The organism is Streptomyces sp. NPDC002054, from assembly GCF_040296685.1.
Lineage (GTDB): Bacteria > Actinomycetota > Actinomycetes > Streptomycetales > Streptomycetaceae > Streptomyces.
On the sequence record NZ_JBEOXT010000055.1, the window covers coordinates 1 to 42,222 of the forward strand.

A 42,222-nucleotide genomic window follows, 5' to 3' on the forward strand; every position below is an offset into this window, starting at 1 on the left:
TGTGGGCCCCCCGGGGTGGGGGGGGGGGGGGGCCGGGCGGGGGGGGGGGGGGGGCTGGGGGGGGGGGGGGGGGGCCGCCCCGGCACGCAGAGTGCCGGGGCGCCTGTCTTCGGGATGCGTCAGGGCATGGACTGGATCCACGCGGACGCCCGCCCGGGGTTAGTTGTTGTAGTTGCCGGTGATGGCGAGGTGACCCGGTGCTGCGGGAACCCCCACGAGGGGCGTTGCCACCGGTGCGTCCCAGGTGCGGTCGGTGTGGCGCGTGGTGTGGAGCAGCTTGCCGTCCGTGGTGGTGACGGCGACCTGGACCTCTCCGTTGACGGTGGCCGCGGAGACGGACTTGGCGGTCACCACGCCCAGGACACCCTGGAGATCGCCCCAGATGGCCCAGGTCCCGTTGAAGTTGCGGATGGTGTGGTACTGGCGGGTGCCGTTGTCGGTGGCGATGACGAGGTGGGTCTCGTCGCCGGTGCCGGCCATGCTGATGGAGGTGACGGGGCCGGTGGTTCCGACGGCCTGGGCGACGTTGCCCCAGCCGAGCCAGTTCCCGTTGGCCTGGCGGATGCTGTGGTAGGGCTTGCTGCCGCTGATGAGGCCGACCTGGAGCTCACCGCGGACACTGGCGGTCGCCACCGCGGTCACACCGGTGAGGGAACCGTTGATCTGGCGGAAGGGAGTCCAGCTGCCCGCGTTGTTGCGGACGGTGTGGAAGGCCTTGCCGTCGGCGACGGCGACGACGTGGAGGTCGTGGCCGATGGAGACGGCCGAGACCTGGGTGAGGTTGCCGAGGGCGTTGGCCGCGGAGAACACGTCCCCGAAAGTGCTCCAGGTGCCGTCCTGCTTGCGGACGGTGTGGAAGAGTCCGCCGCTGCTGCTGATGGCCAGTACGTGGGTGTCACCGTTGATGCCGGCGGCTGCGGTGCTGCGGATCCCGCCGACGTTGCCGGCCTTGTCCTGGACGTCGGCGTAGCCGGTCCAGGAGCCGTCGGACAGCCGGACCGCCTGGTAGAGGCTGGATCCGGACTGCACGAGGGCCTTGGTCTGCCAGCCCGGGGTCGTGGACCGGACCCCGTCGATCCACTCGCGCAGACCGTCGGCCCGGGCCGCGATGGCGCCGGTACGGGTCTCGGCGGGGTCGGCGGACAGGCAACCACCCTGCCAGGAACGGCTGTTGATGCCGATGACCTCACCGGCCTCGTTCAGGAGCGGACCGCCGGTGTCGCCCTTGCAGATGGCGTCGGTGCCCTTGCCGGTGATGCTGAGGGTGGTGGCGTCGGAGGCACCGAGGGTGAACGCGCCGGTGTGGGGCTTGAGCGGTGCCCACTCGGTCTTGGTCCGGCCGAGGCCCACGGCGGTCAGTTCGGCACCCGCGGCCGGGGCGGCAGCGGCGTACTTGACGCCCGTGGGACCGGTGGCGGGGGTGGCGAGGCGGGCCAGGGTGACGTCCCGGTCGGTGCGCGGGGCCAGCTCGGCGACCGCGATCCGCTTGCCGTCGGCGAGGATCACGGTGGCCTTCAGGGCGGGGGCACCGGCCGGCACGGTCGTACCGGGCGTCGCGGCGAAGCAGCTCGCGGCGGTCAGCACCCACGAGGCGTCGATGAGGGCGCCGGTGCACCCGCGGCCGTTCGGCTCGTCACCGATGTTCAGCTTGACGACGGAGGTGTGCTGACCGGCGGCGGCCTCCGGGCCGGAGACAGCCAGGGCGGAGCCCGCGGGGACGAGGCCCGCGGCAACGGCGGTCGTCGTGACCAGCAGGGCCGGGATGCGGGCGGTACGGGCGGTACGGGCGGTGCGCGGACGGAAGGCAGACATGTGCGGTTTCCTTCAGGATGAGAAGAGGTGGGCGGGCGAGCCGGGGTGGGTCGTGCGGGTGCACGACCGCTGCTACTTGCTGATGCGGATCTCGACCAGGACGTGCTCCCGGCCGTCCACGGACTCACCGACCCCTTCCCAGGTCTTGGCGGGGATGTTGTACTCGACGCGGTCGTTCTCGGCGGTCATCGCCAGGTGGGTCTTGACGGAATCGTCCGTCCGCACCCCGTGCACCGACGGGATCTCCAGGGTCAGGAAGCCCTCGTCGGCGGTGACCTTGAAACAGACGTCCGCCCGGTCGCGGGCGAGGAACCTCAGCAGGTTCTCCTCGCTCTTGCAGTCGGCGAGCAGGATGTGGCCGTCGCCGCGCTTGAGGACCACGCCCTGCTCGGCCAGGATCTTGTCGGCGCCGGGGTAGTTGTAGTCCTCGATGGCGTACCCGGGCCCCGTCTCGGCGACGGGCTTGCTGCTGGTGGGGGTGGAGCCGGTGGAGGGCTGGCCCGCGGCCACCACGGCCCATGCCAGCACACCGGCCGCCGTCGCGGTTCCGAGGATGCGGGTCCAGGCGTTGCGTGACTTCATTGCTGTTCCTTGAGGTCGGGATCGACGGGGCGGCGGGGGTTTCCTCCACCGCCCCTTGTGGTCGGAGCTGCTGATGCAGAAGGGGTGTTGCTGTCGAGCGGAGTTGCGGAGGGTGGCGGCGGAGCGCGGGCGCTACGGCGCCGCCACCCGGGTGAGCTTCAGAGAGGGGGGCCGGTCCGGGTCCGGGCGGAACTCCACCGCGTTCGTCCCGCTCGGGTAGAGCTGGAGGCCGGCGGTCCGGCCGAGGCCGCTGTCCTCGACGGACAGGTAGACGAAGTCGTCACCGATTCGGTCGCCGAGCCATTCCCACCGGCCGCTGAAGTCGGCCGGGTCGGAGGATCCGTCCGTCACCACGTCCTCGGCCGAGAACGTCCCGTCGGGCCCGAGCCGCAGTTCGGCGCCCGTCCGGTCGTCGCGGTACAGGCCGGGCAGTGCGTCGGGGTCGATGGAGCCCGTGCATCCCGCGAGGAGTGACACGGCCGCGGCCAGGAAGGCGGCGAGTCGCACCGGACCCGGCCTCCCGGGGGTCACGGACCCAGCGTGATGTCGAATTCGATGACCTGGGTCTTGGGCGCCATCGGCCCGCTGTCGCCGACGATCTCGGTGATCCACGAACCGGGTCCCTTGCTCCACCACTCCGTGTAGCCGATGACCGGGGGGTGCGTGGCGGACTCGATGTCGGACTCGTTGTAGGCGGTGTACCGCCAGACCACGGAGCCGTCCGGGTTCTTTCGGGTGGGGGTCATCCGTACCAGGTGGGAACCCAGGAAGGTGTACGCCAGGTTGCCGGTGAGACCCGCCGTGGAGAGCGTCCCGTAGTCCTGGATGTACTTCCCCGCACCTTCGGGGCCCTTGAGGGAGTAGTCGTACTTGAGCGTGTGGCCGAGCTCGTACTGGCCCGTCCGCGTCCGGTCGGCGAAAAAGGCGAGGGCCTCCTGAGTACGCGCGTGCTCACGGTAGATGCGGGTGAATTCGTCGTTCGGGCCGAAGCACTGCGACGAGGGGCCCGATCCGGTGAGCCAGCTCCAGCCCAGTTCCCACGGGTTGGTGCTGTTGCCGGACCCGACCGGCTGCCCGAACGGGGTCAGGCAGCTCTCGGCACCTGCCGGAAGGCCGCTGTCGGCCGGCTTGATCGGGGTCTTCGCGTTGTCCAGCGCCTTCTGGATCGCCTCGAGCCGCGCGGCCTCGAAGACGAGGTACTTCGCCTGCATGGCCGCACCGGCGGCAGCGTTGGCGCTCTGGCCCGCCGCGAGCGATGCCTGGCGGGCCGCGGCAGCGGAGGCCGCGGCGTCGGCGGCGTAGGAGGCGGCCTCGGTGGCGGACCGCACGGCGCGGGTCGCCGCGCTCCGGGCCACCCTGCTCGCTCTGTTCGCGGCGGCGGCTGCTTGACGTGCCGTCTCGGCGGAGCGCGCGGCAGCGGCTGCGGACCCCTCGGCGGCCTCGGCGTTCTTGCGCGCTTCCTCGGCGGACAGCTTCGCGGCTGCGGCGTAACCCTTGGCGAGCTCGGCCCACTCGAGCGCCTTCGCCGCGGCGTCGCGTGCGAGGGCCGCCGCCTCGGAGGCCTTGGCCGCGTTCTCCTGGGCCTCCTGGGCCACCTTGGCGGCGCCCGCGATCATGGCGCGGACCGCGCTGATGTGCGTGGCGTGGTCGTGGTCGATCCGCGCGAACTCGTGCTGCGTGGTGCCGATGAACCGCCGCAGCATGTGGCTGTTGCCCTCCAGCGCGATCCGGGCGGCCGCCTTGACGTAGGGGCCCCCGTTCGCCAGCAGGGTGGTGGCCTTCACCCGGTCGTCCTCACGGACGGCCTTGGTGCGCTCGACGTGCAGGAAGGTGTGCAGGGCCTGGGCCGTGCCCTTCTCCAGGGCCGCCACGGCGGCGCGCCGCTCCGCGGGGCCGGTGTTGTCGTCGGCGAGGACCGTGGTCACCTCGACCCGGTTGTCCTCCCTGGCCGCCTCGATCGCACCGGTCTCCAGGAACGTCCTGATCTTCGCGGCGTCCCCGGCCTTGAGCACGTCCACCGCGGCCACGGCCACGTTCTGCGTCGAAATGGCAGCCTTCGCCACGACGTTCTCGAAGTTGTCCTGCTGCAGGGCGAGGAGGCGGTCGGCGTCGAGCCAGCGGGCGACGTCCTCGTCCGAGCCGCCCAGCGCGAACTCGGCGGCCTGCTGGGTCCAGGTACCCGAGCGGTCGACGAGCTGGATGGCGATCTTGCGGCCGGCCGCGGCGGCCTCCGCGGTCCTGCCGGCCTTCAGCGCGGACTCGGCGGAGCCGATGAGGGTGACCAGCTCGGCGGACAGCCGTGCTTCCTGGGTGCGTTCCCGGTCGTACCGTTCCAGCTCGTCCACCTCCGCCGCCGCTTCCTTGCGCGCCAGTTCGACCGCTTCTTCGGTCTCCTCGGCCAGCCTCGCGGTCTCGGCGTCACGGGCCGCCTGCTCCACCTCCCGGGCCTTGGCGACCGCCGCGGAAGCCTTGTCCGCGGCCTCGACGGCCGCGTTGGCGGCGGCCGTCGACCGGTTGGCGTAGTCCACCGCCTGGCCGGCGTGGTTCGCCGCCTCGATGGCGGCGGCGGCGGCCTTCTCGGCGTGGTCGGCGGCGCTGTTGGCCGCGTCGCGCGCCACCCGGGCCGCGGCGGCGGCCTGACCGGCCAGGCTCCGCGACTTGCTCGCGGCCTGCGTGGCCCGGGCCGCGGCGGCCTCGGCGATGGCGGCCTCGCGCTGCGCCGTGGCGGCCTCGGACTGCGCGGCACCGGAGGCCGCGGCTGCGTCGGCCGATGCCCTGGCCGCGGCAGCCGCGTTGACCGCCGAACCGGCGGCAGCCGCGCCCGCCGCGTCGGCCGCTTCGGCGGCCGACGCCGCGAGGTCGGCCTTCTGGGCCACCGTGCGGACGAACTTGACCATGGCCGTCGCAGCCTGCGCCGCAGCCCGGGCCGCGTCCGCCATGGAAGCGTCCTTGGAAGCCCCGATCGCGGCCTGGTACGCCCGAGCCGCGGCGCGACCTGCCGCTGCGGCTGCTGCGGCGGCGGCCTGCGCGGCCGCCACCGAACGCGTCGCGGCGGCCTGCGCCGTCCGCGAGGCCGACACCGCGGTGGCCGCGGCGGCTGCAGCGCCCCTGGCCGCCTGAGCCGCCTTGTTCGCGGCCCGCGCGGAGCGCTGGACGTCGTTCTCGGCGGCCAGGGCCTCGGCCTTGGCCTCCAGGGCCGCCTCCTTGGCCTTCTCGGCGGCCTTGACCGCCTGCTGCGACAGCTCGACGGCCTCGTCGGTCTTCTTACCGGCCCGCTGCCCCTCCGCCTCCACGACCTTCACCAGTTGCTGGATCGTCGCGGTCTCCTCGTCCCGGGCCCGGGCGATGTACTGGCCCGTCTGCAGGAACCAGCGGATCGCCCGCGGCGACCCGTCGTCCAGGGCCCGCTTCGCGTACTCCCGCACCTGCGGGGACGCCGTCACGAGGATGGACGTCACCTGCACCCGGTCGTCCTCCTCCTGAGCGGTGAACTGTCCGCCGCTGAGGAAGGCGCGCAGCGCGAAGTCCGATCCGGAGTCCAGCGCGGCGGCCCCCTCACGCTTCACGGCACGGGCACCGCGGGCCATGACCGTGGTCACCGCCACCCGCAGGTCCTCGCGCACGGCGCTCTGGAACCCGCCCAGGAGGTAGGCGTCGACCGCCGCCGGTCCACCGGACAGGGCCGCACCGATGCCGTCGCGCGTCGCCCGGCCCGCCGTCACCAGCGACCGCGTGAGCGTGAACCGGTTGTCCTCGGCCCGGGCCACGGGCAGCCGCTCCTCAAGGAACGTCTTCACGTCCGCCGCGCTCCCCACCAGGGCCGCGGCTGCCGCGGTGCGGACGGCACGGCCGCCCGTACGGTACGCCCAGACGACCCGGCCGCGATCGGTGTCCGGCAGACCGGATCCCGAGGGCAGGGAGTCGGCTCCGGCTCCACCCGCCGCGTACGCGGGGCGGCTGAGCACGGTGCAGTTCGGCAGCGCGCAAGCTGCTGCGACCCCGGCGAAAGCGGCGACTACCTGACGTCTGCTGAACTGTCGTGAACGCTGTGCCATCACGACTCCCTTCTCCTGCGGTGTGGTCCCTGCCAGGACGTGCTCCCGGCCCGACGGACCGTCGTGATCGTCGGTCCGCGCCCGGTACGTCGCGTCGGACTCCGGATTCGGGTCCCGCGGTGACGTGTCCTCAGGCGGTGCCGGCCAGGTCCACGCTTCGCTCCCTGGCGGCGATCACCACTCTCGGCGGAAGGGCAAGACGAGGGGAAGGGGGTTCGGATGGCCGGAAGCGTCCCTGGCCCGATCTGGCCCGGGTGCGCTTCCCATTGAACTCAGCGGGCAACCGCGTCCGGCGCGCCGACACGTGCTGTGCGCCTGCACGGCCCGCCGCACGAGGCCCCAGCCGGTCAAGGGTTCGTCAGCGGGCAGGACGACCCGCGCAGACGAGAACAACGGTCAACGGCCGGGAAGCGTCGACGGCCGGCGGGCGAGCGGGGCACGCGGGGACGCTCCCCACCGCCGCACAAGGGGGCACTGGCCGGGACCGCAGGACGGCCGGCGGACTGGACGCTTGCGGCCCAGGCCTCTTCAGGCCAGTACGCCCGGCTTTCGCAGTCGGCGGGGAGCGGAAAAACTGGGTGCGCCGGGCCGGATACCGGCGACACGGCACCACCGGCCCCGCACCCCCCGAACCGCCCTCAGCCACCACCCATTCCGGGATCACCATGCCTGCTCACCCCCCAGCGGCCCGCACGCCCCCTTGCCGGCCGGCCAGGGCGATATTTCCGGCCGGCCACGTGACGGCAGCGCCCCGTCACCCGGGCCCCGCAACCACGGCGCCGACGCGGCAGGGCCGCCGGGGCGTCCGAGGGCCCCTCGCACCCCGCCCGGCGACGAGGGCCCCCCGGCAAGGCGGACTCAGCCCGGTTGCGCGGGCAGCCATCCGTGCTGGACCGCCCGAACACCCGCCTCGAACCGGCTCCGCGCGCCCAGCCGCTCCATGAGATCGTTCGCGATCCGCCGGGCCGTACGCGGGGACACCCCCAGCCGCTTGGCGATCGCTTCGTCCGTGTGCCCCTCAGAGAGCAAGGAGATGATGGTGGCCTCCTGCGCACTCAGGCCGTGAACATCCCGGACGGGGGCCTCACCGAGTGGATGCGCCGCAGCCCACACACTCTCGTACAGCGCGCACAGCGCGGTCAGCGTTCCCTGCCCGGTCAGTACGACGGCGCCGCCCGCCGTGTCCTCACTGCTCACGGGTATCACCGCGGTCGACCGGTCCACGATGATCAGCCGGGTGGGCAGGGAGGCCACGGTGCGGACCTGTCCGCCCAACGACGCCGTCCAGCGTGCGTACTCCACGGTCGGCTTGTGGTGGCGGACGCTGTCCAGGTACACCACCCTGGTCCGTACTCCGCGCCCCAGCAACTCGGCGTCCAGCGGTCGTGACGCGGCGATGTTCCCCTCCGTCTGGGGTCCTCCGGGTGCGAACGTCATGACTTCGTGGCGGACTTCACGGGTCAGACGTGTGAGACGGTCCCGGATCTGGTCCAGGCCGATCAACTGCTCGACTCCCGGGCTGGCGGTGGCCGGCCGCAGATCGGCGTACTCGGCGATCAACTGGGCGGCCACCGCGCGGGAGGCCTCCAGCCGCTGCTGCTGGGCGGCGATCTCGGCCTGCTGGCGGGCCATCAGGACCTCCATCCCGAGGTCCGGCGAGACCGCGCGCAGCCCGCCGTTCTCGGCCGAGGGCCGGACCAGCGCGAGCTCGCTGAGGACGTCGAGTCCGTCACGTACCTGTTGTTCCGTCGCACCGATGCGGGCGGCCAGGGCAGCGACCCCGCCCCCCGGATCGGCCAGCATGGCTCGATAAACGGCTTCCGCCATCGTGTCGAGTCCCAGCGCAGACAGCATGTTTTCCCCCTGGATGTGCTCATCTTCAGCACAAAAAGATCATCATATGCCCGTAGCGGGACAGCAGAGAGAGGGGTCATGTACCTCGTACACGCGCACTTAGGACCGCCGGCCCAGGGCGGCGAACTGCCCCCCGATCTGCGTGCTCTCGTCTACGAGTGCGCCCGTCCCGAGGATGGCGTCGAGCACGTCAGCGTTCACGGTCACGGTCACGCGACCGCGGCACCGGTGCTGGGTCTCTTCCTCCTGGCCGACTCCCTGGCCCGGGCGGAAGCGAACGCGGCAACCGTCTGCGTCCGGCTGCTGGAGAGCCACCCCGAACTTTCGGGCTGGACTCTCCTGCGCGCCGAGGCCCCGCTCCTCGTCATCGACTGACAGGGAGGATCGGCCACGGCACCGTTCGGGGGTCTGACTCTCCCAGTGACTGACGCTCCGGATGTCCTTCACGGGAATCGTCGGCTGCTGGGTGGTGCGGCTTGGTGTGGGTGGGGAGGGCAGCACACAAGAGTCCTCCCGGTCGGCTTCGAAGGGACCGGAGCCCATGGCGCGGAGATCCCCCGGTTCCTCACCCCCCATGCCGGCACCGTGATCGAAATGGCCCACCCCGACCGCAAGGCCGGGCGGGCAAGGGCAAGTCCCCCGTCGACGCCTACGCAGCGCCGACCGCGGTCCTGCCCGGCCGGGCAGGCGGGACCCCGAAAGTCATGAACGGCACCGTGGAGGCGGTCCGGTCCCTGCGGGTGGTCCGCAAGAGCGCGGTCAAAGCCAGCCCCCAGGTCGTCGACCGGATCCGTACCCTCATCGTCACTGCGACGTCCGGCGTCCGGCGTCCGGGACAGAGTGCGCGGCCTGTCCGCGAAGCAAATGGTCTTCGCCCCGGCCCGCTCTCGCCCGGCGGGCGAACTCGCCGCCCTGGCCTGCGCGGTGAAGAGACCGCACTGCGGCGGCCCGCCCGCCGCTACTGGGCACTCGACGAGGAGGTCAAGGAAGCGGAGGTCCCGGCCTCTTCCCGGCCCCACCCACGGCCACTGCCTCAACCGAGGCGGCGACCGCGCCGCCGACAACGCGCTGGAAACCACCGTCCTGGTGCGCATCAAGCAGACCGGTTGACGACCCGTAGGAGCTTCCCCCGAGGCAGGTGGACTCAAGCGGCCGTTGCCGTTTCCGTCCACTCGCCGGCCCTTTCACCCATGCTGACCTGCGGCGAAAGTTGTTCTTGCCCGAACGGACACCGCTCCCGAAGGCACTCGGACCGGAAAGCGCCACCGCGGGGCGCGACCGGTACCGGACACCCATCCGACGTGCCGTCAACGCTCAGGAACGGAAGAAACCCCATGTCTCGCACGCGCATCGCCCACGCCGCCGCGGTCCTCACGCTCACCGTCGTCGCCCCGCTGTTCGCCGCCACAACGGCCGCTGCCGCGCCTGCCCAGTCCGTCCCCACCGTCACGGCGCAGGACAACATGGGCTGGCAGTAGGTGTGCCCTGCTCGCTGACACGGTCGACCACTCTGGAGAACGGCGGCGGAGGGAGGATGCCAGCGCGGCCTGCCGTGATTCGCTTGTGCAGCTTGACGCCGGTGATGCGGCCTTCGCCGAGCCCACGAGTCGTCAAGATCTTTGGATGTGCAGCTCTGGCCGCTCCTGGTCGCCGTGCTGATGGATCCAGGTCTCGCGTATGACCGCGTACTCCACATCGCCGTGCTCGGCTCCCTCGATCGGCTCGGGCCACTGCTCGAAGAAGGTGCGGATCAAGGGCGAGCCTGCTCTCTCCATGACCTGCCTTGAGACAGTGTCGACCGTCATCGTGGTTGCCGCGATCCGGTCCACCGCCAGCTCCGTGAATGCATGGCGCACCAGCGCCCGCGGGCCTTCGGTGGCATGGCTCGGGCCCCAGGAGGACGGAGTATCCGATACCCCAGCTCCGTTGCGCCCCTCAGGCCGACGCTGGTGGTGTGCTGGCGGCCGGAGAGGGCGATCAGTCGGCGGCGCAGCGCGGTCGTGCCGTCTCGGCGGGGGCCTGTGCGAGATCAGCGCAGGTCTGCTGCCACGCCCTTGGGAGGGCGAGCAGGTCATCGGGGAAGCGGAGCGGTGGCCTCACCCTCCCATTGCAGCACGTGGTGTGCCGCGAATGTTGAAAGGGGCGATATTACCCCGGACGTGACGGGGCTTGCCGGAACGGACCAGCCGCCGTGGCCGTCGCCGCCGCGGTTGAGGTACGTGTCCACCGAGCCGCTGGCCTGGACTACGGAGTAGTCGGCGTATCCGTCGCCGTCGAAGTCCGTCCACCGGACACGGGTGGGCTCCTTGGTCACGCCCGTGGCGATGGTGCCGCGGTCCTGCCAGCCGCCGTGGCCGTCGCCACCCCGGTTCAGGAAGACGGCGACCGGAGCGTCGGAACGCACCCAGGCGTAGTCGGTGCGCCCGTCGCCGTCGAAGTCCACGAAACGAACCTGTTCGGCATCCCGGGTCAGGCCCGTCGCGACCGTGCCGGCGAAGGCCCAGCCGCCGTGGCCGTCGCCGCCGCGGTTGAGGTAGACGGACACCGAGCCCGTGTCGGAGATCCAGATGTAGTCGGTCCGGCCGTCGCCGTCCCAGTCGGCGAAACGCACCCGCTTGCGGTCCGTCGTCAGCCCTGACGCGATCTGCCCGAGGTCCTGCCAGCCGCCCCGCCCGTCGCCGCCCCGGTTCAGCAGGACACGGACCGCACCGCCGTCCGCGACGAGAACTCGGTCGGCCCGGCCGTCACTGTCTCAGTCGGCCCAGCGCACCCGCCCGGCGCCGCCGGTCTCGATGCCCGCCCGCGCCGTGTGGGTACGGACTGCGATTCCGTCCGCGACGGCCTTGTCGATGCCGTCGAAGAACGCGTCACCCATCCTGGAGTAGCCGGCGTCGTTGGGATGCAGTCCGTCAGCCAGCTCGCCCGGCACAAGAGCGGGCGCGTCGATGTAGCGGACCTTGGCACCGGCCTGCGCCCTGGCCGAGGCCCAGGTCTTCACCGCCGTGTTGAAGGAAGACACGCCGGCTGGCGCGGAGGTGGGGATCAGGCCCATCAGCACGACCGTGACCCCCGGGCGCGCGGCCAGGATCTCTTCGGTCACTGCGGCCAGCCGGACCGGGGCGTTGGCCTTGTCGGTGCCGCGGTCGAGGTCGTTGACGCCGTGGTGAAGGAGGACGACGTCTGGCTCGGCGCTGCGTATCCAGTCGCCTGCCTTGCCCCGGAAGTCGTTGATCACGGTGGCGCCGTGCGCTTCGTTGTCGTTGTCCGGGGCCGACCCGGACTGCCGCGACCCGACGAAGTCGACACGGAAACGCGGGTGTGTCAGGGCCTTCTGCCACAAGGGCACCCGGTAGCCGGCGTTGGTCGAACCCTGGTACCCGTCGGTGATCGAGTCGCCCAGCGGCATGACGCGCAGCACCGGCGGTGCCGGGTTCGCGACGGCGGACGCAGGGGCCGTCGCTGCTGCGGTGAGGGCGGCACCGGCGCCGAGGGCGACGGTCACGGTGAGAGCGGTCATCTTGCGGAGCTGCGGTGCTGCCTTCCGGTGGTCGTCGTGGGAGCGGCCTGGGTGCGGCGGAATGCCGTGCGGGCGTCCGGTCACGAGGCGTGGGGGATCGTGCCGAGGTGGGTCCAGCCGGCCGGATTGGGGTCGCCGCCGTTGAAGGCGTACACAGTGGTCCCGCCGTCGTGCGCCTGCATGAGGTAGTCGGCGCGGGTGTCGGCGGTGAGATCGGCGAGCAGTACGCGGGTGTGGTCGTCGGTCACGCCGGAGGCGGTCTGGCCGACGTAGCGCCAGCCGCCGTGGCCGTCGCCGCCGCGGTTGACGTAAGTCGTCACGCTGCCGTTGGGGTTGACGGTCCAGTAGTCGGCCCGGCCGTCGCCGTCGAAGTCCGCCAGACGCACCCGGGTGCGGTCGGTGGTGGTGCCGGTCGCGACCTGCCCGATGCCGATCCAGCCGCCGGCACCGGCCGGGTCGCCCCCGCGGTTGAGGTGGACGTTGACGGCTCCACCGTCGGCGATGGTCGCGTAGTCGGCACGCCCGTCACCGTCGAAGTCCGCGAAGCGGACCTGCTGGTGGGCGCGGGTGGTGCCCCACGCGACCTTGCCGGTCAGCTCCCAGCCGTTGGCGCCGATGACGTCTCCGCCGCGGTTGAGGTAGGCGGTGACCCCGCCGTCGGGGGCGATGTACAGGTAGTCGGCACGCCCGTCACCGTCGAAGTCCGCCAGACGCACCCGGGTGCGGTCGGTGGTGACACCGGTGGCGACCCGGCCGATGTCCTGCCAGGTGCCGACGCCCTCGCCGCCGCGGTTGAGGCGGACCCGGACCTCTCCGGAATCGGCGATGGTCAGCCAGTCCGTGCGCCCGTCGCCGTCGAAGTCGGCCCAGCGGACGCCGTCCGTACCACCCGACTCGGTGCCGGCCCGCGGCGCGCGGGCCGGCTGCACCCAGCCGTCGGCGAGTGCCGCCTGCAGCCCTTCGTGGTAGGCGGCGGCCATCTTGCGGTAGCCGGCGTCGTTGGGGTGCAGCCCGTCGGGCAGCTCGGTGGCCACGTCCAGGCGCGGGGACTGGACGTACCGTACGTGCCGGCCGGCGGTGGCACGAGTGGCTATCGTGGTGCGCAGCTCCGTGTTGAAGGTGTTTGTACGCTCGAACTGCCCGCGGGTGTCGACCAGCAGGCCCTGGACGATGACGGTGACGCCGGGCTTGTTGGCCTGGATGCGGTCGATGAGCGAGACCAGTTCGGCCGCGGCGCCGGCCGGGTCGGCGTTGTGGGAGTTGAGGTCGTTGATACCGAGGTGGAGCAGGACCACGTCGGGGGCGGCGCCGCCCTGCCAGCGGTCGATGTTGTCGCGCACGCCCTTGACGGTCCAGCCGCTGTGGCCCTCGTTGTCCGGGTCCGGGGCGTTGCCGAAGGAGCCCGACCCCACGAAGTCGGGGGTGTAGGCGGTCTGGGAGGCCATCCGGTCCCACAGCGGGCCGCGGTAGCCGACGAGGCCGTTGCTGCCTTCGCCTGCGGTGATGGAATCGCCGAGCGGCATGATCCGCACCAGTGGAGGAGCCGGCTGAGGCGCCGCAACGGCGAGGGGCGTACCCGCCAGTCCGAAGGCGGCGGTGGCTCCGGCGAGCAGGGCGGTGGTCAGGGTGGTGCTGCGCTTCATCACTGAGGCGGTCTCTCGGTGTCATCGGCTGCCGGGTCCCGACAGGAGGCCCGGCTGGCCGGAAGGAAGAAAGGGGACGGCCGTCCTCCGTCCCGCTGCGGGGCAGGGCGGAGGACGGCCGGTTGATCAGCCGAGCCACAGGGACTCGACCGATAGGGGAACGGGACGGCTCAGGTGCCGCTGGCCACGACGCCGATGCCGTTCCAGCCGTTGCCGCCAGCCGGGTCACCGCCGTTCCAGAGCCAGACGGAGGCGCTGTTGCCGTTGCCGGAGACCACGTAGTCGGCGTGGGTGTCGGCGTTGAAGTCGACGAACTGGACGCGGGTGTGGTCGGTGGTGACGCCGGTCGCGATCTGGCCCACGACGTTCCAGCCGTTGTTCGGGACGGCGTCGCCGCCGCGGTTGACGTACAGGTCGACCTTGCCGTCGGGCTTGACGTAGAAGTAGTCGGCCTTGCCGTCACCGTCGTTGTCGGCGAAGCGGATGCGGGCACGGTCGCTGGTCACGCCGGACGCGATCTTGCTGGCCGGCCAGCCGTTGCCGGACTGGTCGCCGCCGCGGTTGAGGTACACGGTGACGGCGCCGTTGTCGGCGAAGGCGAGGTAGTCGGAGCGGCCGTCGCCGTCCCAGTCCGCGAAGCGGACCTTGCTCGCGTCGTTGGTGACGCCGTAGGCGACCTTGCCCAGGTGCTTCCAGCCGTTGCCGGGGTCACCGCCCTGGTTGAGGTAGACCTCGACGGAACCGTCGGTGTTGATGAGGAAGTAGTCGGCCTTGCCGTCGCCGTCGAAGTCCGCGAAGCGGACCCGGTTGCGGTCGGTGGTCAGGCCGGTGGCGACCTGGCCGATGCCCTGCCAGCCGTTCGCGCCGGCGGGGTTGCCGCCGCGGTTGAGCCACACCGCGACCGAGCCGTTGTCGGCGACGTTGATGTAGTCGGGCTTGCCGTCGCCGTCGAAGTCGGCCCAGCGGATACGGCCGTTGGCGCCGGCCTCGTTGACCGCGGCCGAGCGGCGCGAGGTCAGCGACCCGATCCAGCTGCCGAGGTCGTCGACACGGGTGTCGTAGGCGCCGGCCTGGGCGGAAGCACCGTCGAGGCAGCCCCCCTGCCCGGCTCGGCTGATGACGCCGGAGACGAGGGTCTTCCCGTTCACGGTCTGCAGGGCGGGCGCACCGGCGTCGCCCTTGCAGACGGTGGTGTCCGCAGGGGACTTGGGCGCGATGTCGAACCCGGTCGCGGCGACTGTGCCGACGGTGAAGTCGGCCTTGTGCGCCTGGGCCGGTGCCCAGTCCTGAGTGGTGCGCCCGAAGCCGGGCACCGTGACCTGCGCGCCGACCGCCGGGGCGGTGGCGGAGACGCCGACCGGGGTGATGGTGAACACGGGCTGCGCCAGGCGGGCCATGACCAGGTCACGGTCGGTACGCGGCACCAGCTCGGCGATCTCGGTGGTGTGCCCGCCGGAGGCGTTCAGGTCCTTGCGGCCGATGGTCAGCGTGGTCCTGGTCTTCGGCGCGCCGGCCGGCACGTCGATGCTCTCGGCCGGCTTGTCCGCGAAGCAGCTCTTGGCCGTCATCACCCAGCGGGGGTCGACGAGTACGGCCGTGCAGGCCCGGGTGTCGCCGATGCGGAGCTTACCGAGGTAGGCGTACGGGTTGTCCCCGGCCGGCTGCTGCGGGGTCGCGGTGCCGGAACCGGTGACCCGCATTTCCAGCAGCACGGCCTGCTTCGGGTTGGCCGGGTCGGCCTCGCCGAAGCTCTGGGAGGTGCTTCGCGGGACGGTCAGGTCCTCAGTGGTGCCTTCGATGGAGATGCTCGCCTTGACGTCACGGCCTATGGTCTCGATGCGGTAGGCGCGGGGGATGTTGACGCTCAGGTAGCCGGTCCCGGCGGCGGCGAAGCAGATCCTGGACTCGTTGGTCTTCAGCTTCACCGCCCACACCTTGATCTGATACGGGCCCGCGCACGAGGTGAACGTGATGTTGCCGTCGCCTGCGATGAGGTCGGCCCCGGTCAGCCCGAGGATGTTGTCGCGATAGGGGTAGGCGCCGTCCTCGACGGCGTACGGCACGTCGGCCGGAGGCTCACCGGCCGCGGTGGCCAGTGTGGTCGGTGCCCCCAGGGTGACGGCGAGTGCCGCGATCGGTACGGGCATCCATCTGCGTATGCGCACTGATGTGTTCGCTTTCGTAAGACATTCCCCGCTCGGTGTCTGAGGGGGCTCAACAAAGTGATGGTGACCGTGCTGTAGACGACAGCCGGTCATGATCGCCTGGGGGCCGCTGATCAATATAGGCACAGGCTCACTATGCGGCCCAACTGCTCACGCGTGGTTGCCTGTCAGCTATATTTGGGGCCGCGATCAGATCGCGGTCGGTTGTGTCCGTGCAACCTTCCGATGCGTGGATCACGCATCAGGATTCAGAGCAATGCCGCGCCATGTCCGAGGACTTGGTGGGGGCCTGCCCGCCTTCGGCCTGGGGACGCCGAATCACAGGAGGCGGCAGGACCTGTCCGGCGTGCATCACCAAGAGGGGGCGGACCGGCCCGGGATCAGGCGCCGGTGCGGGCCTTTGCGGTGCCCAGCGACCAGCAGAAGGATTGAATTCAGTGCGTCAGCTTGCAGGCTCTGGGACCCTGGGGAGGGGAGTCCAGGTGGCCGGCAGGTCCGTCCGCGGACTCCTGCCCCTGGCCCTCGTGGCCACGCTCATCACAGCGGCGCCGGCCGGCGCCGCGGATCCCCCCGGGACACCACTGTCCGACCGCGCCAAGGTACTTCAGGCCTGGAAGACTTCAGGACCGGCCGTCCGAGCCGCCGCGGAAGCAGCGCTCACCGGCAACGATGCGCAGGTCCGCGCGTACCTGGCCGACGGCGAGAAGGTCGCCGAGGAACTCGACCTCCGTGAGGCCGCCCTCACCCTCGTCACCGAAGCCGGGCCGGAAGTCAGCGCGGCCGCAGCCGAGGCACTCAAGGGCACTCCGGAACAGCTCGTGGCCTTCATGAAGGACGGCTGGAAGCGGCCGCTCGAAGACGACCAGCGCGTGGCTGCAGCCCGTGCCACCGAGGCCGGCGGGACCGTCGGCCGCGAGGCCGGCGACGCAGCGATGAACGGGACCATCGACGACGTCCGCGCCTTCCTGAACGAAGGCCAGTACAAGAGCCGCGACGACGACGCCCGGCTCCGCGTCGCCCAGATCGAGATGGCCGGAGGCCCCGCCACCAAGCGCGCCGCCGCCGCCGCACTGAACGCGGGCATCACCGAAGTACGGGACTTCCTCGCCTACGGCCAGTACATCACCCGCGCCCAGGACCAGGAACACGCCAGCATCACCGACCTGGCCCAGCAGACCTCCGACGCCGCAGCGGCTGCCGACAAGGCCAAGGTCAGCGCCGAGGAGCAGGCCAAGAAGGCCGAGACTGCCGCAGCCTTGGCGAAGAAGGAAGCCGCGACGGCAGCGGCCGAAACCCTCGCGGCGAAGAACGACGCGAACAAGGCCGAGGACGCCGCGCGTCGCGCGGCAGAGTCCTCCCGCCGTGCCGCCGCGGCGGCGAAAGCCGCCATTTCCGCTGCCCGCGCCGCCAACGCCGCAGCACAGACCGCGATCGCCGCTGCCGCCAACGCCGCCACCGCCGCCCAGCGGGCCTCCCAGGCCGCCGGCAATGCGTGGGCGGCAGCGGCTTCCGGCAAGGTCAACGAGAAGGCAGCCGCCGATGCGCTGAAGGCCGCCACCGACGCCGAGAAGATCGCCAACACCCTCACCGCGATGCTGAAGACCGCCATCGCGGCGAAGAAGTCACTGACCGCCGCGCTCGGCGCCATCGACGACATGAACGCGGCAGCCGCGAGCGCCAACGCCGCCGCCGGCCACGCTGCCGCCGCCGGAGCCAGCGCGGGCCAGGCCAAGGCCGCAGCAGCCGCAGCACAGCGGCACGCCGCAGAAGCCAAGCGCGCGTCCCAGGAGGCGCAGCGCCACGCGGACAACGCCATCACGGCGGCGACCCAGGCCCGCGATGCCGCCCTTTCCGCCGCCGCACACGCGCGCAAGGCCGCGGATGCAGCCCGCAAGGCCAATGAACACGCCGGCGACGCCCAGGCGGCGGCCAACGCAGCGAAAGTCAATGCGGACGAGGCGCTGAAGGCGGCCCAAGCGGCCAGTACCGCGGTCACCAAGGCCCAGGAGATCCAGACCACCACCCGCAAGGGCGAAGCCGACGAGATCGCCGCTCGCACGGCCCTGCTGGTCAACGAGGCCCGCGACGCCAAGGAGACCACCGACACCGTCAAGGCCGAGATCAACAAGGTCAAGCAGCAAGCCCTCACGCTCCAGACCGACTTCAATACCCTCGCCGCCCAGGCCGCCAAGCCCGACGCGCAGCCGGCCCAGATCGCGGCCAACGGCCGCAAGATGGCCATGACCGCCCTGCAGATCCGCGGTCCCTGGAGCCGGGCCGCCGCTGAAGTCGCCCTCGCCGGCGACGACGGAGCCGTCGTCGCCTACGCACTCACCGGCTGGAAGCAGGCCCAGGAGGAAGACGAACGAGAAGCCGTCCACGTCCTGGCCACGCAATCTGCCCACGAGGACGTCCGCACCGCGGCCACCACCGCACTGCGCGGTACCCCGGCCCAGGTTCACGCCTTCTTCACCGTGGGCCAGTACCAGGCGGCTGCCGAGAACAACCGTGTTGAGGTCGCCCGCATCGCCGAAGCCGGCGGCACGGTGGTCAAGGAAGACGCCCAGGCCGCACTCGACGCCACCGACCCGAAGGCCCTCGACACCTTCCTCACCCAGGGCCAGCACCAGGCACGGATCGAGGACTACCGCATCGAGGCCGCCCGGCTCGCCGAAGGCGGCGGACCGGAGGTCAAGGCAGCGGCCGAAGCCGCCCTCGCCAGTCCCGACACCAACCTGGTCACCTTCATCACCTCCGGGCGTCACAAGGCCACCCGCCGCGACCAGCTCAACGCGGCTCACATCGAGCAGATCCAGTCCATCCTCGCCACGGCCTCCCAGACCGCAGCCCTGGCCCACAAGTCCGCTTACGAGGCGTACGAGGCCGCCGAGAAGGCCCAGGGCCACGCAGACTTGGCCGCCGGCCACGCCAAGACGGCCACCCAATACGCCGACGAGGCCAACGGCCACGCCACCCGGGCCCGGCAGGCCGCCGACCGGGCCAGCACCTCGGCGAAGTCCGCGGCATCCTCCGCCGCAGCCGCACGCAAGGCCCAGGCTGAGGCTGCGAGCAGTGCCCGCAGGGCCAGAAACGCGGCGATCTCCGCCGAAGCCAGCTACGGCGCAGCCCAGGGATACGCCGCGAGCGCGTTCCAGGCAGCCGAACAGGCCCGCCAGTCCGCCCACAACGCCGGACAGAGCGCCACCGAGGCCCTCGCCAAACACCAGGCGACGGTCACCCGCTACCAGACCGAGCGCTACACCGCCGAACAGCAGGCGCTTCTGGACCAGCGGATGGCCGACTACGACGCCGCGATGCAGCAGGACGCGGAGGCTGGCGGATCATCCGAGCTCAACACCCTCATCCTGGCGCTGACCACCAATCAAGTGCCCCCCGGGATGAGCCTCAAGGAGTACATCCACCTCAGGCTGGACATCATGGGTCTCCTCCCTGTAGTTGGGGAGCCCGCTGATGCCGTCAACTGCATCGCCTACGCGATCGAATCCAATCTCGCCCAAAAGTACGGGATCGGTGACAAAGACGCCGCGAAGGATGCTGTTCTCTCCTGTGCGGCAATGCTTCCCATCGCAGGCTGGGCAGCTGCAGGTCTCAAGGGCGTGCGCTGGGCCGAGAAGTTCGGGGCGAAAACAGGAGAAGTCTTCGACAAGATCGGAAACTTCTTCAAGAAGAGTCCGTGCGGGCAGAAAAACAGCTTTCCTGCAGGCACCATGGTTCTCATGGCGGACGGATCCTCGAAGTCGATCGAGGGGATCGCTGTCGGTGATTCGGTCCTGGCCACGGACCCGGTCTCGGGCCTCACGGCCGCCCGGCGGGTCGACGCCACCATCTACACCCCCGACGACCGCGCCTTCACCGAGATCAGCCTGACCCCGGCCTCCGGTGGCGGATCCCTCATCAGCACCTCGAACCACCCCTTCTGGTCCGTGAACGCGAAGGCCTGGACCTTCGCGGCCGACCTGAGAGAGGGAGACACGCTCAGAGCGGCTGACGGCCGACCCGCAGAGATCGCAGAAGTCCGCCACTGGCAGGAACTGCACTCCGCCTACAACCTCACTGTGGACGGCCTGCACACCTACTATGTGCTGGCAGGTGCCAAGCCCGTACTGGTCCACAACGACGGCGGATCGGGCCCGGCATTTGAAACGAACCCTGGAAAGCTACGCAAGCTGTCCGACGGGGAGGTCGATAAGATGGTCGGTGATGCGCACGAATTCAAGACCGACGTGCTGACCGATGCGAAGGCCCGGGACAAGGTCATCGCCCATTATGATATCTACCTCGACAAGAAGACCGGGTATTTGTTCCTCATGCCCAAGGATCGGAAGAGCTATATTCCGACTCTCATGCACAAGAGCGGTGAGTACTGGAAGTGCTGAGAATGGACCGTAAGCGTTCGGTGATCCTCCGTATCGAATCCGATGAACTATCCGTGGAGGAGATCTCGGAGATCGTCGGTCAGCAGCCAGACGTATTCCGTCGCAAGGGCGGACCCACACGGAACCCCAGCCGCCCTCTCAAGGTAAACGTGTGGGAGATAAGAGAGGAGGTTGGCCAGGACGAGTACATCGGTCTCGCCCTTGAGCGGCTCTGGCCGAGGATTCTCCCTTCAGAGAGAGGCCTGACAGACCTTTCTCGCAGGGGTTGCTTCCTCCGGCTCGCTCTCGTCCAGTGGATCTCCGATTCGGACCCGCATGGCCCCGGCTTCGGGATCGGGGCGAGGGAATTGGGATTCCTGGCTTCGATCGGCGCGCTGCTGGACGTGGACCAATACGCCGGCTAGGGATCCACCCCAGGACCCCGACGGCACCAGCTCGGGCTTCCTGATGCGGGCGAGGCCCTTCAGGCCTGGTGGGGACGACAGCGTCCCGACCGGCTCCAGGAGGGCCTCGCCTTCGCCTCGCAGCGTGTGAGTTGGGGTGTGGTGGCAGGGCTTGGGCGCCATCGGTGCATGACGGGGATACGGATCATCGCCCCGCCGATTCCGGTTGCGTCCTTGGAAGGGTTGGGTTGTACGGGTTCCATCTGTTCTGGGGGTTCGTGCCGGGGTTCGGGTGGGTGCCCGCATAGACGAACGGCCACTAATACTCCAGTGTGACTTGGCGGTCTACGCGCTGGAGGGGGCGGAGAGCCGCTGCCGGTTGTGGCTGCGACGTGCCGAAGCTTGGTGGCTTCTGCGCCAGTTCGACCAGTGCAGGAGTGCGTTCAGGGGCCGTCGTCAACATGGAACTTCGCCTCCAGAACCTCCGCCACCGCCACCTCGCGCATCGTCGCGATCACCGCATCGTTGGGCTCTTGGACACGATCCGCCTGGCGCTCCACCGCATCGGGGCCACCGCGAGGCCGGGATCGGCAGCGACCACCGCTTCCAAATCCGCTGCGGTGATGTCCTGGCCCTCAGCGCCAGTTGTATTCGCCTGGTTCGTCGCCTGCCGTCTTGACCTGCTTGCGGTAGGCTCCCGGCGGCGACCCGAAGTGTCGTTTGAAAGCTTTGGCGAAGGCGAACTCCGACGTGTACCCCGTGTGCTGCGCGATTGTGCTCAGCGGGGTCGGCGATTGGTGCAGCAACCGCGCCGCGGTGGCCATCCGCCAGTTGGTCAGGTAGGTCAACGGCGGCTCGCCGACCACCGAGGCGAAGCGGCGGGCGAACGCCGCGCGGGAAAGCCCGGCGCGGGTGCCCAGAGACTCCACGGTCCAGGGATGGCCGGGATCGACGTGGATCGCCTTCAGGGCTGGAGCGACTGCCGGGTCGGTCAGCGCGGCCGCCCAACCCCGGGTCCGCTCCTTCGGTAGTTCGGCGTACCACGACCGGAGGATGTACAGCAGCAGCAGATCGATGAGCGCCGTGACGACCGCGTCCGAGCCCGGCTGCGGCGCGTGGAACTCGGCGCACAGCTGATCGACCGCCGAGCGCAGCACCGGGTGGCGGCCGGGAACCGCGGGGAGGTGGATGACCTCTGGTAGATCGCTGAACAGCGGATGCGGGCGATCAACGTCGATCGCGTACGCGCCGCACACCAGCACCGTGTGCGGCCCTGGTCCGTCCACGGTGACGTGGCCAATCGGCGAGGAACGGTCCACGCGGTCTGGTACGAAGTCCGCCGGATCGCGGTCCGGCACGTCGCACAGGGTGTGTCCGCTGCCGCGCTGCAGGAACACGATGTCGCCGGGTCCGAGCGCGAGCGGCTAGCCGTGCGGTGGCAGCAGGTGGCAGTGCCCTTCCACGACCACGTGGAATCCGGCTCCTGAGATGGGTTGGAACTTCAGGGCCCACGGGGCGTGCGCGTCGGTGCGAGTCACCATCGGCCGTCCCGTGCGCAAGACTTCGAGGGTGTCGCTCAGGATGTCCATAGCGCCACTCTACTGATCTTTTCGTAAGTTCGGTGGGTGTGGTGGCGGTGTGAGTGGGAGGCTGTCGGGGTGGCTTATCAACCTTCACCTTCGGCTGGCGGCGCCTCCCTTCCTCCTTTATCGCGGCCTCAGTTGGCGGAGGCTCGGCGTGTTCGGGCGGTCGAGTTGTTCGAGGACGGTGTCTCGAATGCGGAGATTGCGCGGGCGGTGGGGGTGTGTGCGGAGAGCGTTCGGCGTTGGCGGCGGGCGTGGGAGGAAGGTGGTGCTTCGGCGCTGCGGCGGCGGCCGGTCACCGGTCGTCCGCCCAAGCTGGACGACGCCCAGGTCGAGACCGTCCGGGCCGCGTTGATGCGAGGAGCCCAGGCTCATGGGTTCGAGGCCGACCTGTGGACCCTCGAGCGAGTCGGCGCCGTCGTGGAGCGGGTGACGGGAGTGGTGCTGTCGAGGGCGTCGGTGTGGCGGCTGCTGACCGGCCGGCTCGGATGGAGTCTGCAGCGGCCCGAGCGGCGGGCGGTCGAGAGGGACGAGTCGGAAATCGCCCGTTGGATCAGTCACGAGTGGCCGCGCATCAAAAAAGGGCCGTGAACACACGTGCCTGGATCGTGTTCCTCGACGAATCAGGCGTCTCCCTGCTGCCTCAGATCCGCCACACCTACGCACCCCGAGGTCGGACCCCGCTGCTGCGGCACCGGCTGAACTGGAAGCGGGCGTCGATGGCCGCGGCCCTGGGATACCACTCCACCGACCCCGATCGAGGGGCCCGCCTGTGTTTCCATCTCAAGCCCGGCAGCTACGACACCGCCGCCCTCATCGAGGTCCTGGAGCAGATGAAAGTGTTCTACCCCGGCGAGCGGGTGGTCCTGGTCTGGGACGGCCTGTCCGCCCATTGGAGCCGGACGATGCGGGCCTGGGTCGCCGACCAGGACTGGCTCACCCTGGAGCGATTACCCGCCTATGCTCCCGAGCTGAACCCGGTGGAGCTGCTGTGGTCCCCGCTCAAGAAACGTGAACTCGCCAACCTCGCCGGCGACCACCTCGCCGACGTCGCGGACGCCACCGAGCAAGGCATCCACCGCATCAACCACAACCCACAACTGCCATGGTCCTTCCTCGCCCACACCGGCCTGACCATCCACCCACCACACCCACCGAACTTACGAAAAGATCAGTAAGAGCCCGTGCACTCCACCCCGGCCCGGCTGAGGTGGCCTCTGGGCCCAGTCCAGTCACTGTTCGTGGCCCTCGGCGGTGGTCGGAGAGCTCCGGCTCTCGACAAAGGCACGAGCGGCTGTGATCACAGCAGCGACGTGGACGTCCTTGTGCGTGTCGACGCCCAGCACGATGTCCTGGTCCAGCGGAACGGCCTGGGTCATCCTGGTCACGGTCACCTGTTTCCTCAGCGATGGGAAGCGGGTCAGCCATCGCTGGATCGGTCAGGCGGTCAGGACTGAGACGGTGCCTCTCGCGAAAGCCCCTTTCGGGACACGCCCGCCGTTCCAGCGGCAGCGCGTACCGCTCCGGACAGCGGCCGACAGAGCAAAACCAAGGCACCAGGGTCAGTCGTATCGCGGGTCAGGCCACTACCCGAAGCGGCACCCGAACATCCTCACAGCGGTATCGAATGGCCAGGCCGCGCCACTGCCTGAAGTTGTTGATGCACCGCTCGACCGTGTTCCGCTGTTTCGTAGCCCGCGCGCTCGAAGGCGAGCCTTCGACGCGCCTCTGGGACGACATGGCCCCGGCGACCTGGTCCGTAAGGCGTGGTCCCCGTGTCTGGCTGCATAGGTGAAAACGAGGTTCTGGCACACATTCCGTGAGGACGATCAATGGCCCTGGGACTCGTCACCATCCGCAGGACATGCCGTTCAATCAGCCCAGCCCTCGGTGTTCGAGCACGACTCGTAGGAGTAGCGCGTGTCGCGGTCCCACTCCTCCCCAGTGATGCGCTTGTATGCCCGGTCCGGTGTGTAGAGCAGGCGCTCGGCCCAGATGAGGTCGGTGGCGTAAGGAGTGAAGGCCGTTGGGTCTTGGAGGACGCTGTCGAATACGGTGCGGCCGGCGGCGACGACCGCGGCACGGGTGTAGAGGAAGGCGTCATCGGACAAGTCGTGTCCGTACTCCTTGCGGTCCAGCCGGTAGAGCGCCCATGACAGTTGCTCGGCAAACCCGATGACCAGCGACAGCGGGGACTGGGCGAGCCGCTCAGTCACTGCGGCGGCGAGGAGTTCGGCGTCAGGGTCGGGTTCCGTGGGCCTGCAGTCCTCGATGAGCTGCCAGAAGGCGTCTTCGTTCATGCTGGCGAGCATGCCGCAGGGGTCTGACAGTCTTGTCTGCCGGGTCACCTGTTTGCTGCTGCTGTGAGAAGGACGCGTTTGCGGAGAAGGGGGAGCTTGGCCCGTCCGAACATCTGGCGTTTGATCATCTTGATGTGATTGACGCGGCCCTCGACGGGGCCGGAGTTCCAGCGTGTGCTCAGGCCCTGGAGCACGGCGTCCCAATCTTTCTCCAACCCGGTGGCGAAGGTGTGCAGGCGGGGCAGGTCCGCGGTGCGGGTGGCAGTGATCCAGTCTTTGAGGTACTGGCCGGAGCGAGATTGAAGGATCTCTGCGAAGCCGCGGACGTGCGCGTGGAGGGCCTTCAGTTCAGGGCAATGGGCGAGTATGGCGGCGAACTGTCGGCGTTCCCCGTCGGCCAGGTTCTCGGGGTGCCGCATCATCCAGCCGGTGACCCGGCGGATTCCCGGTGGTGCGGGTGGGACGACGCGGATGCGTCGGCGGCGCCTCGGTCGCAGGTAGTCGCTGATGATCTGGTAGCTCCCGCGGTAGCCGAGGTTCTGGAGTTCGGCATGCAGCTGGATGGCGTTGGTTTGCCCTTCGGCCCAGAGTTTGTCCAGGTGGGGCTTGTAGGGGTCGAGCTGGCTGGCCCGGGGCTGGCGCCTTCCGGTCAGCAGCTGTTCGGGGACTGACGCGCGGGCGTTGCGGCGGACGGTGTTACCGCCCATGTGCAGTTCCCTGGCGATCTCCCGGATCCCGTGTCCTTGGGCCAGCAGGGCATGGATGGTCGCGTGCCGCTCTCTGATGCGAGCTTCGATCGGCGACATCGACTTCGTCGCATTCGAGTCGCCGCCATCGCTCGCAGGGCCATCAGGGCTGGTGAAAGCCGCCTTGAGGCACTTGATGTGGAGTCGGACGCTGGCTTCGACGGCGGTGCCGAGGTTCTGCCAGAGGTGGAAGCGGTCGGCCACCTGGACCGCGTTCGGGGCGCCGGTCCGGGCGCCGTCGGCGTAGGATCCGGCACGGTCACGGCAGATGATCTCGGCGCCGGGATGTTCGCGCAGCCAGCCGGCCAGGGTGGAGGCGTTGCGGCCGGGCAAGAGGTCGAGAGGCCGGCCGCTCTCGCAGTCGATGAGGACAGTGCCGTAGTGGTGCCCGCGGCGGGTGGCAAAGTCATCGACGCCCAGCACCCTGGGGACGGTCCACACGGGATCAGGCACGGCCATGATCGCCCGTAGGAGTGTCGTCCGGCTCACCCTCGTCTGCAGGGCAGCAACAAGACGGGCCCCGGCCCGGCCTGCGAGGGCAACCGCAACGACCGCCAGAACATGGCGCGAAGCAGGAGTGCGTCTCCCGTACCTGAACGTCAGCCCCGCGCCCTGCTTGACGAACGTACGGCGCCCACACAGGTCGCTATCGCAGTACAGCTGCCGCACGGTCAGTTCGATCAGCACCGGCTGGCCACCGACCGGAGAATCAGCCAGCCGACGCTGGTAGCAGCTGTGGACGCGATTCGACGGAAGCTCACAGGCCGGGCACGAAGCAGGGCCATCGAAGGTTCTCGCCACGATGTGCACCACACCGCACTCCGTGAACACCCGCTCCACCAGAACCGCCCTGAAGTGCGGAATCAGCACCGCTATGAGGTCATCACACCGCACCACGGTCCCAGATGACGAGACGTCACCGTGGCAGAACGCCGTTGATCGTCCTCACGGAATGTGTGCCAGAACCCAGAATGGGGTTCTGGTCCAAACTATGTGGTCAGTTACTCTCCGTCATCGAAACCTGCGGGTTCGCTCAGCAGTGGTCCTCGATATAGAGCATGCGGCGTCCCGGCTCAGCGCGGAACTCATGGGCCAAGTAGCGAGCGGTTGACCACGTCCCGCCGGGGCCCTTGCACTCGTCTTTGATCCGGGTCCAGAGCATGAGGCGCTCGGCTTCGGCCGCGAGTCGAGGGCTAATGCCGCCCATATCCCCCCATACGACAGTCGTTCCCGCATCTTTGACCAGCCGACGAACGATGCGGAAATCAAGGCGCTTGCGATGGAGAACCCAGCAGGTCCCTTGCTCGTCGAGGAGCGTTATGGGGTCGTCCAGGCTGTCGGGGTTCGCGGGGAACGGCTGCATGCTCCGAGTCTTTCAGAGTCCCTTCGAGCGTCCTGACTTCGGCAGAACCGTAGCAGTGCTGAGTCTTGGCTCTGGCCCAACTTCTTGATGCTGTTGGTGATCTTGGGGCGTGGCCCCACCCTCGTTCCAGCAGTCGCTGGTCAGGCAGCGACCCGGCAAGCCAAGCTGCCGGCCCAGGGCAGCACGCGAGCGGGGCCGTCACCAGCCGGTGACGGCCCCGCTTTGCTGCGCCCGGGGCCCGTGCTGGCCTGCCCCCTCGGTCTCGGGCCGCTACCGGGCCCGGGCCCGGGGCGTCGTGCCGGGCACGGGACGGATGAAGCCGGGGCGTACGCGCCGGGCGAGTGTGCCACCTGCTGCGGCCACTCACCGCCCCTAGGAGAGAACCCATTGGGGTGGGTGGCAGGGGTCAGCCGGGCAGGTGAAGACGTGCAGGTCCCGGTCCCGGCCGAAGCGGAGCCGGGTCGGCTGGGCAACGGACGGGCCGCCCTGGATCGAGGCCTTCCCCCGCAGGGACGGGTCGCGGTCCTCCAGAGGTACCCAGCTGTGCGAGCCGGCGTCCATCTCGTAGCCGTCGGCGGTCAGCAGCAGCCGCATCGGGGTCGCGCAGGATTCGCAGCCGATGGCCATCGGGCCTGTCGACGCCCAGCTCGGAAAGCCGCCCACCCGCCAGCCGGGCGGGATCGACAGGTCGAACTGGTAGCTGGGGGCATCCGGGCCGTGTTCCGCCGCCTGGGCGTCGTCCCACGCGTCGATGCGGGCGATCAGAGAGGCAGGCAGCGTGTCGTCCTCTGCCCAGGGATAGGTGTCCACCTTTTCGGGATGCAGGACACACGGCTCGGGGAGTTCGTGCTCCCATCGCAGCATGGGCACTTCGGGCGGGGCGGCGAGGAAGCTTTCCGCGCGCTCGGTCTCTGCGGCCCGCCGCCACCGCAGGTGGTAACGGCGCTCCAGGTACGGACCGTGGTTGAACGGGCAGCGGAAGATCTGCACCAGATCCGCACCATCGGGCCCGGCCGCCAGAGCCGGGATGTCCCGGCGGAAGAACTGGGCGAGGCATACGAACGGCACCGGGCCGTCGTCCCCGGGCGTTCCGGAGCCCGGCCGCGGCTGGCTCCGCGGCCAGACGCCCGCGGCCCGGGCACTGCGGATCTCGTCCGGCTCGTACCCCTCGGTCTCGGGCTGGTGGGGCTCCTGGCAGACCGGCCACGGCTCGTCGGCCGGCCACAGCATCGGCCCGCCGATATGGCTCTCGAGCATGCCAGGTTGCCCCGGTCTGGGGTGCAGTCGGGTGGTCCGGCCCCGATGGGCGGCGAGCTCTGGGAACACAGCCTCCACGGGCACAGGTCTGGTCGGCGTGGTCCTCGTCATGGGCAGACCGTACGCGGACGGGGAAACACCTCGCGAGTGCATTGAGCCCAGTGCGGTTCACAGGCCCCGGAACCGACGCCAGGGTCCCCCGTTCTCGTAGACCGGCTTCGGACCTGAGCGCATTCGAACCGGTGCACAGATGCTGTCGCTACCCAAGCTCGACGCCAGCCCGGTGTCACGGAATTGCGCACGCTACAGATACCGACACTTCACCAGTGAAGACGGGACTCCACCGAAGCGATCATTGGCGCCGTCAGCGGCACCCTGACCCGCCCCGGGCTCCTCGTCCTCGGTCGCCTCGACCAGGACGGTCGACTGCGCGCGGTCGGCCGGACCACGCCGCTGCGCCCGGACACCGCGCGGCAGGTCGGCGCGCACCTTGCCGCAGCCGGCCCCGGGCACCCCTTCGAGGGGGTGCGGTTCGCGGCGTCGTGGGGAAGTCGTGATGTCCTGGACGTGGTGCTCGTCCGCCCGGACCTGGTGGCGGAAGTCAGCGCCGATCGGGCCGTTGACCGGGGCGTTTTCAGGCACCCGCTCCGCTTCCAGCGGATCCGCCTGGATGTCACCGCGGACGATGTCCCGCGGTTCGGTCAGGGGCCGGTTGTGGCGGCCGGCTGACCGCCGAGAGGGCCGCCCGCCGTGTGTCGGCGCAAGAGTTCACGGGGGCCGGCACCGATGGGTGCCGGCCCCCGTTTCGTGTCCCCTGCAGGTGTGAATCCGGGCTCGCGTACGCGTAGGCGGCCTGTGCGGTGCGCTCCCAACTCGCCCCGAAATAAGAGCCATTGACAACAAACGGGATCTTTAGGCACCGGACCAGACCGCCCGGCGCCTCGGCGTCCGCCGCGTGGGCTTCGACCAGGTGGTCAGGCTCGGTTGGGTCGCCCCGGCGGGATCGGTGGAGGTCGACTACAAGCGACAGGGCGGCGACACAGTCTCGCTGCCGTGGAACTCCGGAGTCGTCGAGGGCCATGTCAACCGGATCAAGATGCTGAAGCGCCAGATGTTCGGCCGTGCAGGCTTCGAACTCCTCCGCAAGCGCGTCCTGCTTTACGCGTGACACCCGCGTACAACTCTGGCTCGTCAACGCAATAGCCTCAGCCTGTGACCGACAGCAGCAGCCAGAACGAGCAGCCTGACCCCGCCGCCCTCCCTCCCTTTCAAACACTGCTGGACAGTACGAACTGGGCGTCGCTCGCGACAGCCTGCGGGACGGGCGAGTCTCTGCCGGCGGCACTGACACTCCTCACCGACGCCGACCCGGTCATCAGGGAGTCGGCTCTGCACGATGCGCTGGGGCCAGTGACTCACCAGAACAGCATTTACGAGGCCACTCTCCCAGTGGCGCTCTACGTCGCGGCGATCCTCAACCATCCGGCCATCACGGCGGGCGACGACAACCCCGACGTCGAGACACAGAGCCCGACTCTCGTGCAGCTGCTCGACTGGCTCGGTGACACCGCCTACGACGCCAACGACGAGTGCGTTGCCATTGACGAACGCCTCTACGGTGAGGGAATTCACGATGAGCAGATGCGGACGTTCCGGGACGCACGCCCGGCGATCTTCTCCGCGGTTCATCGCCTTCTCGGTCATGACGACGCCGACGTCCGCCACACCGCCCTTGTCGCTGCCATCCCCCTCATCGAGCACCCCCTCCTCACCCAACACCAGGCAGATCTGGCCGACCACGCCCGCCGCCTACTGGCCACCAGCACTGACCGACACCACCGAGACCGCGTCCTGGACGCGCTGAAGGCCTGGGGCCACGAAACCAGCGGACTGGAGAACGCGTCCGACATCGCGGCCCGCGAGCACTACGCCCGCCTCAGAGCCGCCCGCGCTTCTTGGGACGGCAACTGGACAGGCGGCGGCTACAGCGACGACCCGCCGTTCTGACTCGAGGTCCATGACCCCCTCAACACCCATGGATCACCCCGCGTGGCGGCACCACAAGAAGTGGACCAGAGCCCGAAGGCCGCGAGCAGTTGTAGGTCAGTGACGAGAGCACCCTCTCCCGGCGGACATCGGCGTTGTCGAGTTCCGAGAGCAGCCTGTTACTTCTCTTCCGGGGATGTGGGCGTCGTGCTCGGCCACGTTAGCCGGGTCCTGACCGACCGGAGTGAGCCGGGGGTGCGGCAGGAGTGAGAGGCGGAAGACCTGATGGCTTGACCCTCCCGTAACGTGAGGCCCTACGGTCCCAGGTCATGAAGATCATTGTTCATGACACGGCGTCCTCCATGTTCGATCTCCTGCAGCGCCCGCTGGCGGAGCGGCCGAACGCCCTGCGAGACATGCTCAGCCCTCTGCAGAGTGTGATGTCCACGGTGGGCGTGGACGTGGTTCAGATGCACCAGATGGGCAGCGGCTTCCGGGCCGACCGTGAGGACCCGCGCTATCTGGTGGCGCTGGGGCAGATGCGGGATGCGGGGGTGTGGGACCAGATCGAGGACTGCCTCGCCGCGGCGTGGGAGCGGCTGAGTGGCGCGGTGCCCGGGGTCAAGAGCGCCGAGACCGTACATGTTGTCCTGGTGCTCGGCGATCCCGATGACGACCTTCTGACGGTCCGCAACGCCGGCTACCTCGGTATGGGCGGTATCCCGGGGGCGATTCAGCTGACGATGTGGCCGACCGAGACCAGCCTGGCGAAGATCGGCTACGTCGCCGCGCACGAGCTCCACCACAACGTGCGCTACGCCAATGTGGTCTGGAACCCGATGACGGTCACGGTTGGCGAGCAGGTCGTGGCCGAGGGGCTGGCCGAGGCGTTCGTACGGGAACTGGCGGGCGAGCCGGCCATGGGGCCCTGGGCGACGTCGCTGTCCGGCCCGGAACTGGACGACGTCTGCGATAAGGTTGCGGCCGGGATCGATGTGGCCGGGATGCAGAACCTGCCCGCCTACGTGTATGGCGACGCCACCGCAGCGCGCATGGGGCACCAGCCGGTCGGACTGCCTGACTTCGCCGGATACGCGGCCGGCCTGCGGATCGTGGACGCGCACTTGGCGGCCTCCGGTCTGACCGCCGCCCAGAGCACGACGCTGCCGGCACGCGACATCCTCGCGAACGCAGGCGTACCGAGCAGCGCGTGACTATCCCGCGGATCGCGCAGCGACGCCGCGGAGGTCGACCCGTCTCCCGGCGTCCGCCGGGGGACGCACGCCCGGAGGGAGTCGCTGGTCCGGAGCGACGTGCCGGAGTGTGCGACATCCCGCGAGTTCCCCTGAGCCCTGCTGAGTCCTTGTCCCCGTGGCCAGGTTGTTCTGTCTCCTTGCGATGTTCTTCGAGCCAGTGACGTAACTTCAGGATTCTTGAAGCGTTCTCACTTCGTCCGATCGATCTGCGATCGGGGTGAAGGCGAGGAGGCTCGGGTTGGCACTGGCAGCCGTACGCGATCTGCGCGAGTTCCGCGATCCGGCCTCGGCTGAGGAACTGGAGCAGTTCGAGACCGACGTCCTCGCCGGGTTCGTCCTCGCGCGGGCTTCGGCAGGGCTGGCGGACGGCACCATCCGCGGAGACGTCGGGCACCTGGACCAGATGCGGGCCTGGTTCGGCCGGCCGCTGTGGGATATGGAGCCGGCCGACGCCGACGGGTACTTCGGGAAGGTGCTGCGGGACTCGCCGAGCGGCACCCGGCTGGCCCGCGCGCAGGCTCTGACCACGTACTTCCTGTTCCTGGAGCTGCGGCACAAGGTCGAGATCCATCGGATGACCGGGCGGGTCGTCGAGTGTCCGATCGACGAGATGAACCGGCCGCGCGGATCCAAGGACGCCGCCTTGCGGATCCCGCCGACCGAGCCGGAGATCAAGGTCCTGTTCACCGGCTGGGGCGGCGAGCTGGCGACCTGCCGCAAGTTCGCCCCGACAGCGCGGAACTACACCGCATCGAAACTGATGTCGCAGGTCGGACTCAGGGTGAGCGAGGCATGCAAACTCGACCTGACCGACATCAAGTGGGACCTGGGCCGCTTCGGCAAGCTCCACGTCCGCCACGGCAAGGGCGCCCGCGGATCGGGTCCGCGCGAGCGGATGGTCCCGCTGATCAACGGCGCCGACCGCACGCTGCGGTGGTTCATCGAGGACGTCTGGGGCCAGTTCGACGACGACCACACCCGCCCCGGGGCACCGCTGTTCCCCTCCGAGCGCAAGAACACCGACGGCTCCTCACGCCGCGCCGGCGACGACGCCTTGCGCAACGGCCTGGCCGCCGCAGCGAAGGCCCATCTGCCCGGCTGGGCCGACACGCTCACCCCGCACGTTCTGCGGCACTTCTGCGCGTCCGAGCTCTACTTCGGAGGACTTGATCTGCTCGGGATCCAAGAGGTCCTCGGACACTCCTGGATCGCCACCACGATGCGGTACATCCACGTTCAGCAGACCCGGGTCGAGGACGCCTGGGTGTCCGGGCAGCAGCGGGCCGCGAAGCGGCTGGAAGGACTGATGGGATGAAGTGGAACCTGCGGCTGACCGCCGCGAACAAGGGGATCTGGAAGGCGTCCGAGCTCCAGCGGAGCCTGGCCGAGCACGGCTTGGTGATCTCGGCCGGGAAGATGTCCGGCCTGTGGTCCGGCCAGCCGGTCTCCCTCAAGCTGGAGGACCTGGACGTGATCTGTGTCGTGCTCGGCTGTGAGATCGGCGATCTGCTGATTCCCGAGCCCGGGAAGGTCAGCCGCCCAGGTCAGCAGGCTGGAGTCCAGGAGGCCACGACCGGCTCGATGGTGGCCCCGGCCGTCGTGCCCAAGCGCCGCGACGGCCGTTCCCTGCCGCCGATGTGACCTGGTCACATCATGGGGAAGATCAGCGAGAGCAAGCCGGCGGCCTCCTGCTCGGGCTGTTTCGCCTGGGGGCAGCTGCCCGGCCGGTTCTGCCGCGGCTGCTACACCTACGCCCAGCAACATGCCGTCGGCGAGTGCGTCGGCTGCCGGCGGCCGGTCCCGGTCGACGACAAGTACGGCTACTGCCGCCTCTGCCGGGCCCAGGCGACGTGGGCGATCAAAGCCAGCGGCAAGGCGTCGGTGATCGAGCCGTACCTACGGCGGGTGACCTGCCAGCAGCTGTTCTTCGCGAACCTCGAGCGGCCCAAGAACGGAGGGCCGCGAGTCGGCAAGGCCGGACGGCGCGTATTGAAGCCGCCGCCCCTCCCCGAACCGCATCGCGTGATCACGACGTCAACGCAACTGACCCTGTTCACTGCCGCTCGGGACTTCCGCCGGTTCGACCGAGAACTCCACGCTGACCTGGCCAATCCCTGGCTGATCCGGGCTCAACAGGCCGCCCGGGCACTGGGAGAGGCCCGCGGCTGGAGCCGCTGGATCACCAGTGACATGAACCGAGCCCTGGTCATCGTGCTGTCCGGCTTCCGCGAAGGTGAGTCGATCCGGTACTCCGAGCTCTTCCCGGCCCTACGCGTCCGCGGACTTCCGGTCGTGCGGATCGCCGAAGTTCTCGACCGACTCGGCCTGTTCACCGACGAGCGGGCCCCCGCCGTCGACCGGTGGTTGGAGTGAAAACTCGACGGGATGCCCCCGGGCATCCATCGCGTCGTCGAAGCCTGGATCCGCACCCTGCTCGATGGCGGGCCGCGGTCGGAGCCGCGGTCGCGGCAGACGGCATGGGTCTACCTCAACGAGATCCAGCCGGTGCTGCTGGAATGGTCCAGCCGCTACGACCACCTGCGAGAAGTCACCCGGGAAGACATCGTTGCGGCCCGGGACGCTGTCACCGGCAAACAGCGCGAAAGCCGGATCGTCGCCCTGAGGTCACTGTTCCGACACGCGAAGAAGAACGGTCAGATCTTCCGCAACCCCACGATCCGCATCCGTGTCCCCCGACAGACCGGCGGCATCCCCCAAGCTCTCGTCCAGACAGACATCGACGAGGCCATCGGCGCCGCCACCACCCCGGACATCCGGCTCATCGTCGCCCTGGCCGCCGTCCACGCGGCACGGCCGAAGATGATCCGCACCATGCAGCTGGACGACGTCGACCTGGGCAACAGGCGCATCACCGTCGGCGGCCACGTCCGGCCACTCGACGATCTCACCCGTCAGGCGGTGCTGGACTGGCTCGACCACCGCCGCAGCCGCTGGCCGAACACGGCCAACCCTCACCTGCTGATCACCCAGAAGACCGCCGTCGAATTCGGCCCGGCTGGCAAGCTCTGGACCACCCGAGCCACCCGCAACCTCACCGCCACCCTGGAACGGCTCCGCGTCGACCGACAGCTCGAAGAGGCCCTCACCCACGGCGCCGACCCGCTCCACCTCGCGCTCGTCTTCGGCATCGACGAGAAGACCGCCATCCGCTACGGCGACGCCGCTCGGCAGCTTCTAGCATCAGAAGCCGAGGAACACCACGGGAGGTCATTAGGCATGCGCATCTCAACCGACGACGGCCGATTCGGGCTGATCTTGACCCCAGCAGGTGACCCCTGGGATGCGCGTTTCTTTCGTTTCCAACTCATCGTGGACTCGATAATCATGGGCGATTCAGAGCCCTGCATCCTCGGCTCGATGATGCTGACATTGCAGAACAGGCCAGGCTTGAGGACCCGCGTCTGGCTCAGCCCGACGCTGACCCGGCCGCGATGCTGTCCGTGTTGCGCTCCGATGCCGCCCTAAACGATGCGTCGCTGCTGGGGGCTGCCGAGTCCCTCGACCATTGCCTGGTCCGCGGGTACGTCCACGGCACGAACGCGATCGTGATCGGCGAGCCCACCGAACCGCCCGTGGGGACGCGCACGCCCCACGTCGCAGTCGTGTCGCTGCACGACTTTCAAGCGATCGTCACAGCCGCCGCCCACTACTGGGAAGAGGTTCAGCGTGATACACGGCTCAACACACTTAACCGATGAGCCAGCACCTTGAGTTCATCCAGAACACACGGGTCGAAACCCTCCAGAGAGCCGGAACACCCGTCGGTTCCCGACGAAGAACCCTCAGTTTCGCTGAACCCGCGGGACTCTCGGCCCTGGTCTCCCATCACTGACCCTGGGTGCAAGGTAGCGGCGGCCACGGAAGCTCGCCTTCGCTGCCCGGCCGCCGTTGGGGGCTCGGCCCGAGACGGAACGTACGATTGGGCATCGGGCCGAACGGAGAGCTGCGAGGACTCAAGTGGCTGGCGAAATGCGTAAAGAGCTGATCATCGGCCCCCGCAGCGAGCGCGTGCGAGTGGAGTTGGCGGAAGCCGCTGCCTGGAGCGCGTATGCGGCGGAGCTTCGCGAGGTGCTCGGAGCCGCGATTGAGAAGAGTGGGGCAGACCTCCTGGAGGTGGGCGGGCTGCTGGTGAGCGAGCCCCTTCCCGAAGAGCACCGCGGCCTGCGCAATGGTGCGGAGGTCCGGCCGCCGCAAGCGATAGGTCTTGCCGAGGGAATGGCAGCCGGGCGCGGGCCGTATTGTCAGCTTGCTGCACCCGGGAGACTTCAGATCGAGTCGGGATGGGACGGAGCGGTACACCTCTACACCACACCAGCGGTGGCCGCCGATCTGGCGGGATTCCATGGTGAGAGCGTGACGTTCCTGTGGCGAGACGCGGCTCCTGAACCCATAGAGGTCTCGGACCCCGTCGACGCCGTCGCGGACGCGGGTTTCTGGGCGAGGGTGGCGGAGGCGTCCGAGCGCCTGACCCTGGTCTGCGAGCGCTGGGCGTACGGCGCTCACGGGTGCAGATGGTTCCGCGTGACGCCGGAGAGCACAGCCGAAGTGGCCCGACTGCTGAGGCCGCGCTCGCTGGTTTGCGTGGCCACCGAGCCGGAGCTGAGCCCCAGAGCGGAGCTGCTGGAAGACGGCTTCACCGCCTTCGTGGCCCCGCTGCCGCACGGCGAACTGGCCTACCGGAACTACCCCGGTGGAGCCGACACACTCTCCGAGATCATAGATGGTTTCTCCCTCATGCTGGCCGATGCGGCGCTGGGCGACTGGTGCGCCGTCGTACCGGACACGGATGGGGTGGCCAGGGGGCAGTGGGAGACTCCGGGTGTGAGTAGTTGAGGTACAGGAAATCCCGTGAGAACGATTGCTGGGGTTCGCCTACCTCGTGCGAGCTTCAAGCTGACGGGGGACGGCGCTAGCGCGCAGTTGGCGCAGGTCAGGGATGTGGTTGTAGAGAGTGCCGGGGAGACGCCGAGGAGCTTGGCGATCGAGGTGATGGAGCGGCCGGGGTCGGGCAGCAGGTCGCGGGCGGCCTTGAGGACTTCCTCGGTGGCGACGCTGGGGCGCCCGCCGACGCGGCCGCGGGCGCGGGCGGCGGCCAGGCCCTCATTGGTGCCGATGACGATGAGTTCGCGGATGAACTCCGCGAGGGCGGCGAAGACGTGGAAGACGAGTCGGCCGCCGGGGGTGGTGGTGTCCAGGTTCTTGTGGAGTGAGGTGAAGCCGATCCCTCGGTCGCATAGCTCGGCGACCATGTTGATGAGGTCCTGGAGGCTGCGGCCGTAGCGGTCGAGTGAGGGGACCACGAGGGTGTCGCCTGGGTCGAGGAAGGCGTGGCATGCCTTCAGCTCCGGGCGGAGCGCGTTCTTGCCGGACTTCTTGTCCGCGAAACTCTTCCGGCATCCGGCGGCGGTGAGCGCGTCGAGCTGCCGTTCGAGCTTCTGCCCGCCGGTCGAGCCCCGCGCGTATCCGATCTTGAGCGCGGCTACGTCTTCCTCGGCACCGCCACCGCGGCGGCCGTCGTCATCTGGCTCCGAACATGAACTGCTACGCGACCCAGCAGTAGACGCTCTGATTATGGCGCCGGGCACAGCTGACGAGAGCAGCCAGATCACTCACGATCGCGTCCGCGATCTCCGTGTCGATGACCTCGCCGTCCTCCGCACGAAGCCGAGTCCAGGAGGCAGCGACGTCACGCAACCTGGAGTGCTCGGCGTCCGCGAGTGCAGCGGACAGGCGAGGCGAGATCGCGAAGACGACGCACCCGTCGTTGTCCTGGCCGGCGACGATGCGAGGCTCACCGGACGCGCCTTCCTCCACACCCTCTCGGCCCTGGCCGGTCCTGGCCGGAACGGGGAATCACCGGTTGCACTTGTCGTCTTCGCTCTGTCGACCGTCTGCGCTGAACACTGGTTTGAGTTCCCGCAACTATCGACGGCATTGCGCGACGCGATTCTCCTCGGGCCGCTGTCGAATGAAGGGCTCCGTGCGGCGATCCAGCGTCCGGCCGAGAGGGCGGGCCTTAGCCTAGAACCCGGTCTATTTGACCTGCTGTTGCAGGACCTTGCGGGGGTTCCTCCGGCTGATCGGCTGTCCCTGCTACAACCCGCGCTGTGGAACCTGTGGCAAGACCGGCAGGACACAAGGCTGACCATATCGGCCTACCTGGACGCAGGCGGGATCGCAGGCATTGGGGCGACCCTCGCCGAGGGGATCTACGAGCAGTTGAGCACGGATGAACGGCAGGCTGCCACGGGTGTCCTCCTCCAGTTGATCAAGCTTGGCAATCACATTCAGCCCACCCGGCAGCGGATTGCCCGGACTGCGCTGGACTGTGAGGGCTCTCCTGGTGCCGCTGTCGCCATGGACATACTTCTCCGTGGCCGCGTCCTCAACCAGGAGGGCGAGCTGGTGGAGATCGCGAACTTTACGCTGCTGTCAGGCTGGCCACGTCTTCGGCAGTGGCTCGACAGCCGGCAGGAGATCGAGGACGCGGCGCGCGCCTGGGAAGGCCAAAATCGCCACGCTGACTGGCTCTACTGAGGAAAGCGCATCGTCGAGGCCATGTCCCTGGGTCCCTGACCTGCGCAATCAACTCGGCTCCAACGCCATGGAGTTCCTCGCAGCCTCGATAGAGGCACACCGCCTTCCCTCTTGGTTGCGCAGATGCGTCGGCGTCGTAGTCGGCGCCCTGCTCACGATCGCTCTAGTCCTCCTAATGGGTGCCCTACCAGCAGCCTGATGGCGATCCTTGAAAACGACCAGGGACGCTCTTCGCCTCACTTTGTTGGTTGCTCAACGGTGTGGGGAGAGTGGGGAGTGGACGAGCATGCGCGGGCCCCGCCGACCGTCAGGTCGGCGGGGCCGGTGATCGTGAACGTCGGCTGGCCGCAATTGATCAGCCCCACCTCGACCGCGAAGTGGCGTCAGGCCCTAGCGTGGACAGCGAGTCGATTCTGCTGACCATCAAAGATGTCGGCCAAGATCTGGGCCTCCCGGCGGTTCCCTTCGAAGAGTCCCTGCTGGTCGACGTGCACGACCAGGACGTCGTGGCTGTCGATGACTTCCGAGATGCCGCGCGTCTCGATCGTGTCCGACCACGCGTCCAGGTTCCGGCCGAACCACTCCGGCAGCCCGCACGGCTCGGCAACCGCGTCCCAGAAATCGTTGAGTGTCTCTATCTGCCGACCGCGTAGGTCGACTATCAGCTTGCTGTCCTTCATCGCAGCAGCGTAGAGCCCAGCCACGGCTCACCGGCGGGTCAACGTGTCAGCATCTGGCGGTCGGCAGCCGGGGTTTTCGGCTGCCGACCAGTCGATCGTGCTCTCATGGAGCCCTGCGGAGCGGGACGACATCGGGAAGGCCGGTGGGAACAGAAGGGCGGGCCGCTTCCGGTGTCGCCAGGAGAGCGACAATGGTGACGGGCTGCTGGCAGTGGGGGCAGTTGCGGGTTGCCGTGGGCTCCAGCGGGTCCCGTTCCGGGGCCTGGCGGTAGGCGGGTCGTGCCGCGGGTTTGGGTGTCGCTGGCAGTCCGGGCACCACGGGAGGCAAGGCCGTGGCCGGGTAAGGCGTTTCGCCGAGGCGGCGGGCTCGGTCTTGCTCTCGGGCCTGGTCACGGTAGCGTTCGGCATCCCTGCGGCAGGTCGGGGAACAGTAGACCTTCCGGATGGTTTTGGGCGAGTCGAAGGTGCCGTCGCAGACCGGGCAGGTCCGGCTCTCCATCGCGTTCTCGCTGGCGCGGGCCGCGGTCCGGCACTCCGGGGAACAGAAGATCCGGCGGGGGCTGATGTCAGTGGTGAACTCGTTCTTGCACTGCGGGCAGGTCCGCTGGACCGGAATGCGGCGGCGGTTCTGTTCGCGGCAGGTGGGAGAGCAGAACACCTGGCGGCTGGTGCGCTCGGCGACGGTGAAGACGGTCTCGCAGTGCGGGCAGAGCCGGGCCATCTCGGATGCAACCTCGGTGGTGTCGGGGCTGGAGCTGTCAGGAGACACGAGCGTTCACCCCGGCTCGGAGCGTTTCGGCCTGGTTCCGGTGGCCGCGCAGTCGGTAGGAAGGGCCGTCGATGCCCGCGACGGCGGCCCGGTGCAGGAGTCGGTCGAGCATGGCCGCGGCGACGGTGGCATCACCGAAGGCGCCCGCCCAGTCCGCGATCCCGACATTTGTAGTCAAAATCGTGGACGACTTGAGATACCTCTGATTGATCACCTGGAACAGCGCGGACGCGCCGTCCTCAGGCAGGGGGAGGTAGCCCAGTTCGTCGATGACCAGCAGCTTCGGGCCGGCGAAGAAGTTCATGCAGGACTTCCACCGGCCTTCGAGAGCGGCCTTGTGGCAGCGGGCCGAGAGCTCGGCGGCGGTCGTGAAGTAGACGCGGTGCCCCGCTTCGACTGCCGCCCGGCCGAGCGCGACGGACAACATGGTTTTGCCGACTCCGGGCGGCCCGACGAACAGGACGTTGGAGGCGTCGTCCAGGAAGCGGAGGGTGGCCAGGTCCCGGATGAGCTTTTCATCGACGCCCGGTTGGGCGGCGAAGTCGAAGTCGTTCAGGGTCCAGGGTTCGGGCAGGCAGGCGAACCGGAGCCGGGCCGCCAGCCGGCGGGCCTCGGTGGCCTCGACCTCGATCTCGAGCAGCCGTTCCAGGGCCGCGGTCAGCGACATCCGTTCGCTCCGGGCCTGGTCGAGGACCCGGTTGAGGGCCTCGGCGGCATCGTTGAGCTTGAGGTAGGACAGGTGGCCTCGCAGCTGCTGGAAGCGGCGTGCTTCGCTCATCTGCATTGGCGACGATGGCGTACTCACTCCTCGTTCTCCTCCTTCGGTGAGGGAGCTGTCCGCAGCCGGTCGGCCACGGCGGCATAGTGGGACAGGTCGATCACGACCCGTTCGGCCGGATCCCCGGCCGCCGGAAGCCCGCGCAGACGCTCGGCTTCCGCGAGGGCGGCCGCCGAGGGCGGCCTTCGGACCTTGGTTTTGCACGGGGCACGGTCGGAAAACGACGCGAGCACAGCTCGCTCCAGCGCGATGACGTGGCCGTCGTCCCGGATGGTCTGCCCGGATCCCCGAGGGGCCAGGCGGTGCTGGGCGATGACCGCCCGGCCCGCGGTGGCGATCCGCAGGACGTCGTCGCCCAGGCGGTTGAGCACTTTGACCTGGACTCCTGGCAGGCCTGGAGGGACGGAGTAGAAGTTCCCGTCGAACTGGACCAGGCTCTGCGGGCTGACCGTCCGCTCGACTTCCAGCTCGGCCGGGAACGGCCGCACCGGGATCTCCAGCATGGGCTCGGCCGCGGCGAGCTCACCGACCGTGGTGGCCACTCCGTCGATGCGGCGGCGCCGCTCGTCCATCCGGACGGCGAGTTTGTCGACGCCGGACTGGGCCTGGACGACGGTCAGCCCGTCCGGAACCGTGCGCCACCAGCGCTGGGCGGCGGAGTGGTTGGCCTTCTCCACCACTCCCTTGCGGTTGCCACGACGGGGCGGACAAATGTCGACGCCGGCTCCGTAGTACTTGGCGACGGCAGCGAAAGAGGAGGTCACCTGCCCGCTGGAGGGATAACAGACCGTCGCCATCCGGTCGAAACGCCACCGACGGGCCGTCCCGCCGAACTTGCGCATGACCTCGTCGAGGGCCTGGACCAAGTGCGGGAAGTCCTCGGACTCCGAAAGAACCGCCCGCCACCGGCCCGAATGGGCGAGCGCGCCAACCAGCAGATGGGCGTGCTCACCCACTCCCCACCCCTCCGGCGGGCTCGGCAGCTCCAGCCAGTCAAACTGGATCTCCTCGCCAGGCGGATGCGCGATCACCGCGACGTTCCGGCCGGTGGAGGCGTGACAGGGCTCGCAATGCGGCCGGACCTGATACCGGCGCAGGGCCCGAGTGAAGGTCGAGTACGCGCCCTCATAACCGAGTTCGGACACCTCGTCGAACAACGTCGAGGCCCACAAATGCGGATCGTCGGCGAGGCGCTGGCGGCAATAAGGCAGGAACGGCACGAACGCGTCCGGGCCTTCGCGCCGCTCGCCGGGGGTTCGCTCGCCGTTCAGGTAGGCACGGATCGTCTTGCGATCACGGCCCAGATGCCGAGCGATCGCAGAGATTCCATCCCTGACGACGCAGAGCATGAGCGTCCACGTCTTCCTCCCGAGTGAACATTCAGGCCCCCGAACAGGCCGAACTCCTAGCTCACGCAGGTTCTCCACGACACGCCGACACCAGTTCGACACGCCGGGAGGATCACACAATCGATGGGGAGATCAATAGAGCAGGTTTGCCCCACCCCAGAGCGACAAGTGGGGAAATCCAAATATCCCCATCACAACCACGGCTGGTGGTCGATGAGCAGCTTCTTCGCCTTGTGGGCACTGCTCGGGGCTGCCGCGCTACTGACTGCACGTTGGAGCGACACTCGAAGGGAGTCAAGCCCTGCCGTGCCACGGTCGCAGCTTGGCAGTGGCGCGGCAGGCTCTCAGACCGGAGCATTCGTGAGCGGATTGCTCGATGTGTGGCTCTTCCCGATCGCCTTCATAAGGTCCGACCGCCTGGCACTACTCGGCAGGGGCAGCGAGCCGCCCTCTCGGAAGCGGGCACTGCGCAACTTCGAGGAAACACAGGACCGGGTGCTCATGCAGCTCGGCAGGCCACCGAAGCTGCATGAGCCTGCACCCGAAGACCCATGCAACATTGTCGAGAGGGGCGAGCGGTGACAGCCGTGATGCCGTCTGAGGAGCCTGGTGGCGCCACTCCCGAGGCGCTCACCAGCCTTCAGGAGTCCACACAGCCGAATCGCCCCTATCAGGAGTTGCTGGCCGGCGAGCAGGTAGAGCGCTGGAACTGCGTGGTCCCCGGCGCCGGCGAGCGCATCCTACGGTTGGTCGAGCAGGACTTCGAGCAGCAGAGCCTCAACCAGATCCACCAGCGACGGATTGACTTGGCCAATCTGGCGCTGCGAGCAGCCGGTGCACTCGTCGGCAGCGGCGCTGTGGCCGGATACCTCTGGGTCGCGAAGTACTTCGTCGACCACGGTGCAGCGGTCCCTGCGGCAGGCATGCTCGGCGGCGGAGTCGCGGCAATCGCCGCAGCGATCGTCCGCACCCAGAATCGGAACTCCTGAGTATCCGGAACACAGACAGAGCGAGATCCCAAGAGTCTCTTCACCGTCACCCAACCGAGTCGGCCCAGATCAGTGCGCCGCCCACAATGTCCGTTCTCACCGAAGCTAGTCTTCTGAGTCAGGAATTCCGTTCAGATGTGTAGGCTTGGCCTGTGGCGCGTACTGGGCGGCCGAAGGCCGAGTTGATCCTGTCGGGTGAG

General features: G+C 69.1%; 36 protein-coding genes and 2 pseudogenes. 17 read left to right on the plus strand and 21 right to left on the minus strand.

Annotated elements, in window-relative coordinates:
• Positions 1–159 precede the first annotated feature (159 nt).
• The 5 genes from ABT123_RS34155 to ABT123_RS34175 form a co-directional block, all read right to left on the minus strand.
• Positions 160–1,812, minus strand: coding sequence for a trypsin-like serine protease (locus tag ABT123_RS34155; RefSeq protein WP_351321912.1), 1,653 nt, complete (start codon positions 1,810–1,812; stop codon positions 160–162).
• A gap of 72 nt (positions 1,813–1,884) precedes the next feature.
• On the minus strand, positions 1,885–2,394 hold the full coding sequence (locus ABT123_RS34160; RefSeq protein ID WP_351321914.1) for a hypothetical protein: 510 nt from the start codon (positions 2,392–2,394) through the stop codon (positions 1,885–1,887).
• Positions 2,395–2,526: 132 nt separating this feature from the next.
• Positions 2,527–2,925 carry a hypothetical protein gene (locus ABT123_RS34165; protein ID WP_351321916.1) on the minus strand — a complete coding sequence of 133 codons (399 nt, stop codon included), beginning with the start codon at positions 2,923–2,925 and terminating at the stop codon, positions 2,527–2,529.
• Positions 2,922–6,449, minus strand: coding sequence for an ALF repeat-containing protein (locus ABT123_RS34170; protein WP_351321918.1), 3,528 nt, complete (start codon positions 6,447–6,449; stop codon positions 2,922–2,924). The genes ABT123_RS34165 and ABT123_RS34170 overlap by 4 nt, the downstream gene beginning before the upstream one ends.
• Positions 6,450–7,307: 858 nt before the next feature.
• On the minus strand, positions 7,308–8,303 hold the full coding sequence (locus ABT123_RS34175; RefSeq protein WP_351321920.1) for a helix-turn-helix domain-containing protein: 996 nt from the start codon (positions 8,301–8,303) through the stop codon (positions 7,308–7,310).
• Between the two features lie 228 nt (positions 8,304–8,531).
• On the opposite strand from ABT123_RS34175, the gene ABT123_RS34180 reads away from it, so the two are divergent.
• Both ABT123_RS34180 and ABT123_RS34185 read left to right on the plus strand, forming a co-directional pair.
• Positions 8,532–8,678 (plus strand): hypothetical protein, encoded by a 147-nt coding sequence (locus ABT123_RS34180; RefSeq protein WP_351321922.1) that lies wholly within the window; start codon positions 8,532–8,534, stop codon positions 8,676–8,678.
• 959 nt (positions 8,679–9,637) lie between these two features.
• The gene (locus ABT123_RS34185; protein ID WP_351321924.1) at positions 9,638–9,781 is read left to right on the plus strand and encodes a hypothetical protein; all 144 of its coding nucleotides are present in this window, start codon (positions 9,638–9,640) and stop codon (positions 9,779–9,781) included.
• A gap of 132 nt (positions 9,782–9,913) precedes the next feature.
• Here the strand turns inward: ABT123_RS34185 and ABT123_RS34190 are convergent, their stop codons facing one another.
• The 5 genes and pseudogenes from ABT123_RS34190 to ABT123_RS34210 all read right to left on the minus strand — a co-directional run bounded on the left by ABT123_RS34190 (position 9,914) and on the right by ABT123_RS34210 (position 15,610).
• Positions 9,914–10,159 (minus strand): GNAT family N-acetyltransferase, encoded by a 246-nt coding sequence (locus ABT123_RS34190; RefSeq protein ID WP_351321926.1) that lies wholly within the window; start codon positions 10,157–10,159, stop codon positions 9,914–9,916.
• Between the two features lie 215 nt (positions 10,160–10,374).
• A pseudogene (locus tag ABT123_RS34195) lies at positions 10,375–11,043 on the minus strand (FG-GAP repeat domain-containing protein); the annotation flags it as partial.
• 12 nt (positions 11,044–11,055) lie between these two features.
• Entirely contained in the window at positions 11,056–11,820 is a 765-nt protein-coding gene (locus ABT123_RS34200; RefSeq protein ID WP_351321928.1) for an SGNH/GDSL hydrolase family protein, read from the minus strand.
• A gap of 80 nt (positions 11,821–11,900) precedes the next feature.
• Positions 11,901–13,463 carry an FG-GAP-like repeat-containing protein gene (locus ABT123_RS34205; RefSeq protein ID WP_351321930.1) on the minus strand — a complete coding sequence of 521 codons (1,563 nt, stop codon included), beginning with the start codon at positions 13,461–13,463 and terminating at the stop codon, positions 11,901–11,903.
• Between the two features lie 170 nt (positions 13,464–13,633).
• Positions 13,634–15,610 (minus strand): FG-GAP-like repeat-containing protein, encoded by a 1,977-nt coding sequence (locus tag ABT123_RS34210; protein WP_351321932.1) that lies wholly within the window; start codon positions 15,608–15,610, stop codon positions 13,634–13,636.
• Between the two features lie 500 nt (positions 15,611–16,110).
• Between ABT123_RS34210 and ABT123_RS34215 the strand changes: the two genes are divergently transcribed.
• Both ABT123_RS34215 and ABT123_RS34220 read left to right on the plus strand, forming a co-directional pair.
• Positions 16,111–20,025 carry a polymorphic toxin-type HINT domain-containing protein gene (locus ABT123_RS34215; protein ID WP_351321934.1) on the plus strand — a complete coding sequence of 1,305 codons (3,915 nt, stop codon included), beginning with the start codon at positions 16,111–16,113 and terminating at the stop codon, positions 20,023–20,025.
• A 2-nt stretch (positions 20,026–20,027) separates the two neighbouring features.
• Positions 20,028–20,429: a DUF4279 domain-containing protein gene (locus ABT123_RS34220; protein ID WP_351321936.1), complete on the plus strand. Its 402-nt coding sequence runs from the start codon at positions 20,028–20,030 to the stop codon at positions 20,427–20,429.
• Between the two features lie 614 nt (positions 20,430–21,043).
• Here ABT123_RS34220 and ABT123_RS36810 read toward each other — a convergent pair.
• Positions 21,044–21,997: pseudogene (locus ABT123_RS36810) on the minus strand (AraC family transcriptional regulator).
• A 69-nt stretch (positions 21,998–22,066) separates the two neighbouring features.
• Here ABT123_RS36810 and ABT123_RS34235 point away from each other — a divergent pair.
• A complete protein-coding gene (locus tag ABT123_RS34235) occupies positions 22,067–22,582 on the plus strand; it encodes a winged helix-turn-helix domain-containing protein (RefSeq protein WP_502971149.1) in 516 nt (171 codons plus the stop codon).
• Positions 22,579–23,169 carry a transposase gene (locus ABT123_RS34240; protein WP_351321941.1) on the plus strand — a complete coding sequence of 197 codons (591 nt, stop codon included), beginning with the start codon at positions 22,579–22,581 and terminating at the stop codon, positions 23,167–23,169. The genes ABT123_RS34235 and ABT123_RS34240 overlap by 4 nt, the downstream gene beginning before the upstream one ends.
• A 54-nt stretch (positions 23,170–23,223) precedes the next feature.
• Here ABT123_RS34240 and ABT123_RS34245 read toward each other — a convergent pair whose 3' ends face one another.
• The 5 genes from ABT123_RS34245 to ABT123_RS34265 form a co-directional block, all read right to left on the minus strand.
• On the minus strand, positions 23,224–23,379 hold the full coding sequence (locus ABT123_RS34245) for a hypothetical protein (RefSeq protein ID WP_351321943.1): 156 nt from the start codon (positions 23,377–23,379) through the stop codon (positions 23,224–23,226).
• A gap of 483 nt (positions 23,380–23,862) precedes the next feature.
• Positions 23,863–24,291 carry a DUF4240 domain-containing protein gene (locus tag ABT123_RS34250; protein ID WP_351321945.1) on the minus strand — a complete coding sequence of 143 codons (429 nt, stop codon included), beginning with the start codon at positions 24,289–24,291 and terminating at the stop codon, positions 23,863–23,865.
• Between the two features lie 44 nt (positions 24,292–24,335).
• Entirely contained in the window at positions 24,336–25,907 is a 1,572-nt protein-coding gene (locus ABT123_RS34255) for an ISL3 family transposase (RefSeq protein ID WP_351321947.1), read from the minus strand.
• Between the two features lie 163 nt (positions 25,908–26,070).
• Positions 26,071–26,400 (minus strand): hypothetical protein, encoded by a 330-nt coding sequence (locus ABT123_RS34260; protein ID WP_351321949.1) that lies wholly within the window; start codon positions 26,398–26,400, stop codon positions 26,071–26,073.
• 372 nt (positions 26,401–26,772) lie between these two features.
• The gene (locus ABT123_RS34265; RefSeq protein WP_502971150.1) at positions 26,773–27,768 is read right to left on the minus strand and encodes a hypothetical protein; all 996 of its coding nucleotides are present in this window, start codon (positions 27,766–27,768) and stop codon (positions 26,773–26,775) included.
• 315 nt (positions 27,769–28,083) lie between these two features.
• Here ABT123_RS34265 and ABT123_RS34270 point away from each other — a divergent pair, with 315 nt between their 5' ends.
• The 9 genes from ABT123_RS34270 to ABT123_RS34310 all read left to right on the plus strand — a co-directional run bounded on the left by ABT123_RS34270 (position 28,084) and on the right by ABT123_RS34310 (position 34,618).
• The gene (locus ABT123_RS34270) at positions 28,084–28,386 is read left to right on the plus strand and encodes a hypothetical protein (protein WP_351321978.1); all 303 of its coding nucleotides are present in this window, start codon (positions 28,084–28,086) and stop codon (positions 28,384–28,386) included.
• A gap of 226 nt (positions 28,387–28,612) precedes the next feature.
• Positions 28,613–28,825: a hypothetical protein gene (locus ABT123_RS34275; RefSeq protein ID WP_351321982.1), complete on the plus strand. Its 213-nt coding sequence runs from the start codon at positions 28,613–28,615 to the stop codon at positions 28,823–28,825.
• Positions 28,826–28,869: 44 nt separating this feature from the next.
• A complete protein-coding gene (locus ABT123_RS34280) occupies positions 28,870–29,664 on the plus strand; it encodes a hypothetical protein (protein ID WP_351321952.1) in 795 nt (264 codons plus the stop codon).
• 308 nt (positions 29,665–29,972) lie between these two features.
• A complete protein-coding gene (locus tag ABT123_RS34285) occupies positions 29,973–30,857 on the plus strand; it encodes a DUF2268 domain-containing putative Zn-dependent protease (protein ID WP_351321954.1) in 885 nt (294 codons plus the stop codon).
• A gap of 280 nt (positions 30,858–31,137) precedes the next feature.
• Positions 31,138–32,214 (plus strand): tyrosine-type recombinase/integrase, encoded by a 1,077-nt coding sequence (locus tag ABT123_RS34290; protein WP_351321955.1) that lies wholly within the window; start codon positions 31,138–31,140, stop codon positions 32,212–32,214.
• Positions 32,211–32,540 (plus strand): helix-turn-helix domain-containing protein, encoded by a 330-nt coding sequence (locus ABT123_RS34295; RefSeq protein ID WP_014177719.1) that lies wholly within the window; start codon positions 32,211–32,213, stop codon positions 32,538–32,540. Before ABT123_RS34290 ends, ABT123_RS34295 begins: the two co-directional genes overlap by 4 nt.
• A gap of 12 nt (positions 32,541–32,552) precedes the next feature.
• Positions 32,553–33,272 carry a hypothetical protein gene (locus ABT123_RS34300; protein ID WP_351321958.1) on the plus strand — a complete coding sequence of 240 codons (720 nt, stop codon included), beginning with the start codon at positions 32,553–32,555 and terminating at the stop codon, positions 33,270–33,272.
• 12 nt (positions 33,273–33,284) lie between these two features.
• Positions 33,285–34,385, plus strand: coding sequence for a site-specific integrase (locus ABT123_RS34305; protein ID WP_351321960.1), 1,101 nt, complete (start codon positions 33,285–33,287; stop codon positions 34,383–34,385).
• Complete coding sequence (locus ABT123_RS34310) at positions 34,361–34,618, plus strand: hypothetical protein (protein WP_351321962.1); 258 nt, start codon at positions 34,361–34,363, stop codon at positions 34,616–34,618. The genes ABT123_RS34305 and ABT123_RS34310 overlap by 25 nt, the downstream gene beginning before the upstream one ends.
• Positions 34,619–35,602: 984 nt before the next feature.
• On the opposite strand, the gene ABT123_RS36815 is transcribed toward ABT123_RS34310, so the two are convergent.
• Entirely contained in the window at positions 35,603–36,529 is a 927-nt protein-coding gene (locus tag ABT123_RS36815; protein ID WP_502971151.1) for a recombinase family protein, read from the minus strand.
• Positions 36,530–36,620: 91 nt separating this feature from the next.
• Here ABT123_RS36815 and ABT123_RS34325 point away from each other — a divergent pair, with 91 nt between their 5' ends.
• Positions 36,621–37,457: an nSTAND1 domain-containing NTPase gene (locus tag ABT123_RS34325; protein WP_351321980.1), complete on the plus strand. Its 837-nt coding sequence runs from the start codon at positions 36,621–36,623 to the stop codon at positions 37,455–37,457.
• A 383-nt stretch (positions 37,458–37,840) separates the two neighbouring features.
• Here the strand turns inward: ABT123_RS34325 and ABT123_RS34330 are convergent, their stop codons facing one another.
• The 4 genes from ABT123_RS34330 to ABT123_RS34345 all read right to left on the minus strand — a co-directional run bounded on the left by ABT123_RS34330 (position 37,841) and on the right by ABT123_RS34345 (position 41,033).
• Entirely contained in the window at positions 37,841–38,137 is a 297-nt protein-coding gene (locus ABT123_RS34330) for a barstar family protein (protein WP_351321966.1), read from the minus strand.
• A gap of 103 nt (positions 38,138–38,240) precedes the next feature.
• Complete coding sequence (locus ABT123_RS34335) at positions 38,241–38,906, minus strand: hypothetical protein (RefSeq protein ID WP_351321968.1); 666 nt, start codon at positions 38,904–38,906, stop codon at positions 38,241–38,243.
• A complete protein-coding gene (gene istB / locus ABT123_RS34340) occupies positions 38,896–39,684 on the minus strand; it encodes an IS21-like element helper ATPase IstB (protein WP_249764154.1) in 789 nt (262 codons plus the stop codon). The genes ABT123_RS34335 and istB overlap by 11 nt, the downstream gene beginning before the upstream one ends.
• Before the next feature lie 23 nt (positions 39,685–39,707).
• The gene (locus ABT123_RS34345) at positions 39,708–41,033 is read right to left on the minus strand and encodes a Mu transposase domain-containing protein (protein WP_351321970.1); all 1,326 of its coding nucleotides are present in this window, start codon (positions 41,031–41,033) and stop codon (positions 39,708–39,710) included.
• 578 nt (positions 41,034–41,611) lie between these two features.
• On the opposite strand from ABT123_RS34345, the gene ABT123_RS34350 reads away from it, so the two are divergent.
• Positions 41,612–42,022, plus strand: a complete 411-nt coding sequence (locus ABT123_RS34350) for a hypothetical protein (protein ID WP_351321972.1) — start codon at positions 41,612–41,614, stop codon at positions 42,020–42,022.
• Positions 42,023–42,222: the final 200 nt, after the last annotated feature.

Excerpts from the sequence above, each read along its gene's own strand:
- ABT123_RS34285 (WP_351321954.1), top strand. The coding sequence starts at position 29,973 with ATGAAGATCATTGTTCATGACACGGCGTCCTCCATGTTCGATCTCCTG.
- ABT123_RS34295 (WP_014177719.1), top strand. The coding sequence starts at position 32,211 with ATGAAGTGGAACCTGCGGCTGACCGCCGCGAACAAGGGGATCTGGAAG.
- ABT123_RS34250 (WP_351321945.1), bottom strand. The coding sequence starts at position 24,291 with ATGAACGAAGACGCCTTCTGGCAGCTCATCGAGGACTGCAGGCCCACG.
- ABT123_RS34220 (WP_351321936.1), top strand. The coding sequence starts at position 20,028 with ATGGACCGTAAGCGTTCGGTGATCCTCCGTATCGAATCCGATGAACTA.
- ABT123_RS34345 (WP_351321970.1), bottom strand. The coding sequence starts at position 41,033 with ATGCTCTGCGTCGTCAGGGATGGAATCTCTGCGATCGCTCGGCATCTG.
- ABT123_RS34175 (WP_351321920.1), bottom strand. The coding sequence starts at position 8,303 with ATGCTGTCTGCGCTGGGACTCGACACGATGGCGGAAGCCGTTTATCGA.
- ABT123_RS34155 (WP_351321912.1), bottom strand. The coding sequence starts at position 1,812 with ATGTCTGCCTTCCGTCCGCGCACCGCCCGTACCGCCCGTACCGCCCGC.
- ABT123_RS34265 (WP_502971150.1), bottom strand. The coding sequence starts at position 27,768 with ATGACGAGGACCACGCCGACCAGACCTGTGCCCGTGGAGGCTGTGTTC.
- ABT123_RS34160 (WP_351321914.1), bottom strand. The coding sequence starts at position 2,394 with ATGAAGTCACGCAACGCCTGGACCCGCATCCTCGGAACCGCGACGGCG.
- ABT123_RS34260 (WP_351321949.1), bottom strand. The coding sequence starts at position 26,400 with ATGCAGCCGTTCCCCGCGAACCCCGACAGCCTGGACGACCCCATAACG.
- ABT123_RS34185 (WP_351321924.1), top strand. The coding sequence starts at position 9,638 with ATGTCTCGCACGCGCATCGCCCACGCCGCCGCGGTCCTCACGCTCACC.
- ABT123_RS34305 (WP_351321960.1), top strand. The coding sequence starts at position 33,285 with ATGCCCCCGGGCATCCATCGCGTCGTCGAAGCCTGGATCCGCACCCTG.
- ABT123_RS34330 (WP_351321966.1), bottom strand. The coding sequence starts at position 38,137 with ATGAAGGACAGCAAGCTGATAGTCGACCTACGCGGTCGGCAGATAGAG.
- ABT123_RS34210 (WP_351321932.1), bottom strand. The coding sequence starts at position 15,610 with ATGCCCGTACCGATCGCGGCACTCGCCGTCACCCTGGGGGCACCGACC.
- ABT123_RS34170 (WP_351321918.1), bottom strand. The coding sequence starts at position 6,449 with ATGGCACAGCGTTCACGACAGTTCAGCAGACGTCAGGTAGTCGCCGCT.
- istB (WP_249764154.1), bottom strand. The coding sequence starts at position 39,684 with ATGAGCGAAGCACGCCGCTTCCAGCAGCTGCGAGGCCACCTGTCCTAC.
- ABT123_RS34300 (WP_351321958.1), top strand. The coding sequence starts at position 32,553 with ATGGGGAAGATCAGCGAGAGCAAGCCGGCGGCCTCCTGCTCGGGCTGT.
- ABT123_RS34200 (WP_351321928.1), bottom strand. The coding sequence starts at position 11,820 with ATGACCGCTCTCACCGTGACCGTCGCCCTCGGCGCCGGTGCCGCCCTC.
- ABT123_RS34205 (WP_351321930.1), bottom strand. The coding sequence starts at position 13,463 with ATGAAGCGCAGCACCACCCTGACCACCGCCCTGCTCGCCGGAGCCACC.